This is a genomic window from Corynebacterium macginleyi, from assembly GCF_003688935.1.
Lineage (GTDB): Bacteria > Actinomycetota > Actinomycetes > Mycobacteriales > Mycobacteriaceae > Corynebacterium > Corynebacterium macginleyi.
This window is the reverse complement of record NZ_REGE01000010.1, coordinates 1-57,368: the sequence shown is the minus strand read 5'-3', so window position 1 is coordinate 57,368 and position 57,368 is coordinate 1. Positions and strand designations below refer to the sequence as shown.

The following is a 57,368-nucleotide window of genomic DNA, read 5'->3' as shown; positions in this document are numbered from 1 at the left end:
GAACTCTTCCACTCGCTCAATATTAGAACGCACATTTGAAAGTGATCGCGGATTAAGATCGTTGATATGCCGACGATAGGACACCGCTCGCAATAAGAGCTCCTGCATGCCTGGCACGTGGCCAAACCTCTGGCAAATGCCGTCATCTACCACTTGGGTGATTAAACCATCCACGATGACGAGCGCGGCACTCCAGCCCGCCGGACGCACTGATTGACTCGGCACAAGATCTACGATCCCCGGTGGATGCGCGCCATAAAAGACGGTGGTGGTCAACAGGGCGGTATGGGCGGTGACCAAGGGGACATCGGCAAGCGCAGCTTTATCATAGGCCTCTCCCGTCTCCGCCCAGGCGGTACGCTCCGCCCGGGCGAAAACGTCATCGCGGTGTGTGTCTGGAGGCGCAGGTGCATTGGCCATCGCATCATCCAAGCGCAATGCCGTTTGCGCCGCTTCATCGATGCGCCCGGTGACCTCCCCAGGCAGGAACTGCGTCGCCTTCCACCCTGCGGCGGTGTGGCGCCCGTCGCTCGCTAATACGGGCCGCGATATCCGCGCGCCGGGCACGCTGAGCTTTTCGCGCACCTTAGCAGACCACGCCGCGAAGGGGCCGGCCTGAGAGTAAACCACATCGCCAACCTTAATGCCGTTGTCCCATACCGGGCCCAGCTGATCGCCTTGGACCCGGCGCGACCCTGTCACTCCGGTCTCCGCGTGGAAGGCGCTTAAAACATGCTCTGGAGGAAGCGGCATCCAGTACTCCTTATTGGGGTTGGTGGGGGTCCTTTTGCCGCGGATTAGGGTACGGCCACGGATTAGGGTCGCAGGTCACATCCTCATCGGGGTAAATCTCCTGGGGATTGCGGTCATGCAATTCTTTATTGTTCAAACTTAGCGTCTGCTGCATCATCACCGGGGCCAATTTACCCTCGCCGCCGCACTGCTGGTGGGAGGCGTAGCCAATGGCATGACCCAATTCGTGGTTGATGACGTATTGACGGTAATTGCCTAAATCACCTTCAAAGGGCGTTGCCCCGCGCACCCACCGCGCCTCATTAATGATGGTGGTGGATTCGCCGGTAAGCGTGGTATGGCAGGAGGTTTCCGTTTCGATCTTCTCACCACAAAGCTCCGCAGCCGTACCCACAGAAGTAAGCTGGATGCGAGTATCGGGATTGTCTGTGGAGGCGACGTGCTCGAATTCGAAGTCCCCTTGGGCGGTCCACCCGCGCGGATCCGCAAGAGTTGCCTCCACCATTGCGGCGAAGGCATCATCACCGCCGTAGGCAGCGGTATCGATCCCATCTTCTATCTCGATGGAATAACGCACCCTCTTTTCTCCGCCCTCGCCGGCTACCGCGCCGGGGCGGCCGATGCCATGAAAAGTGCCGTTGCCCTTCTTCGTGAAGTCACCTCCAGGGGGCATCTTGTTAATCTCACGCTCTACCGCCTCGGCGTTCGCAGGGTCGGGACCCATGAGATCCGGATGGGTAGGAGTGGCAGCAACGGTGGTCTCCGCGCTGGATGCATCGCGGTTGTCATCAGCCGAAAAGCCAGCCACGATATCCACGATGACCCAGATAGTAAGCACTACCATCACGGGGATAGCCACCACACGCCACCAGCCGTAGGAATGCGCGAACCGGACCAGCGGGTGCGGGTTATCCGGGATTCGCTCATCGGGCTGCTGAGCCTTGCGATTCTGCCTACTGTCCATAGGAATTGAGGGTACCCGGTTAGCTACTCAAAAACTGAATTAGCGAACCTTCTGACGCCCCAAGCTTAGGCGCCAGCAAAGCCAACGGACTGCTTCTTAGCGGGACCTACCTCTACGTACACCACGCGGTCCGTGCGTACGAGATACTTGCGGCCCTTGTCATCTTCCAGCTCCACCGTGGAGTTTTCCGCCAGAGCGCTATTAATCTTTTGTGTGAGCTCCGCCTGCTCGCTAGTGGAGCTCACAATCAGCTCCCGCGGAGTATCTGCAAAACCAAACTTGATATCCATAAATATCCTCCTTCACTAGATTTCCTACATGCCAATGGCCCCACTATAACCATCCCGGCTAGTATCAAGGTGTGTCTGTCATAAAAACCCAGCCACCGACCTTCGCAGAGCTCGGCGTCGCCGCCGAAATCTGCGATGGACTCGCTGACCGTGGCATCGCGCGAACCTTTGCAATCCAGGAGTTAACCCTGCCCATTGCGCTCAATGGCCAAGACCTCATTGGCCAGGCGCGCACCGGCATGGGCAAGACCTTTGGCTTTGGTGTGCCACTGCTTGATCGCGTGTTTGATGACGCGGATATTGCCCCACTGGATGGGACGCCGCGGGCACTCATCGTTGTGCCCACCCGCGAGCTAGCCCAGCAGGTCACCGCGGATCTACAGGACGCGGCCGCACACCTGCCCGTGCGCCTTGCCGCCATCTACGGTGGGCGCCTTTACGAGGAGCAAATTGAGCTTCTCCAGAGGGGCGTCGATGTGGTCATCGGGACGCCAGGCCGCCTGCTCGATCTGCACGAACGCGGAGACCTGGTGCTGCGCCACGTTGCGATCGTGGTACTCGATGAAGCCGATGAGATGCTGGACCTAGGCTTTTTACCCTCAATAGAGGCCATTTTGGAAGCGCTGGATGGAAATGTACACCAGACAATGCTGTTTTCTGCCACCATGCCCGGCGCAATTTTGAACCTTTCGCGCCAGTTCATGAACAAGCCCGTACACATCCGCGCCGAATCAGATGCAGATGAGATCACGCACGAAACCACCCGCAAGGTCACCTTCCAGGCCCATCGCATGGACAAAGTGCCCGTCATCGCGCATATCCTGCAAGCCGAAGGCCGGGGCCGCAGCATCATCTTTACCCGCACCAAACGCTCGGCCGCACAATTAGCCGATGACCTTGCGCAGCGCGGCTTCCGTGTCGGCGCCGTGCACGGTGACTTGACCCAAAAGTCCCGGGAGAAATCCCTGCAGGCCTTCCGCGCAGGTGAGGTAGATATTCTCGTCGCCACCGATATTGCTGCCCGTGGGATCGACGTTGATGATGTCACTCATGTCATCAACTATCAGGTTCCCGATGATCCCATGACGTTTATCCACCGCATCGGCCGCACCGGCCGGGCCGGACATACCGGCACCGCTGTCACCTTAGTGGGCTACGATGAACTAGCAAAGTGGCAGGTCATCAACGATGAACTGGGCCTAGGCACCGCCACCCCACCGCAATGGTTTTCCACCTCTCCAGAGCTCGCCCAGGCGTTGTCCATACCCGCTGATGCACAGGAAAAGGTGGGACCCGCCACCAACGTGATCGGACAGCTTCCGGCACACAAGCGGTCCGCGGCACAATCCCGGTCACGGTCCCGGCGTGGTAATGGCAAGCCCAGAGGAGGTGACCGATGACTAAGACCCCTATCTTGCGGGCTACCGCTGCGGATTGGAAGGCCACCGGTATTATCGGCGCTCTCTGCGCCATCGCAGTGGGCGGCACCATCGCTACCGCCAATATTCACCAAGCGGACCTGCGCCAAGTGGCGGTCCCGGGGGACACAGATGCCGCGGTGCTTGCCGATGTCCCGTCCTCCCTCACCACCGCCTACAGCCTGCCCAATCAACTCGTACCCGGCCAATACCGCGCCATTTCCGCCCATGGTTTGAGCATTAGCCACGACGGTGACGCGCTCATCGCCACCAACGGCGATGGTTCCACGGCCTGGACCTATACCCGCCGCGATGCTGATCTCTGCTCGCTTTCGACCGCCTGGGGCAAGGTGGTTGCTACCTATCACACGGGCTTAGGCTGCGGAGATACCGTTGCCATCGACGCCGCGACAGGTGAATATGACTCTACGCGTAGCGCTGTCAATTCAGAAAAAGTTGTACCCGTACAATCCAATGACCGGGTAGGCACCGTTTCCACCGGCCGAATCGATCTATGGCGCTCCGATCTCGTACGCACAGTGGAATACGGCGACGTGGAGGCCAAGCAAGAAGCGCAAAAGCAACCGCACGAAGAGTGCACCATTTCTTCGGCTCTGACCCGTACCGAAAACTTGGCGCTCACGGAATCGTGCCCAGATGAATCACATACCACCTGGTTAAGGTTTCAAGCCACCACCCCGGAAGACTCCCGGGAACCAGAAATGGATGCCGATGTGTCCTTGGAAGGCGATGGGGCGCGTCTTATTGCGGTGGGCCAGGACGCCGCCGCAGTCTATGTTCCCGGCCCGAAACCCCACATTGAGTCCTATAACAACCAGGGAGAGAAACTTTCTTCTACTCCAGTAAAGCCGTCCACCGCCCTGGATTCCCGTACCAGCCCTTTCTCCCCGGCAGTAGCGGATCTCCCCCACCATATGACGTGGTTTGATGGACAGCGCCTCTACCTTCTGACCCCCAGTGATTTGCGGGTCGATCACGTCGTTGATGGTGCCATCGGCACCCCAATCTCAGTGGCCGGGAATATGCTAATGCCAACTGCCCAGGGCATAGCAGTGGTGAACTGGTCTACCGGTGAGGTACTGCGCGAAATCGACGTCGACCGTAGCGACTACCGCGGGCCTGTCCATCTCACGTTGGCGGGCGAGACCATTGTTGAAACCCGCGGCGATACCATCGTCGGCCTGAGCAGCGAATAAGCGAGCGCCACTCGCGACCCCGCCCGAGCAGCCCCGCGCGAGTGGCCCTTAGAAGTTCGAGGCAGACCACTCCGAGGACTCGCGCCGGAACATCAAGAGATACAGCACCGCGACCGCGCTTAGCAGGGTGATAGTTCCCAATACCGGGGATCCACCGCTATACATTTGAAACGCGCTCGCGCCTAGGATGAGCTCTACCAGTACTACGGCACCTCTTCCCCATCGCTTTCCTTTCACCATGGCCCAGGCTCCCGCGATGACGAAACCAAAGACGATGAAGATGAAGATGGCGGTGCCAAGCCCCACAAAGCTTCCCGAGCCGGAATCAGAGACCATCGACGCATTTTCCGCACCCATCGCTTTACGCACGATAAGGAAAATGCCAAAACCAATAACCGCGATAGATTGGACCGTGGCAATTCCAGCGCCGACAAGCACCGCCCGCGGGGCACTTGGCGGTGTGATCGCGGGGGTTACTGACTGTTCTCGCTGCTGTTTATTTACCTGGTGTTTGTTCTGCTTGGACACAAAACCACAGTCTACTAATCCGGCGCAGATTTTTTCCGTGCCCCTAGGACCGGGCTCGAAGTTGCCTGCAGGAGCGCGGGGGCAGGGGCTACAAAGGGAGATTTGACGGTGTCTGCGTAACCACACTCACCACATAGCATCTGTAGCTGCAGCTCACAGTGGTTCTCACAGGCTTCTTTAAAAGTTAATCGTGGCATTTATCACCCCCCACACCTCGTCCATTTAGGTGACTTTTAACACATTTTGGCCTCAAACCCTAGCGGCGATCAGGTAAACATGTCATGATTCTTGAGTAGCAAAAAGAAAGAGGACGTAAACCTCTTCATAACCTGAGGGAAACTTCAGGTAACCAGATTGTGAACCATAGGCGGCGGCGACGCTGGCCCGAACTCGAGACCGGACCCCACTGCTAGCAAACCAGTTCACACACCACCTAAAAATCAAGGTGCTCTCCTGTCTCGCACGGATTGCGCTCGTATTTACTGCTGTCGAAAATTTGTTAGGAGATATCAATCATGGATTGGCGCCATCAAGCTGTTTGCCGCGACGAAAACCCAGAGCTGTTCTTCCCTGTAGGCAACTCCGGCCCTGCTCTTACTCAGATCGCTAAAGCAAAACTAGTTTGTAACCGCTGCCCCGTAGCTTCTTCTTGCCTCAACTGGGCTCTCGAGTCCGGCCTCGACGCCGGTGTTTGGGGCGGGCTGTCCGAGGAAGAGCGCCGCGCCCTCAAGCGTCGCCGCAACCGGGGCCGTGGACGTTCACGCGTGTCCGCCTAAAGGCACGGCATTCGAGACTCTTAACCCCGACCCAATTTTCTTTTCGGCATCCTAAGCCGTTACAGTTGAATGAAGTTCAAAAACCCTCAACGAAGGAGTGCGCAATGAGCAAGCGTGGTCGCAAGCGCAAGGATCGCCGGAAGAAGTCTGCTAATCACGGCAAGCGTCCTGGCGCATAACTACAGCACCATTAAAGCCCGGTTCGTACCAGTTCACCTTAAGAACCCGTACGACCGGGTTTTAATGTTTCTATTAGAAATCCGACTCTCGGATTAGTAGCGACCAGGCCGCTCATTTTGGTTTGCTACTACTGGTCCATATCGGGGCATCGGTCACAACTTCCCTCGAAGCAACGTGTCAAGTTGGTTGTGTGCGGGGTTGAAATCTAGGTATTTGTCGCAGCGGTCACGAAAGGCTACAGCTATGTGGTTGACACGCCGGGGGTTAGGCCCAAACGGTCGTCTCCTCCGGTCTGAAACGTAAAAATCTTCACCATTTAGCACAATGGTCCCACTAAGGCGTGCACCGGACGAAAAGATGGAGTAAAGACATGCTACATCTTGCTGACACCAGAAACCGATCTAGGCGCATAATAATCCTCGGGGCAGCGAGTCTTTCCTTCTTCACTTCAACAACGTCTCTGTTCCACCGCACAGAGCCGAATCTTGAAGCCTCAGGACACAACAGCCAATTCTTCCTTTAGAAAGTGAATGCTGGAATACACTCGATCTTCTAAGAGCACGGCAAAATACTGCATACTGGACTTAATCCGCAACCTGCTTTTTCGATAGAACTTTAAAAAAGGATCAGGGGCCTGGATTCTACCCCCTGCATAACCCGAAAGGAACCTCATGTGGTTTGACGGATATCATCGACAATTCGGAAATAGGCTGGAAGACTTCCTTTCAACAACAGTCCCCACGACACTTGCAGAGTTGACGCCTCTTCAGCGCAAGCAGGTCACCGATGGCACAAAAGAGTTTCCCTTCGAGATCGTACTCGAAATCTTAAACTCTAAACACAGCTATGAAGAGAAAGTATCCCGCATCCTCGCTATCAACGGCACATGGATGAATGCGATGTCAGGGAGTCAGTGGGCAATTGGCCCTTTAAGTAGCACGGCCTACTCCGAAAGAGTAGGCATAGGAATCAGATGGGGCGAGATCGCTTTTTCACCGTTGTTAAACATCGCAGAAAACCTTATCGATACGTATCCCATCTGGCCGGGGGTACTCATGGAATTTGCTCACATGCAAGAAGCCGATCGTGATTACTACCGCCAGCGAATTCAGAAAAACTAGCGCTAGTACCACCAGATAGGTACCAACCCGAAAATCAGAACCCGTTCTTCAACTATTCGCAGGATGCGTATTTACCAGTCGGGGCCGGACATGACCCCAGAAAATGGACAGGCCAGGGTGAGGCCCCTACTATTTGCCTATCCACTCGCATTAGGTCCCCAGGGCGTGTGGTGGGGTTTGACTCTTGGGTTAGCCGCCGCAAGTGCGATCCTGTGGAAAAGTTTTTCCCCAGCACCGCTCCGGCAGAGGGGGCCTGACGGTGTGTATGTATGCTTCTGAGCTGGAAGAGGAAATACAGCAGTACGAAGTGCCTCGACTCTTGTTGCAAGGCGTTCTCAGTCCTAAATGACGCTTTTACGAACGGGATTCGATCTCCAAAATTTCTATCGAGATGCGGCGGCGCAAAGAGTGCGGCGCTTTAGCTTGGCCTGCACAGCAATTGCGTACGAGGGATCGGACGAGTTCTTCGCGCTCGAGGCGTTGCTGACAGAAATCGCATTGGGCGATGTGCTCGCGAATGGCAAGAGCACGGGCATAGGTCGTGGAATCATCGAGAAGCTCGCAAAATAGGTTCTGCACCTCGGTGGAGCTGCACGCACCACAGTTCTTTTCGGTTGTGCCTTCCATTACCTCTCCTCCATGTCCGGGTGCTCTAATCCAATTCCTTGCTCACGTGCTACGTGCTTCAACGCCTTGCGCAGTATTTTTCTTCCACGGTGTAGCCGGGACATCACCGTTCCCAGCGGGGTATCCATGATCTCGGCGATTTCCTTATACGCTAAGCCCTCCACATCGGAGTAGTAGACCACCATCCGGTAATCCTCCGGCAAATCATTAATGGCCTGCGAAATGGACCTATCCGGCATCTCTTTGAGCGCTGCCACCTCGGCGGATTCCAAGCCGGTGGAATCGTGCCCCGCGGTGGTATAGAGCTGAAAATCACTCAAATCATCAGCAGAGGACTCGGTGGGGCGCCGCTTCGCCTTGCGGTAGGAGTTAATGTAGTTATTGGTCATGATGCGATACAGCCATGCCTTCAGGTTCGTTCCCTGTTTAAAGGAATGAAAAGACTTATAAGCCTTCAGATAAGTCTCCTGCACCAAGTCTTCCGCGTCCTGCGGGTTTCGCGTCATGCGCAGCGCGCCGCCATAGAGCTGATCAAGTAGCGGGAGCGCTTCCTTCTCAAAGCGGCGCTGCAGCTCCTTCTCGCTCACTGTTTCTTTAACCACATAATCCATCCTAACGTCTCGCGTTAAAATTCTTATATGCCGAAAAAGTCACCGCACGCCGCCACGCCGGCCCTGAAAGTCATTGAAAACACCGGGGTCAAACACTCTATATCCACCTTTGCGGCGGGCAAGGATCACTTTGGTGATCACGCCGCGGCGGCCTTAGGAGTAGAGCCTGAGCGTGTACTGAAAACGCTCATTATCGATCTCACCGCGGGCAAAGGACCCCGCCGTGAGTTGGCAGTGTGCGTGATTCCCACCACGCACCATTTGAGTCTCAAGAAGGCAGCCGCCGCCCTAGGCGTGCCAAAGGCCACCATGGCGCAGGTGCACGATGCCGAAAAATCCTCCGGGTACGTGCATGGCGGCATTTCCCCGCTTGGCCAAAAGAATGTACTGCCCACAGTGATCGAGGAATCCGCAGTGCTATTCGATACTATCTTTATCTCCGGCGGTCGGCGCGGTCTAGATATTGAACTCAATGCAGAAGATCTCGCGCGCTTGTGCGGGGCCGATTTTGCTGATCTACTGGCTGAGTAACTCCGGGTAGTCATTGGAGACTGCGCCCACGGCCTTATCCACCGCGTGATACTCAAACCCTCGCAGGCCCGTGGGCACGAGCAACTCCTTGGCCTCGTCGGCGCTGCCCTCGAGCCAGGTGCGCATCTCCTCCGGCGCCAAAAATCGTGGCAACCTGTGGTGCAACCACTCCATCTCTTCGGTAGCTGCAGTAGTCACGATGGTGGCAGAGAGCCGATCCAACCCGGTATCCCAGAGCCCCGCGGCCCACAGCAAACCGCGGTCTAGGTAAACAAAGTACGGCGTCTTGGTGGCCCCATCCTTGTGCCACTCATAATAGCCGTTCATCGGGATTAGGCAGCGCTGGGATTTAAAGGCGGCGCGAAAGGATGGCTTGCTCGCCACCGATTCCGCCCGGGCATTAAAAAGCGGCGGGCCATCTAAGTCTTTCTTCCACTGTGGCAAGAGCGCCCACCGGGCGGGATCGACTTTCGCTAGCTCCTCGCGCACGCGCACGACGGGAATAGGTTGAGTCGGAGCAATATTATATCGCGGTCCGGGCGTGCCATGTGGGGCGTGAACTTCCCGGACACCCGGGAGGTTTCCCACCTCATTAAGGAGGGACTCGGTAAAAAGAACGAATCTTCCGCACATGCCCTCTATTATGGACACTATGTCTCAACCTTGGACCGCCCCGCTGGCTACCAGCCCCGTTACGGGGGAACACCAGGTACCAGGATCGAAATCGATTACTAATCGCGCCTTCATCCTGGCCGCGCTGGCTGATTCCCCGTCCATCCTGCGCGCACCGCTGGTATCGCGCGATACGCAGCTAATGGAGGATGCGCTCAGTGCCATGGGGGTTCGCTTTACTCATGACGGCGCCGATATCCATGTCCAGCCAGGGAAGCTGCACGGTGCCACGGTGGATTGCGGGCTGGCCGGCACGGTGATGCGTTTTGTGCCGCCGGTCGCAGCCTTAGCGGATGGCCCGGTGCGCGTCGATGGCGATAAACAGGCTTATAAACGCCCCATGTCCACCACGCTGAATGCGCTACGCAGCCTCGGCGTTGATGTGGAAGGCGATAGTTTGCCCTTTACGGTGTCCTCCAACGGCGTGCCTGAAGGCGGCCAAGTCACCATCGATGCCTCTGCTTCTTCCCAGTTCGTCTCCGGCCTGCTACTGAGCGGCGCGCGCTTTTCCCACGGCATCCAGCTCACGCACGAGGGCAGCCACCTGCCGTCCATGCCGCACGTGGAAATGACGGTGGGCATGCTACGCCAGGCTGGAGTGCGGGTGGATTCGGACAAAAACACCTGGACGGTACACCCAGGCCCAATCTCCGGCCGGGAATGGTTCATCGAGCCGGATCTATCCAATGCCACGCCATTCCTCGCCGCAGCGGCGGTCACCGGCGGGCGCTTGACCATCAAGAACTGGCCTGCAGATACCACTCAGCCAGGCGATGCTATCCGTCAGATCCTGGTGGATATGGGGCCAATGGTAACCCAGGAGCACAATGGCGTGACTGTGCAGGGCAACCCGGCGGGGAAGCTACACGGCATCGAGCGCAATATGAGCGATATCGGGGAGCTTACCCCCACCATTGCGGCCCTGTGCGCGCTTGCGCAAACGCCGTCCCGGCTTACAGGCATCGCTCACCTGCGCGGCCACGAGACCGACCGTTTGCACGCGCTCGCGGCGAATATCAATGCACTGGGTGGTAGGGTCACCGAGCTGGACGATGGCCTGGTGATCGACCCCGCCGAGCTCCACGGCGGCGACTGGCCGTGCTACGCAGATCACCGCATGGCCACCGCCGGCGCCATTCTGGGCTTAAAGGTCCCTGGTATCCAGATTGAGGATATTGCCACCACCTCCAAAACCTTGCCGGGTTTCGCCCGCATGTGGGAAACGATGCTCAACCCCAACCAACAGGATATACATGGCTAGACGTTTCGGTGCCTTTGATGAATCTGATGTGCGCGTGCGCCCCGGAAAGGGTTCACGCCCGCGCACCAAGGATCGACCCAAGCACAAAAATGCCAAGTACGGCATGGTAATTACCAAAGACCGGGGGCGGTGGGGCGTTGCGCTTGACGATGGCCCCCAGGTCACCGCCATGCGCGCCCGCGAACTCGGCCGCACCGCCATCGAGGTCGGTGACCGCGTCGGCGTGGTGGGTGATACCTCTGGTGCTAAGGACACGCTGGCGCGCATCGTCAAGCTGGTGGATCGTAGCTCCGTGTTGCGCCGCACCGCCGATGACACGGATCCCTATGAGCGCATCGTGGTGGCCAATGCCGATCAATTGCTCATCGTTTCCGCCGTGGCCGACCCGCCCCCACGGTCCGGCTTTGTAGAACGCGCCTTGATTGCGGCTTTCGTGGGTAACCTGCGCCCAATTTTGTGCCTTACCAAGACAGATCTTGCGGACCCAACACCCTTTGCAGAGGAGTTCGCCGATTTGGATGTCACGGTGGTCGAAGCTGGAGTCGAGGACGGCCTACACGCCGTGCGTGCGCAGGTAGATGGCCACATTACCGCGCTCATCGGGCATTCCGGGGTAGGCAAATCCACGCTGGTCAACCGGCTGGTTCCAGATGCGGATAGGAAAACGGGGGAAGTATCGGGTATCGGGAAGGGCCGGCATACCTCAACACAATCGGTGGCCCTCCCCTTACCCACCGACGCCCCCGGTACCAAGTCTCGGGCCGGCTGGATCATCGACACCCCAGGCATTCGCTCTTTTGGGCTGGCGCACGTGGACGCGGATACCGTCCTCGGCGTCTTCGAGGACCTCGCCGCAGCTATTGAGGAGTGCCCACGCGGCTGTACGCATGCTGGACCACCAGCAGATCCGGAATGTGGGCTCGATGATCCAGAGATTATTCCCGAGGGAACCGCCACCGCCCGCCGCCGCGATGCGGTACGCGGGCTGCTGCAGGCCCTGCGCACCAATGTGGAGTGGGAAAGCTAGAGCAGCCTACAGCAACTCGACGAGGAAAGGGAGCTCCGTGGGGTGGTAGAAAGCCATGAAGTTGTCCAGGGCATCACCCACTGCAAGTTCCGCGTCCTCGTCGCCTAAATCCGCAGAATCGATGGCCTCAATAGCCTTAGCGGTCGCATCTTCGGATTCTTCAATATCGATGTGAATGGCAGCGAGATTATCGGTACCAAACTGCGCTGGCTGAAGCTCAACCACCGGCTCACCCAAATCTGGGCGCGGGGTGACCGCGGTGTCATCAACGTCGATGGATATAACCACGCGCCGGTGCGGGAACGTGTCCTCATCGCCAATGCTCAACAGGCGCAGCGAGGCCATGGAGGCTTCGAGGAATGCGGAATAGGCGATCTCTTCTTCATCCCCCGCAGTATAAAAATCCCGCAGGGCCGGGGTGACCATGAATCCCCACCCGGAACGTGCCGCGAGCGTACCTGTCTCTGCGAGCTCCGCCAGCATGGCATAGGTCGCCGGAATGTAGACGCGGGCTTGAGCCACTAAAATTCCCCTTCAATATCGAACACGGCTTGAATTTCTACGGCCACGCGGTCGAAACTAGTAAACAAGAAACCGACCATTCCGGCATCCACAGCGGCCCGCACGTTGAGAATCGAGTCATCGACCATGACACAATCACTCAGGGGCAGATCGAGGGCATCGGCAGCCGCTTGGAATGCCGCAACTTCCGGCTTCTCCGCCCCGATTTCACCAGATAACACCACGGCATCGACATTGCCGCGGTATTCCCACTCGCGAATATGCTCAGCGCCGGAACCTCCCGGGTCATTAGACAAGATCGCGGTTGCGGCACCATTTGCCTTTGCCGCCGAAAGCAGAGCCTTCCAGCGGCGATTATCTTCGTCAGCGCCATCGAGGACGCCGACATAGTCAACGATGAGACCACGCATGCATTTAATCCTTCAGTAAACGAATTCTTTGTAACTCCCGAAAGTATAGCGAACTGCACTCGTATTCTCGCCCGACTCTTACAGGAAACTGCCAGAAATAGCGCGCGGAGCGCGCCCATGAGATAATTATCACGCGTTCGCCTCCTGCCCTGTGCTGCAGGAGCACTCATTTCACCATGTACGAGCCCATTCCCGGCTACTCCCATCTCAAGCTGTATATCGCCCCAGACCGCATCCATTACGGCCGCTTACCCACTACGGCAGAAGTCGCCGCCCAACACCATATCCAGGCCTGGGTGGTATTCATCCTTGAGGTCGCCGCCGGCTACCGCCCGCTTGCCCACCTCAACTCCCCGCGTTTTTCAGATTCCATTCGCGTACACATTGGCTCGTGGATCCACCAGCGACGCAGACACAGTCCCTATGACACCGATGCTTTGCGCCTTACTAGCTTGCACGCGAGGCCGAATGGTGAATACTTTGGCTCCGCGGTCATCGGCACTGAGCGCCACGCCTTCACCGGCTCCGCCACGGACCAGGGACTGCGTTCATTTCGTCTGTTATAAAAATGACAGCGCCCCTTCCACCTATCCCGCCTCGTGTACACGGAGCAAGAAGGAGAAAGGGGCGCGAAAAAGCGCTAACGCTTTATGCTTCTACGGTTTCTTGGCCTGCCGGCCCAGAACCCTCGTCACTACCGGATTCTTGGTTTTCTTCCTGCTGCTTGAACTGCTTGCGCAGCATGAACAACTGGCGCACGGTTTCTTCCTTCACGGCCTCGTTCATGGCGTTGAACATATCGCCACCCTCTTTCTGGTATTCCACCAGTGGGTCGCGCTGTGCCATTGCTCGGAGGCCGATGCCCTCCTTGAGGTAGTCCATCTCGTAAAGGTGCTCGCGCCATTTCTGGTCGATGATAGGCAGGATGACCATGCGCTCGGTATTGCGCATCTGCTTGTCTCCACCAATGGCAGCCACGGATTCCTCCAGCTTGCCGTACTCCTGGTTCGCATCGCTGACGAGGGCATCGCGCAGCTGCTCCGCAGTGAGCTCGCCAGGCGAGCCGTACTCTGAGCCTTCTACTAGTTCCTCTGCCGTCATCGTGGGGCCATATAGCGCCTCAAGGGCGTTCCAGAGTTCCTCGAGGTTCCAGTCCTCGACATAACCGGTAGCGGTAGCCCCAGCAACGTAGGCAGAGACCGTGTCATCGATCATGGTGCGAATATCGCCCTTAATGTCATCGGCATCAAGAATGGAATAGCGCGTGGAGTAGACCACCTTGCGCTGCTCATTGAGCACCTCATCGTACTTCAGCACGTTCTTGCGCATTTCGAAGTTTTGGTTCTCCACCTGTGCCTGGGCACCCTTAATGGAGTTGGAGACCATCTTCGCCTCGATGGGGACATCATCAGGCACGTTGAGGCGGTTCATCATGTGTTCCATGGACTGGCCCACAAATCGCACCATCAACTCATCGCGCATGGACAAATAAAACCGCGTCTCGCCCGGGTCGCCCTGACGGCCGGTACGACCGCGCAGCTGGTTATCAATACGGCGGGATTCGTGGCGCTCGGTACCCAAGACATAGAGCCCACCGGATTCGCGCACTTCATCGCCCAAGCGCTTCGAGCGCTCTTTTTCGCTATCAATTTCGGCTTCCCAGGCCTCCTGGTATTTTTCCTCATCCTCGAAAGGGTCAAGGCCGCGCTCGCGGAGCTTCTCATCGAGGATGACTTCCGGGTTACCGCCGAGCACGATATCGGTACCACGGCCAGCCATGTTAGTTGCCACGGTCACGGTACCGGGGCGGCCCGCACGGGCAATAATCTGGCCTTCTTCCTCGTGATGCTTGGCGTTGAGCACGTTGTGCTGCACGCCACGCTTGGTGAGCAGCTGCGACAGGTATTCGGAGCGCTCTACCGAGGTAGTGCCAACCAAGACCGGCTGGCCGTTTTCGACATGTTCTGCAATATCGTCCACCACGGCGGCAAATTTCGCCTCTTGCGTCTTATAAATGCGGTCCGAGTGGTCGGTGCGCTGGTTTGGCTTATTGGTAGGAATAGGAACCACATCCAGCCCGTAGATGGAGTGCAGCTCCGCGGCTTCCGTTTCCGCGGTACCGGTCATACCGGAGATTTTCTTATATAAGCGGAAGAAGTTTTGCAGAGTAACGGTCGCCAGCGTCTGGTTTTCGTTTTTGATCTCAACATGTTCCTTAGCCTCAATGGCCTGGTGCATGCCCTCGTTGTAACGCCGTCCGCCCAAGACGCGGCCGGTAAAGCTATCCACGATCATCACTTCACCATTGCGTACGATGTAGTCCTTATCGCGGGCAAAAAGCTCCTTGGCTTTCAACGCATTATTGAGGTAAGAGACCAATTGGGAGTGCTCAGGCGCGTAGAGATTATCAATGCCGAGCTGATCCTCGACGTACTCCACACCCTCTTCCAAGACACCAATGGTGCGCTTTTTATGGTCTACCTCATAGTGGATTCCCTCGCGCATGCGCGGCGCCAGCTGCGCAAAGACGCTATAGAATTGGGAGGATCCATCAACAGGGCCGGAAATGATCAGCGGGGTACGGGCTTCATCGATAAGAATCGAGTCCACCTCATCCACGATGCAGAAGTTGTGTCCACGCTGAACTACATCATTGAGGGTACGCACCATGTTATCGCGCAAGTAATCAAAGCCCAGCTCATTATTGGTGCCGTAGGTGATGTCGCAGTTATAGGCTTCCTCGCGCTCTTGCGGGCGCATTTCGGACAAGATAACGCCCACGGAAAGGCCTAGCCAGCGGTGCACACGGCCCATCATCTCAGCGTCGCGCTTGGCCAGATAGTCATTGACCGTGACGATATGTACACCTTCACCGTCCAAAGCGTTGAGATAAGCGGGCAACAAGGAAGTCAGGGTCTTACCCTCACCGGTGCGCATCTCCGCAACGTTGCCAAAGTGCAGGGCTGCACCGCCCATGATCTGCACGGGATAGTGCTTTTGCCCCAGGACGCGCCAAGCGGCTTCGCGGACGGTAGCGAAGGCATCGAGCAAGATGTCGTTTTTTTCTTCGCCGTTCTTAAGACGAGTTTTGAACTCGTCAGTCTTAGCCTTTAGCTCATCGTCCGAAAGTTCCGCGTACTTGTCCTCGAGTGCAATTACATCGTCTGCAATTTTGCCCAGGCGCTTGACCGTACGGCCCTCGCCCGCGCGCAGCAGCTTGGAAAGTCCAAACACTATTCGTTAGTCCTTCTTGTCGCGACATATTAGTTAACTTCCGGTAATTGTACTCACGCCACTGACCTTATTGTGTTCTACCCGCCCTTAAGCGATAGTAATTTCACACAAAGAGCAATCAGAAAATGGATATCTCACAGCATGACGAATCCCCCTTCCCGGTCTCATCGAGCGGTGGCGCGACCGGCAGGAAGGGGGAGCAAAAGATTTAGCGCTCTAGGTAAACACGGGATTTTAGCCTTCGGAGCCCTCAGACAAGGAGATAATGCCGTAATCGAACGCGTGGCGACGGTAAACCACAGACGGCTTGTTGTTTTCCTCGTTGACGAAGAGGAAGAAATCGTGGCCGACCAATTCCATTTCACTCAAGGCATCATCCACGCTCATTGGGGTAGCCGGGTGTTCTTTGGTGCGCACGATCTGGCCGGGGCGAACATCCTCGACGGTCTCCGCATATGGATCGACCAAGCGCTCTTCCTTAGCACGCTGCGCTTCTGCTTCCGCTACCATCTCGGCGGCGATTTCGCCGGTACCCTTGTGCGCACGGTGGCCGCCCTTGACATATTCGCGGCGCACCTTCACCTTACGCAAGGAGCGTTCCATTTTACCCATCGCGGTTTCCAGCGCTGCATAGAAGGAGTCTTCCTTGGCCTCTGCACGGGCAATGTGGCCCTTGCCGGTCGCGGTAATCTGGATGCGATCAGACTCTGCTTCGCGGCGTGGGTTGGGTTCGTGCTGCAATTCCACGTGGAAGAAAGTCAATGTGGGATCTAGGCGTTCAATCTTCGCCAGCTTCTCATTGACGCGCTCCTGAAAGTGTTCCGGTACATCAACGTTACGGCCCGAAATTGTTACCTGAGCTTTATTTGGCTGGGACATTGAGATGCCTCCCTTTGGTTGTGGGGACTAGAAACAATCACAGTAACTATTCCTCTGTGATAGCTTTAATAATACCAGTGGTTATGACCTCATGGCAGTAGGGGGTAATGCCGTACACCCCACCATCTGATGTACCTCAAGCCTCTGCGAAAGCCAACGCTCCGTAAACTGTGGCGCCTGCGGCACGCAGTGACGCGATGCTGGCCGCTAGGGTGGCGCCGGTGGTTATAACGTCATCGACTAGCAGCGCCGGTGCACCGCTCACCGGGGCGCTAACCCTCACTCGCCCCTGCAGGTTTGCCCATCTATCCTGCGCATTCAGCTCAGATTGGTCCACGGTATCCGCGCCCATGGAAAGCACCGCGCATACCCGCAGGCTCTGCTGGTGTCGCGCCGCACCCTCACACACGGCTGTAACGGGATCGCCGCCGCGCATGCGCGCTGAGCGACGCCGAGTAGGTGCCGGCACCAGACATAGTTCGCGGGGAATCTCCCCGCGAGCAAACAAGTGGGCGACGCCCGCAGCCACCACCGCACCGATATAGTCGCGCACCTGCCTATTGCCCTGTTCCTTCATGCTAATGACGATGTTGCGGCGAATATCGGAGTAGGGCCCAAGGGCAAATACCGGCGCGCCCAACGGTCGCGGGCGATTTACCGGATAGGGAGGCTGGCGCAGGTGCTCCCGACACTGCGAGCACAGTACTTGGCCGGGCACGCGGCACCCGGCGCACGCACGCGGAAAAATTAGCTCTCGCACACCCACTGCGCACCACACCTCATCCCCCGGCTGGCCTTTCGCGGCGCCGCGCTTAGCGCAGCCGCCTTCTAATCGGACACGATAGGTGAAGAACGCCGTCCTTGCAGCCCCGGCACCTCGCGCCAGTTGACTTCATCTCCTACGGTGGCAGGAAGTTCCAGCATGGCATGGGAATCCGTAATATAAAGCTTCGATGGCGAGGTAGCCACCGCCACTACTGGGGCGCTAATATTACCCGTCGGCATGGTAGACGCCGAGGAACCATCCTGCTCGATGCGCCAAACCGGAGACTGCCCAGAAGACGTGCCGACTATAAGCGAGCCATCGTTATTCCAATCCAGTGATAGTGCCGATCCGGATACCTCAGAACCTACCTCGCGGGCATTGACAATGCGCTTATCACCACTGCTGGATTGGGCCACCGCAGCAATATAGACGTGGCCATCGATGATCATCGCCACGCGTGCGCCACTACGGGATAGGCGGATAACGGAAATCTCGCCATCGATATCTTCGATGCTGCGGGCATCAACCTCGGATTCCGAAAGCCGTCCGGTGGTCTTGGAATACACGACGCGCACGATGCGGTCACCATCGACCACAGTCCAAACGGTCTGCCCATTGTATTCAAAGGTGGGCCGCGCCAGCGTCGTACCTTCAACCGAATCCTGGAGGGCGGACCCGATTTCGCCCATTTGCAGCTTGAAGTCACCGCTAGGCTTTCGACTGACCGCTGCAATCATGCCAGACTCGGTAAGCTGCACCGATTGCACGTTACCGCTCGAGCCCAAATCCCCTTTAATCGGCTCGGCCACCCCGCTATCTACCTCCAGCACATTGCCCTCATTCAAGGCATACAGCGTAGACAGGGAATTGCTATTGACCTTGGGATTATAATAAGCAAAATCGTCTACGCTGACAGTGTCGACTCCCTCTACCAAATTACTGCCATCGGCCTTGATCTTGAATGGGCCCATATGTCCAGCATCCGAGAGTGTCCAGACCAATTGCGCAGCAAAACGGGCCCGATCATTTTCATCCAGATGCGATAAGCCCTCGAATTGGTAGCCGTTTTGATTGTCGTAGCCGGCAAAGGTGACCTTCTCATCCCCCGCCCGGTGAGTGGCAGGGGCGATACTGCTGGATGGGCCTTCCATCAGCAGGGTAACCAGCGTGGACTCGGACTCCTCGGTGTCTTTATATAGCCACCGCCGGTCAGGAACAAGCACGTCATCGGTTTGCTTATAAAAGTAGAGGGATTGTGGGGTGTAATGATTGCGCAGCTCATTACGCTCAATAACCAACCCGGCTGGCAGCCCATCAATGAGCCACTTATTATCCACCACTTTCATGTAAACGGTAGCTTCGTAGGCCTCATTTTCCGACACATAAGCCCCACCTGATTTTAGCCGTCCGATGATGGTGCCCCGCACTGTAAATGAGCGCGCCTCCGTCGCTGTATTTTGCTTCTTATGGGGCGCGGTAACTATATCCAGACTATCAACCACCATGATATCCCCCGAGGCATCCCAGGCCCCGCGGATGGTATCCGTGAGGAACCCGCGGGCCGCGTCATGCTCATTGGTTGGAATAGCCGCCGCGCGGTAAAAATCGCGCAGGGTAAGGTCCGGGTCCGCCCCAACTTCGGGGGCAATGACTTCTTCCGGGCCATCGGCCTGTTTATGGTAGGTACCGACAACCTGAGGGCTGGTATCGTGCGGCAAAGTTGAACAGCCGCTAACACAAAGTAGCCCCGCCACCGCGCCCACTGCGGTGCATCGCCGCCACCCGTTCGGTACGATAAATTTCATTTATTTATCTCCCTTAAGATCCGGTGCTTTATAGGAGCGGCTCTCCGGTGACCCTGCCCCGCGATTGCGCTCACGTTGAGAGGGCCATAGGATTCCATCGGCCTCGGCTACACCGGCGGAGTTGGCGTCAATACCCATTCCGCGGCCTATCACCGAGCTATTATTAGGCAATGCCCCACCTGCAGCACCCTTGCCTTCATCTTCTACTGCTCCAGCTCCCACTGGCCGCGTTTTCGCGGTACCAGTATCCGCAAAACCACCGCCAGCCGCAGCGGCAGCGGCGCCGCTTACGCCGCTGGAGTCAGCGGAAGAAGGCGCATCAGCAAGCGCATCACGCGCAGAGTCCGAACCTGTGCTCGGGGCACCTGGTATTTCTCGGGATATAGGCTCTTCACCAATCTCGGTATTCGCCTCGCGTGGGATGATCAGTCGGAAGCGGGACCCGAAGCCAAAGACGCCAAAGGCATCGAGCGTGCCGCCGTGCAGTACCGCGTCCTCGCGAGCAATGGCAAGGCCCAGACCAGTGCCGCCAGAGTGGCGCTTGCGGGAAGAGTCCGCACGCCAAAAACGGTTGAATACCAGCTCTTCTTGGCCGGGTTTGAGGCCCACACCGTGATCCGTAACCGCAACGCCAACGGCCTTATCCGTCGCAGCGACATCAATCTGCACGGATTTGCCCTCCGAGTGATCGATGGCATTGGCCAAAAGATTGCGTAAAATTCGCTCGATGCGGCGCGAATCAGCCTCAATGGTTATCCGCTCATCCGGCATATTACGAACGACCTCCACGCCGAGCTTCTGGGCTAGGTGCTCGACCTGGCGGTATGCAGCATCCACACAGGAAGACAGGTCGATGGTCGTGGTGGACAAGTCCGCCACGCCGGCATCGTAGCGGGAAATCTCCAGCAAATCCGCGAGCAGATCCTCGAAGCGGTCCAACTCCCTGGACATAAGTTTGGAAGCACGCTGCGCGCCCGCGGGCAGACTATCAGACTCGGATTCAATGAGGTCGGCGGCCATGCGCACGGTGGTAATGGGTGTGCGTAGCTCATGTGAGACATCGGAAGTAAATTGCCGCTGCAAATCGCCATATTCCTCCAGCTGCGCAATCTGCGAGGATAACTTATCCGCCATATTATTAAAGGAGGCGGCAAGGCGACCCATCTCATCGTCCCTGTCCACGGCCATGCGCTCCTTGAGGTGGCCGGCAGCCAGGCGCTGGGCAATGCGGGACGTGGATTTGATCGGGGTAATGACCTGCTGGGTAGCCAACCAGGCAATGCCTACCAGAAGAACCACAACCACCACGCCGGCAGCAGAGAGCAGACCGCGCATAAGCGCCATCGTGGACTCTTCCGATTCCATGGAAAGAGCCAGGTAAACCTGCAAGTTCGGGAGCTCTACACCGGTGGGGGTTCCCACCATAAGTGCGTTATAGTATGTCCCATTGCCGCGCGGTACCGGGTAATACTGCTTCGCAATCTGGTCCTGGCCCACCATCTGCCGTAATTGTTCCGGCACTGGGAATTCCTCCGGCGAGGTGGTGATGGATCCATCCTGGTTTTCCACTACGATGACAGGTTCATAAACCGCCTGCGCGTCGCCTTGTTGCGCAGAAAGCTGATCCAAGGAGGCGCGCGCGGAATTAATACGCGCCTGCACCGAGTTAGCCGAGCTAGTGGCATCAATGTGCTGTTCCACCGCGCGACGGGCGCGGTCGAGTTCTTGCAGCGCGACGTCTTCTTTTTGGGATACCAACCGCTGAGTCAGCACGGAGACCAAGGCATACGCCAAGATGATCATGACCACCGAGGAAGCGACCACAATCATGCCAATAACGCGCGCCTGCAATGAGGTGCGCAGTGTATCTACTGTGGCGTCACGAATGCGCCGCACTCGGTCTAGAATTCTGATGTTTCTTTACCCCCCGGAACCGGTCTTGCCGGTCTTATACCCTACGCCACGCACCGTCAGCACGATCTGCGGTTCTTCCGGGTCATGCTCGATCTTGGCGCGCAGGCGCTGCACGTGTACGTTGACCAAACGAGTATCGGAGGCATTACGATAGCCCCAAACGGATTCCAGCAGCGCTTCACGAGTATGTACCTGCCCTGGGTGGCGCGCCATTTCCAACAAAAGATCGAATTCCAGCGGAGTTAGGTTTAATTCGGTGCCATCGGTACGGCGTACGGTGTGTTCCGTGACGTCTATGACCAGGTCAGCAACGGCAAGGGTTTCCGGCGCGGCGGATTCGGTCCGGCGCAGACGCGCCCGAATGCGAGCGATGAGCTCTTTTGGTTTGAAAGGCTTGGTGATGTAATCATCCGCACCAGATTCCAGGCCCAAAACCACATCAACGGTATCGGTCTTGGCGGTAAGCATGACAATGGGCACCGCGGATTCGCGCCGGATGGTGCGACAGATATCCACCCCATTCATCCCCGGCAGCATGAGGTCCAAAAGGATGAGGTCTGGTTGGTGCTCACGGAAGGCAAGAACGGCATCATTACCGTCCATGACTGGCACAGGATTTAATCCCTCCGATTCAAGGACAATCGTCAGCATTTCCGAGATCGCTGGATCATCATCCACGACCAAAATCGTTGGCGCCACGTTTTAATCTCCTACAAGGTCATGTATCGCTGTCGTAATAGTATCCGCATCGGCGGTAGCGATCCAGCACCCACCCCAGCCAGACTCGACTAGGCGCCGGTAGGCGGCGGCGGTACGCTCTTGCAATCCCCCATCGCGTTCATAATGGTCGCGCTCGCGGGTGGAATCGGCTGCAGCACGGGACTGCGCTCTTGCCGATGCCACCTCAACCGACATATCCACATACACCTGCAGGTCCGCCTGCGGCAATCCCAAAGTGCCAAATTCGAGGTCGTGTACCCACTGGAAGAGGCTATCGTCGCGTAACCGGGCCGCGGAATAGGCGGCGTTGGAGGCGACGTAGCGGTCTAGGATCACTACCTCGCGGCTTTCCTTCGCCGCGAGCAATTCCTCCTTTACAGCAAAGCGGTCAAGGGCAAACAGCGTGGCCATAGCGTAAGCCGAATCCGTGAGATCGCCCATCTCTCCGTAAAGCGCCGCACGCGCAAGCTGCGCGTGGATAGATGCCTCATAGCGCGGAAAAGATACGACTTTTACCGGCATATCGACGGCGTTGCGCACTGCGGTCGCAAGCGTATTTTTTCCGGCGCCGTCAATTCCTTCAATGCTTATGAGCATGGTGAGTTTCGCAGAATCCTTTCTGCCCCCAGGCGGTGCCTATGGCACCGGCGAAGGGGATTTTTTAAGAAAGTGCCTCGATGAATGGTTCCACGTCGTAGTCTTCCTCGACGGCGTCCAGGATCTCGAGGGCGTTGTCGGTCAGGGTATCGTCAACGGTTCCCACCAAGTCTCTAATGTAGGGGTAGTCCTCGACTGTCTCTCTAGCACTGAATGGTGCGCCTGCCCAGATAGCGGCGATCGTGGCCGCAGCATGGGCGTTGAGTTGCTCCTCTTCGGTTAAATCATCCTTGCTGCGTGCCATCTCGCAGGCATCCTGCACCGCGCGGATTACCCCTTCTTCATCGAGGTTTGCCAATTCATCTAGAAAATCCACGTTGACATCGGTACTAAAGATCTCTTCGTCCCAACTGCTCATCTCTCACTCCTTTTACGTGTTAGCGCCATTTATACACGCTTTTCCCTTACACAAAAATAGGGTATTAAAAAGATTGCATCAAAAGTGCAGAATCCTATCTCCGCATTGTTAACATTTCACGAAAATTGCAGTATGTCGCAGAGATTTCAATACATGATAGTCTTATTATCAACTTGTTACCCACCCTGTGCAACCTAGGAAAGGAGAGCACGATGGAACCAGATTCACGTCGCGTGTATGTATTCATCGTGCTCGGCCTTATCGCCGCCGTCGTCGTGGGATTGGGCGTATGGCGTATGAGTACCCCGAGCGCTCGTTACTCCAACGCTGCGAATAACCTCCCCACCTCTACCGCGGCACCAGAACATACTTCCACCGAAAAATCGACGACATCAACGTCGCATAAAAAGCCTTCGAGGGAGAAACCCTCCCCCACGAAAGTCTTTTCTGACACCAGGGACGCAGACCACAAGCACCCGGAATCGACGGACCCCTACCTGGCGCCCAATGCCGTCACGCATCGCAGCGCAACCAACCGCCCTACCAAGGTGTACCGCCCCGGAAATGTGGCCGCACCAGACGCTTCCGCTAACAATGCCCCGTCCAACCAGGGTGAGCAGTCCCCACAAAATGGTAACGGCGCTAGCACCTTGCAGCCAGTCCCGGATCAACCAACACCGAGCTCACCGGCGCCCATCCCTGCCCCGGGCGAAGAGCGGCCTGGTCAGACAGATGGCGGCGGCGAGCCCGCTCAACCGCAAGAGCCCTCTGAATCCGGCAACCAGGCCCCGCCATCGACTCAGTCTCCGCAAAAGCCACCTACTGAGCCGAGCGCGCAGCGCACCCCGGAGCCTCCTCATGCCACAACAGAGGTACGCGGTGCAGAAGCGGTCACGCCTTACAGCACACCGCAGGTTAAAAATAAATCCCACGCCGAGCCAGAAGCAACAGAATAGTTAGCCCCTACGCAATAACCTGGCAACCAAAAAGCCAGCGCATCTCCCGGAAGCAGGAGGCTCTGCAGGCGCTTCTTCTACCGTAGGCCTACTCTGCAAAGCAGCTAGTGCAATGGATGGAGAGAATTCGCCCGGCCAGAATTTGGCCGGCACCTGAAATTGTCCCCCCTACTGGGATATTCCAACAAGGCGACGCAGTGAAAAGGTCAAACGCGGGCGATAAACAATTGCGCTGTACGAGCCTCAGGATGTGTGTGATGTGCAGCGTGAGCTTGGGCGGTAGTCTTACCATCGGACGCCGGCAACCACGCGGCCTGGCCCGGGGATAGGATCAATTCCTCTCCCGCGGCATTGCGCAATTTCAGCGATCCAGCGGTACACAGGACGATAGTAGGACCATCATAATCGAGGTCAACGGAAGAATTCGGCCCGAGCTCCGCGCGGTCGAGCAAGAATTCATCGATGGGCACCGGATAGGACCAGGCTTCGGCGTCGTGGACATTATCCTGGTTCTGATTATCCTTTTGCTGTACCCGCGGCTCATTGGCGGCCGCGTACGTCAAGACCTTTACCAGCTCTGGTACATCCACGAATTTCGGGGTCAATCCACCGCGCAAGACATTATCGGAATTGGCCATGATTTCTACTCCAAGCCCGGAGACATAAGCATGGAGCTGGCCGGCATCGAGATAGACGGCTTCGCCGGGAGCAAGCTCGATGTGGTTAAGCAAGAGAGCACCGAGCACGCCGATATCACCGGGATAGCGATCATTAAGGTCTACCACCGTCGCCATGACCCGTGCTTTCCAATCCGTCGGATCGGCGGCAATCAGACGCTCACCGGCGGTAATAATGGCTCTAATAAGCTCCTTGCGCTTGGCCGACGGGATGGTAATCCACGTGGTAAAAAGCACCCGGAGGTTGGCAGCCTCGGAGGATTCCGCGGGGTCATCCTCAAGCATAGCGAGGTAGCGATCGAGCTCCGGGCACTGCAGGGCGGCAAAGAGCTCGCGGGTGTGCGCCAAGGGGCGAAACCCTGCCATGGCATAGAAATCCGATAGCGCCACGATAAGTTCTGGCTTGTGGTTATCGTCCTTGTAGTTGCGGTTCGCGGCCTGCAGCGCGATGCCCGCCTCATTTTCGCGGGCAAAACCCTCTTCGGCCTGCTCCTTGGAGGGATGGGCCTGCAAAGATAGCGGATCCTCGGCAGCGAGTATCTTCAGCAGGAACGGCAGGTTTTCACCGTATTTTTTATAGACTCGCGTACCCAACTGGCTCTCAGGATCCGCCGCAATAACGTCGTTGAGAAGCTGGCCACTCACCATCGAGGGACCGCCCGGGTGGGCACCGAACCAGAGTTCAGCCACCGGCTTTTCTGCGGTTTCCTCACCCCGTAGCTCAGGGATGAGGGTGCGCGATCCCCACGAATAATTGCGGGTTGCACCTTCCAGTAATTGCATTTATTTCTTTCCTTTAGAAACTTCGTAGGCGGTCGCGGCAAAACTCCGCGTAATTAGCTGCAGTGAGCGGGCAAGAAGCCCAAGACCCGGTTCCGAATCATAACTGCGGACTGTAAAAGAGTTAGGCAGGTTCGCCTCTTCCTGCCCCCAGAAAATCACTTTCAAGGGTATCAGAGGTGCATCCGCGCCAGCACCGTCGATGAAGGGGTCGTAGAAGAGGTCATCGACAGGCGCGGGCGCCATGCTTGATTCGGCATCCCGGTCGAGTGCGCCGCGCAGATCAGCGGGCTCAACAAAGGTGCCGGGTAAACCGTGCACAGCCCAGATGGTCGCGGCCATACGGGCAACCAAGGTATCGATGTGAGCGCGATCACGGCGCTCAGCATACGCATAGGGATCAAAAACACAGGAATGAATAATCCGCGCGCCCTCAGAGTATTCGCGCAGCTGCCGGCCCGGATTGATGGAATCATCCCGTTCTGGGGAAAGCTGCTCGATCTCACGATCCACTGCGGCAGCAATGTCCTCTAACTCCTCGCGCACCGCGTGCGGGGAGGTATGCACGATGCTGCACAGCGCATACAAGGCCATGATAAAACGCGCCGGTGAGCAGCCCTCTACGGTGGGCAGCGTCGGGGCAATCACGGTGTCTTCCGGGCAATCCTCTACCAAGGGACCGTTTGTCGGGCCGACCAGAATGGTGGTCGCGCCGCGCTGGCTCGCCGCGATAAGCGCACGGGACGCCCACTCGCACTCTGCGGGCTCGCCCACCACCACGACGATATCAAGCGCCCCCACGTATTGCGGCAGCGATTCCGTCACCACCAGCGGGATGCGCAGCGGTTCTGCCAAACCTACACCGAGGTGCGCTGCCTCGCGGGCGATGGCATCAGTAGGCAGGATAACCAAGGAGCGGGGATTTAATCCGTTGAGGGTTTCACCCCAGCGCTCCAACTGCCCAGCGAGCAAACGAATCTGCGCGCCTTCGTGGGCGATATCAAAAAATCGCACCATTTCAGTGTCATAGGCGGAACCATCCGTGAAACCGTTATCCATATCGTTCAAGCATAGTCTGGCGCCCACTAAGATGGTGCGACATGACGTCCGCACAGATTCACCCCGTATCCCTTATCGGTGGCGGCCCTGGCGCGTGGGACCTAATCACGGTTCGCGGCATGCGCGCCTTACAAGAGGCCGAGGTCATCCTCACCGATCATCTGGGCCCGACCCCACAACTGGATAAGCTCTGCGATATTTCCGCCAAGGAGTTTATCGATGTCTCCAAGCTGCCCTACAAGAAGTCAATTACGCAAGATAAGATCAACGAGTTACTCATCGAGCACGCTCGTTCCGGGCGAAAGGTAGCGCGACTCAAAGGAGGCGATCCTTTCGTTTTCGGCCGCGGCTTTGAAGAGGTTCAAGCGCTCGCACAAGCGTCTATTCCCACCACCGTCATTCCGGGAGTGACCTCCGCCATCTCCGTGCCCGCCGGCGTTGGCATCCCAGTTACCCAGCGCGGAATGGTGCACGGCTTTACCGTGGTATCGGGCCACCTGCCTCCTGGGCACGAGAAGTCACTCCTGGATTGGAACACCTTGGCCCAATCCGGCGCGACCTTGTCCATTATCATGGGCGTAAAAAACGCCCGGTCGATCGCCCAGGCATTGCAAGACGGTGGGCTTGCTGGGTCAACAGCGTGCGCGATCATTCAGGAAGGCACGTTGGATACACAGCGGGAATTTCGCTGTGAGCTAGCACAACTTGCGCAGACGATGGAGGACAATAATGTCTCCTCGCCCGCCGTTTATGTCATTGGCGAGGTTGCCCGTCTCGGCCTAGGTGAGGCTTAGGCATTATCCGCTCGCGGTGTGGATTCTTCCACGACGTTCACGTCCTGGGAGGAACCAGCTGCGCTGTGTGCACAGGCTGCGGTATGAAATTCCGCATGCGCTTTGATCTCGGCGTTTTCGGCTTCCAACTCCCTCGCCCGGGCTGCCCGGGTAGCCCTGGCGCCGTGGATGGTGGCGGAAATCCCTACAATGAGGATCAGGACTATGAACAGCGTGGAGACGAATCCCGGCACCGTCAGCCCGAAGTAGGTTTCTATTCCTCCTAAGACCTTGCCGATATTCAGTGTCACGATGGCCGTACCTACCAGGCCCCCGAGGACGACCGGCTCGATCCGGGAGATCACCCATGCTGCAATTGGCGCAGCAATACAACCGCCAATAAGAAGGGCCACCACAGCGGAGAGGTTGGTGACGATATCCTCCCACAATCCCACGACAAACCCGAGGGTGGCACCGAGTGTGACCAGAAATTCAGCGGTGTTTACCGTGCCGACAATGCGGCGGGGCTGCTCGCGGCCAATCGCCATGAGCGTCGAGGTAGACACCGGCCCCCAGCCGCCGCCACCGGTGGAGTCAACGAAACCGCCAACGGAACCCAGGCCAATCAAAAATGGGGTGGAGTGGCTTCGTTTTCGTCCAAACTTCGCCCGGTAAGGACGAGAAAAACGCCAAATAAGGTTCCCGCCGATGGCGACCAAGATGAGCGCAGTAATGGGTACTGCGGTATCGGTGGAAATATTGGCTAACACCGTGGCACCGATAAACGCAGCAATGGCCCCGGGCACGCCCAACCGGAAGACGGTTTTCCAATCCACATTGCCAAACCGGGCGTGGCTAAGACCAGACATTGCGGTGGTTCCCAGCTCAGCGGTGTGGACTACGGCGGAGGCTTGGGCGGGCCCAAGACCCGCGAGGAGAAGGATAGTGGTTGAAGTGACACCAAAGCCCATGCCGATGCCGCCATCGACAAGCTGGGCGGCAGCACCGGCCACGGCGATTAAAATCAGGGTCAACATAAGACACCGACCTCCTGGGCGATGTGGTAGCGAGCAGCAACGATGCCAGCAAGGTCGGTACCAAGAACGGGATCGACGGTGACATTGCTGGGGGTAGAAGACAGTGGTTTAAGGAGCAATCCTGCGGTAACAAAAAGCGGGATGACCCGCATTCGTGCAGTGCTCCTCGCCAATGCATGAATGTCACTGCTGCCACCACGGGTAGCGAAGGCGGCCGTGGCGGGTGTACCGGTGAGTCGGGATACTCGAGCCGCGAGCCGGCGAACAGAGTCATTCGCCGCAGCCTGAGAGGAACCGACGGCATAGATAACGTGGTGAGTATCTCTGGGGTGGGCGCGTGCCGCCAGCACCGCCGCTAATTCTGCTTCTGCAGCTTCCCTCCTGTCCGCGTCTCGTACGGCACCCCCGCCGCCTAGGCACTCGCCCTGCACCAAACGCAGCCCTGCGGCTTCTTCGGCCGCTGCGATGACACGGGGAACGTCAACGCGCTGGTGGTATCCCTGCGTAAATAGCAGTGGAATAACCACGGCTGTGTCTTCCCCGCAGCGGGCTAGATCGCCCGCAGCGGCGGTGAGATCGGGTGTGTTGAACTCCAGGTGTGCCGCCCGATAGGCTGGGCGGCCTGGTATTGCGGCTGCCGCAGCTTGGGTAAGCCGGTCAATGCCGTCGGCGGCGCCGGGGTGACGCGAACCGTGAGACAAGGTGATAAGTGCGGTCATGGCGCATCCTTAATCAGCTGGGGCTGTGGAGTGCCCGCGACGGGCTAGGGAGCGTTGCAGAGCCTCGGTGGAAGAAACGGCCGGAGCCGGCACCACGGGGGCATCGTCTTGACCATGAAAGCGGACCGAAAATACTCGCAGACATTCCTGGCAGTTCCAGGCAAAATCATCTTCTTGGTCCGGGAAAAGATCGGTACCGGCACAGTAAGGGCAAAAGATGGGAAGATTGCGATTGGGATTGGGCTGACGGCGGAAATTCACTGCAGATCTTTCTCCTCCGCTCGCAGTACCCAGTGGCGGAACTGTTCGCCTTCTTCGCGTTGTTCTTTATATTCATTGACAAGGCGTATGACGTAATCCGGTACGTCATCGGCGACCACTTTGTGCCCGCGGAGCTTACGGCCCCAGTCGGGGGAAAGGCCGAGGGCACCGCCCAAGTGGACTTGGAATCCTTCAACGCGGTTGCCATCGGCATCAGTGACAATCTGGCCCTTGAGCCCAATATCGGCTACTTGCGAGCGCGCGCACGCATTAGGGCAGCCGTTTAGCGCGATGGAAATGGGCACATCCACATCCCCCAAGGTGTCTTCAAGGATGTCCACCAATTCGATAGCGCGGGCTTTCGTGGTCACGTGCGCCAATTTGCAAAATTCCAACCCGGTGCAGGAGATGACGCCACGGCGGAACTCGGTGGGCCGGGAATACAGTCCCGTCTCATCCAGCGCGCGCGAAAGATCCTGAATGTCATTTTCCGCGACGTCAAGGAAGAGCAGTTCCTTCATCGGGGTGGTACGGATGCGCGAAATGCCGAATTTTTCTGCCACATCGGCTATGGCAATGAGCTGTTCACCCGTTGCATGGCCCACGGTGGGCTTGACGCCGACGTAGAATTTGCCGTCCTTTTGCCGGTGCACGCCCAGGTGATCGCGGTTGCCCGGGTGCACCTCGAGCGGAATGCCATCGGCCAGCGGCTTATCCAGGTATTCCTCCTCAAGAACCTGGCGAAACTTTTCGATTCCCCACTTAGCCACCAAAAACTTCAGGCGCGCGCGGTTGCGGTTGCGCCGGAAGCCATAGTCGCGGAAGATACTGGCGACGCCTGCCCATACTTCCGGTACGCGCTCGAGTGGCACCCACGCGCCTAGGGATTGCGAGAGCATCGGGTTGGTAGACAGTCCCCCGCCCACAAAGCAGTCAAAGCCAGGCCCATATTCAGGGTGGTTGACTCCCACAAAGGCAAGGTCTTGAATTTCGTGCGTAACGTCTTGGCGCGCATTGCCGGAGATGGCGGTCTTGAACTTGCGGGGGAGGTTGTGAAACTCCTCGCGCGGCAAGTAATTATTCTTGATTTCCTCGATGGCTGGGGTAGCGTCAATAATTTCGTCCTCGGCTACCCCCGCAACCGGCGAGCCCAAGATGACGCGCGGCACATCACCGCAGCCCATCAAGGTGCTCAAGTTCACGGATTCGAGTTTGTCCCAAATGGTGGGCACGTCTTCAATCTGGATCCAGTGCAGCTGAATATTCTGGCGGTCAGTAAAGTCCGCGGTGGAGCGAGCATAATCGCGCGAGATTTCTCCGACCGCGCGCAGCTTGGCTGGATCGGCGCGACCGCCATCGAAGCGCACCCGCATCATAAAGTATTCGTCTTGTAGTTCCGCATTGGACAGCTTGGCGGTCATTTCCCCGCCAAGGTTCTGGTTGCGCTGCGTGTACAACCCTAACCATTTAAAGCGCGGCGCTAAATCCTCCGGTGGGATGGAGGAAAAACCTTGCTTTGAGTAGACGTCTATCACCCGCTGCTTGGCCGAGAGACCACCATCGTCCTGCTTGATGGCCTCATCATTATTCAACGGTTCTTTGCCGTCAATTTTCCACTGACCCTCCGGCTTATTAACACGGGGCTTGCGTTTGGTCGTCGTTGCTATAGCCATAATGTCGTGTAGACCTCCCTTTCGAAGCGTTGAAGCAAAACCTACCCGTCTAGACATTACAGACAAAGCGGTCTGCTTTATTTCCATTCCCCATAACGGCCTGACCTGCGAATTAAGAAACTTTAATAAAGAATCTAATTCTTCCGCTTGTTAAAAAAGACCATACGGTTCACTCTGTTAAGAGCGATACCGACCCTCAGATTGAACTACTTGGTCTATTTATGTGTATTCGTTGCAGGCCTATTTCTTCTTCGCATCGTTGCGGGAGAATGCACACCCTAGAAAGGCGGAATTACCGTGTCAGATAAACCCTTTAACGTCGCCGTCATCGGTGCCGGCCCCGCCGGCACCTACGCCTCCGATATTTTGGTGAAAAAGACCGGCGGAAATGTCCATATCGACATTATTGAGCAAATGCCCGCCCCCTTCGGCCTCATCCGCTACGGTGTAGCCCCTGACCACCCACGCATAAAAGGCATCATTACATCTTTAAACCGAATCTTGGGAAGGGAGCAGATTCGCTTGCTCACCAACGTGCATGTCGGTCGCGATATCACCGTGGAGGAACTGCAGAAGCATTACGATGCCGTGGTATTTGCCACCGGTGCAACTGGCGATCGCTACCGCACTATCCCCGGCGCACAGTTGCAGGGAGTATACGGCGCCGGTGAGTTCGTAGGCTTTTATGACGGTAATCCACGTTTTGATCGCGAGTGGGATCTGTCAGCCCGTGAGGTCGCCGTCATCGGCGTGGGCAATGTGGGCCTGGATATTTCACGCATCTTAGCGAAGACTGGCGATGAGCTCAGGACAACCGAAATCGCCGATAACGTCTACAAATCGCTGGCCCACAATAAAGCCGACACCGTCCGCATCTTCGGCCGCCGTGGGCCCGCCCAAGCTAAGTTCACCCCGCAAGAGCTGAAAGAACTCGACCACTCGGAAAATATCAATGTAGTCGTCTCACCCGAAGATATTGATTACGATGAGGCCTCGCTGGAAGCGCGTTCTGCCAGCAAGTCCACCGATCTGGTCTGCCAGATTCTGGAACAATATGCAGTTCGCGAACCCAAACAGGCCCCGCATACGCTACAGATTCACCTATTTGAGCAGCCGGTGGAGATCCTCGGCGAGAACGGCCGGGTCAGCGGGATTAAGACGGAGCGCACCGAATTAACCGGCGATGGCAGCGTGCGCGGAACGGGTAAATTCACCACCTGGCCGGTGCAAGCGGTCTACTTTGCCACGGGTTACCGCTCGGATGCCGTAGATGGCGTGCCATTTAATAGCGAGAAAAACGTCATCAACAATGACGGCGGCCACGTCATCGATAAAGAGGGCAACATCGTGCCTGGTCTCTACACCACCGGCTGGGTCAAGCGCGGGCCCGTGGGACTAATTGGCAATACCAAGTCTGATGCCAGCGAAACCATCGGCATGTTGCTTGATGATGCCACCGCAGGCGCACTACCTTCCCCCACCGCCGGGGCCATCACCGAGGCCTTCGCGGATAAGGGCATCGACTACCTCACGTGGCAAGATTGGCAGCGCCTTGATACCGCTGAGCGAGCCTTGGGCGAACGTGAAGGCCGCGAGCGAAAAAAGTACGTGGAGTGGGACGACATGGTAGCCCACTCCCGCGCGCAGTAATTCAGTAATTAACGCCTGATGATAGCGAGGACTTCGTCTACGATCTGCTGGACCTCTTCGGAGGTCTTCGCCTCAACATTGAGTCGCAGCAGCGGCTCGGTATTAGAAGCGCGCACATTGAACCAGGCATCTGTGCCCTTAAGCTCGACGGTAACACCATCGAGCTCATCGACGGATTCGATCTTATCTTCCAGCTCATCGCGCACAGCCTGGGTAGCGGCCTGTTGATCCGACACGGTGGAGTTGATTTCCCCAGAGGCTTCGTAGCGGGAGTATTCCGCCATGAGCTCGCTGAGCGGTTTATCCGTCTGGCCCAGCACAGCCAGAACATGCAGTGCAGCCAACATGCCAGAATCGGCATTCCAGAATTCCTGGAAGTAGTAGTGTGCGGAGTGCTCGCCGCCAAAGACCGCCTTATGCTTAGCCATTTGGGCCTTGATGAAGGAGTGACCCACGCGCGTACGCACGGCGGTGCCGCCCTTTTCCGCGATGAGCTCCGGCACCGTCTTGGAGGTAATCAGGTTGTGGATAATGGTCGCGCCTGGGAATTTATCCAAGTAGCGACTAGCCACCAGCGCGCAGATGGCAGACGGCGATACCGGCTGGCCCTTTTCATCAACCACGAAGCAACGGTCCGCGTCACCGTCGAAGGCAAGGCCGATATCGGCTTTTTGTTCCACGGTGAATTTTTGCAGGTCCTCCAAGTTCTTGGGATCCAGCGGGTTTGCCTCGTGGTTGGGGAAGGTGCCGTCGAGCTCAAAGTAGAGGTCTCGGACATCGAAGGGCAGGCCATCGAACACGGCCGGCACGGTGTGCCCGCCCATGCCATTGGCAGCATCAACGGCGACAACTAGCGGCCTAGACTGTTCCAACGGCACTAAGTGGCGCAGGAAATCCGCGTAGCCGGTCAGTATTTGCTGCTCGGCAATGGCACCATTAGGCCCGTCGTAGTCTGGGGTGCCATCAATAAGCATCTGCTTAATCTGCTCCAGCCCAGTCTCCTGCCCCACGGGAACGGCACCAGCGCGGCAGAGCTTAATGCCGTTGTACTTCGCCGGGTTGTGGGAGGCGGTAAACATCGCACCCGCGCACCCCATAGAGCCCGCGGCATAGTAAAGCTCATCGGTAGAGGTCAGCCCCACAAGCGTCACGTTTACACCCTGGGCCACCACGCCTTCAGCAAAAGCCTGCGCTAACCCAGGTGATGACGGGCGCATATCGTGACCGACAGCGACAGTGTTTTCGCCTTCTTCGCGCAGAATTGCGGCAAAGGCGGCGCCAGTATCGCGCACGAAGTCTTCATCGATATCTTCGCCCACCACGCCACGCACGTCATAGGCCTTAATCACTGCATCAAGATGATCACGAGTTCGCATACCTCGCAATAATACTCCCCGCCTGCGGAGATCTAGCGCAGTGCTCTTTCCGTGTCTGAGGCTACCTCACGCAGACTTCTTCCGGCCCCTTGATCACCACTGGGCTTAGTCGGACTCAGTGTTCGTGTCCTGCTTCTGAGCGAGATTTTCATTGCGGAGTACATCAGGAACAACGGACAGGTGGGCGCGGCGCGCGTTTTTGGCATACGCCACGCGGCGGGTGCGAAATACCGGGTGGTTGGAATTAGCGGGATTAGCGCCATCGAAGGTGGCAGCGTAATCGATGGGGTCTGCCCCGGAGCCGATGCTGCGGTCATCGACAAGGCCGGTGGTGACCCTGCCATCTTCTTTGACCGCTTGAGCCAGAGCCATAAGATCATCATCCTCATCAAGCTCGATACGGTCTACGCGCACCAGCTCCCACCCCACCGGCGCGGAAATGCGGTCACGGTGGGTACTGCAGAGATCCCAGCTATGCGGGTTATCTTCTTCTGCCAGCGGGCCAACGACGGCGGTTTGATCCGCATACGCGTAGGTCAACGTCGCCACGGCGGATCGGCCGCAGCCTGGGCGGGAGCAATGGCGAGATTCAATCACGGGGAATAGTCTAAACCCTTGGTTGAGATTTAGACAGCACTTCCCCGGCGTGGCTGGACTTATTACGCCGCCCAAGAGCTTTAAAATCAACGCCATGACCGCCACACGCCCCCGCCCCCATATTCGCAGCGCTCGCGACCGCCACGGGCGCGGCCTGCGCGGGCCCTTGCTACCACAACAAACCCCACACTATCGCAGCGCCCGCGAGCTTTTTGATGCCGCCGTCCTCGAGGCCTACGCACCCATTCAGCACGCCTTCGCCCCGCAATTGCGCGGGCTCGACCTCGCGGTAGATACCATCCCCCGCATGCGCCTTTCGGCGGATATGACGGTGCTACCGGATGAGATCGTCGCCGATGGCCCAGTGCCGCTCGGGCGCATAGTGCCCGCGGGCATCGATTCTGCCGGCAACCCGACCCGCGCCCGCCTCGTTATCTTCCGCATGCCTATTGAACAGCGTGCCGCCACTTCCGCCGAGCGGGCAGAACTTCTCGGCACGGTCATTACCGCCCTGGTGGCCAATTATTTAAACCTCGCCCCGGAAGAAGTAGACCCACGCTATAGCTGGTAGGGCACACTTTGGCACACATAAAGAGACATCTAGCCCTTGGCCGCACCACTCAAGGCGCGGCCAAGGGCTAGAGCACACTACCTAATTATCCAATCTCACGCTTGAGACGACGGCGTTCGCGGTCCGAAAGCCCGCCCCAAATTCCAAAACGCTCATCATGCTCCAACGCGTATTCCAGGCATTCATCACGCACCGCGCAGGCTTGGCAAATTCGCTTTGCCTCCCGGGTGGAACCTCCCTTTTCGGGAAAGAATGCCTCTGGATCCGTCTGAGCACACAACGCCTGGTCTTGCCACTCCTGCTCGACGGCACCGAAGAGTTCATCTAGCGATACCTCTGCAGCAGCACCGCCACGGAGAATGGCGTTGTTATTAGCCATTTTGTCCACGCCTTTTCCTTTCTCCGAGGTTGGGTAATCATCATCAGTGCAACCGACTGTACACGAGACTGACGTGCGACTGAATTACCGTCAGTCCGCGATCTCATCCGTGACAACGGATGCGTCGGTCGCCGTTTCTTGCACTGGTGTAATTTCACACCGGATCACTAAATATCGTCAACCCGAATTAGCGCCTTTTTCGCGCTCAATCGCAAAAACGCTGCAGACAAAACCCATCCGTCACATTGGTAACACCTGACGCCCTTCGGGGGTAAAGGTAGGGGGCACTATATGTAGTGGCACCCGGTTTTTCTGTCAACAATTTTCAGGAAGCTTCGGCGTGTCTCCCACCAACTCGAGCAGGCAAGGGCCATAAAACGCTGCGCACCATACTCCTAGCCAAGCAACAAGCAGCGCGGACGTTAGGCGTCGGAGCTAAAGCGGATTCCAGCATCGGGGATGGTCACCCCGGGAAAAACCCGCATACCGGCTTGGAGTTCGCAGCGGGCGCCAACGTGAGCACCTTCGCCGATGACGCAATTGTCAATGACCGCATTAGCTCCAATGTGCGCACCCGATGCGATGATGGAGTTATGAATAATAGCGCCCGGTTCGATGCGTACACCGTCGAAGACCACTGTTCCCTCAAGGCGGGAACCGGCACCCACCTCGGAGCCGCGGCCCACCGCCGTTCCTGATAGCAACAGCACACCACCCGCGATGCCCGCTGAGGGTTCCACGAGGGATTCCCCGGTGCGACCTTCCAACAGCGGCGATGGGGCGATGCCACGCACTAGATCGGACGAGCCACGGGTGAAATCATCTGGACGGCCCATATCACGCCAGTAGGAATTATCAACGTGACCAACAACCAAGCGGCCTCCGGCAAGCAAACCCGGGAAGGTCTCACGCTCTACCGAGACAACACGGTCGGCCGGGATGGTTTCAATGACCGAGCGGTCAAAGACGTAGCAGCCTGCATTGATCTGGTTGGTAGGTGGATCTTCGGTCTTTTCCAAAAACGCTGTGACCCGGCCTTCAGAATCCGTGGGCACGCAGCCAAAGGCGCGCGGATCTGCCACATTGAGCAAATGCATGGTGACATCCGCACCCTTGCTGTGGTGTGTGGTCAAGATGCCCTCTAGATCCATGCCTGAGAGCACATCGCCGTTGAATACCATGACGGTGTCATTACGCAGTTTGTCATAGACGTTGCGGATACCACCGCCAGTGCCTAGCGCGGTTTCTTCCACCACGTATTCGATATCGAGGCCGAGCTCGGAGCCATCGCCAAAATATTCCTCAAACACCTCCGCCTTAAACGAGGTGGACATCACCACGTGCTCAATGCCCGCAGCTTTAATGCGAGCGAGCAAGTGCTGCAGGAACGGGTAATTTGCCGTCGGCAGCATAGGCTTAGGCGTACCAATGGTCAGCGGGCGCAGGCGGGTACCGCGCCCGCCCACCAAAATCACTGCATCGGTAGTGGCACCGTGGGTGGTGGCTGCTTCAGTCATAATCAACCTTTGTATACAGACAATCTTATCCTGAGGTTCTTCGAGGGTTAGTGTATGCGGGCGCGTCCAGAAACAGGGTCAACGGCACGCGCTTTATCCTTCCGAATCTTTGGCGGAGCTAGTGCGAGCGGTCGTTACCGCTGCTCGCACGCGCAAGCCCAACCACAGCGCAACGCGCAGCGGAGTCTGCCACCAGGCCGGGTGGCGGTCCGCTTGGAAGCGGTACGCGGAGCTATGGTGCGCGCGCAACATCGTACCCGCGTGTGCTTGGGTGGAATGCCCCTTGGCGTGGCTAATGACGGCGTCCGGGCAAAAAATATTTTGGTAGCCCGCCCGGGTGAAACGATCGCCTAAATCCACGTCTTCCAAGTACATGAAGTAGCGCTCATCAAACCCGCCAATGGCATCAAAGGCGTCCCAGCGCATCAAGAGGCAGGACCCAGACAGCCACCCGGCGGGGCGTTGAACGGACATATTGGCATCATTACGATACGTGCGCGTCCACGGATTAGAGGGCCACACGGAAGAAAATAGAGCGTGACCAATGCCCGTGGATATATTCGGCACCGACCTGGCAGACGGGTAGTTACTGCCATCTGGTTCCACGATGCGCGGGCCTACCGCAGCGGCATCCGGCCACCGGCGAGCGCACTCGATCATCTGGTCAATCGCGCCTTTACTAAAGACTACATCCGGATTAGAGATAAGGAAGAACTCATCGTCTACGCGCCGGTTCCGACGCACCCACCGTGCACCAGCATTCATGCCGGCACCGTAGCCAATATTTCCGCCGGTATCAAGGAAATCCACGTTTCCCACCTCTGCCGCGGTAGCTACGGGGACGCCGTCGGTCGAACCGTTATCCGCCAGTACCACCTGGGTACCTTTGGTACTCGCGCCCGGCAAAGAATCTATAAAGCGCGCCAGGTAGTCACCGGGGTTATAGGTCACGGTGATAACGGCGAGCGGAGCTGTATTATCAGTAGTCACAATGGGCCCCAAGCTTAGTCATCCCAGCGGCGCGGCAGGAGACAGACACTGCTCATTTACGCGAAACTGGTCACGGATCCTTAATTTCGGCGCAATCTACCCTAAACTATCTCCAGATCCCCGGAAAGTAGAAAGCCTTCACTTGTGACTTCTGAGAACACTCACCGGGCGCGCAATATCCAACCCGCGCCCTCAGCCGCTAAAGCGGTTAAGCAACAGGGTTCCACGGCCACCAAAACCATCGTGGCTGTCATTTCTGCCTTTATCCTGGCTGTCTCCGGTGCGGGCTACGCCACGGTGGGGCGCCTGGATACGGGAATGTCCTCCGCCACAGACCTATCCCTGGGCGAGGATGGTTTACCCAATCCCTCATTAGACGGCGCAGCAGATATCCTGCTGGTGGGCAAAGATTCGCGCACCGATGCCCAGGGCAACCCGCTCTCGGAAAAGGAACTGGCAGATCTCCATGCCGGCGTCGCCGAGGGCGAGGAAAATACCGACACCATCATGCTCGTGCGCATTCCGGAGGACGGATCGCGCGCTACCGCAGTCTCCATTCCGCGCGATACCTATGTCAACGATCCGGATTACGGCAATATGAAGATCAATGCCGTCTACGCCTCGCATAAAAACGACAAGGTCAACGAGCTGCAGCAGGAAAATGCCCAGGCAGAGGCACGGGGTGAAAAGAAACCGTTTACGGATAAGGACATCGAAAAGCACGGCGTAGAAGCCGGCCGCGAAGGCTTGCTGAAGAAGGTGCATTCCCTGACCGGCGTGTCCATTGACCACTACGCCGAGGTGGGCTTGCTGGGCTTTACACTGCTTACTGATGCCGTCGGAGGCGTTGAGGTATGCCTCAATGATGATGTTGAGGATGAGATGTCCGGCGCCAATTTCCACAAGGGCATCCAGAACCTCAATGGTGCGCAGGCACTGACCTTCGTGCGCCAGCGCTATAACCTGCCGCGCGGAGATCTTGACCGCATTGTGCGCCAGCAGGCGTATATGGCCTCACTGGTCAATAAGGTGCTCAATAGTGATACGCTGACAAGCCCGTCCAAACTATCCAAGATCGCCAAGGCCGTGGAACGCTCTGTGGTCATCGATGACGGTTGGGACATCATGGGCTTTGTCACCCAGTTAGCTGGCCTGGCCGGCGGCAATGTCACCTTCACCACCATCCCGGTTACCTCCATCGATGGCCGCGGCGATTATGGCGAATCGATCGTCACCATCGATATCAATGAGGTGCACCGCTTCATGGAGGACCTGGTCAAGTCCCACGAAGAAGCCGAAGGAAACGCACCCCATAAAGAGGAAAACACCGAAAACGCCCCGGAGCATGCTGCTGATATCAACCCCGATAACAAGGTCCACGTCCTCAATGCTGGCCATATCGATGGTTTGGCAGCTGGCATCGGCACCTGGCTGGAAAGCGCCGGCTATACCGTTGAGCGCTCCGCCAATGCCCAGCCCGGCATCTATTCCGAATCCCAAGTCGTGGCCGCGGACGCTGATAGTGAAGATGCAAAAAAACTAGCCGAGAAGCTCGGTGGCCTGCCGGTGGTAGAAAACCCACAGCTCGATGACACAACGTTGCTCGTGGTGGTCACCGATGATTACGAGGGTCCCTCCGATGAGCAAGCCAGCGCCGAGGAATCCGCAAACGAAGTGGATACCGAACTGGTAGGAACCCCGGGCGATGACTTCGGAGCCAGCAACGTGTCCCCTGAAATTGACGCTGGCGGCGACGGTCCGCGCTGCGTGAACTAAGCAGGCTAGCCTACGATGGGCGGGTATGGAACTACTCGCCCATCTTTTAAACGCCGATGCCGCCACCCCGCGGCTGACTGTTTATGACGAATCCACCGGCGCGCGCATGGATTTTTCCGCGCAGACCCTAGATAACTGGGTGGCAAAGATTGCCAATATGTTGGAAGAAGAGCTCGACTTGGAACCGGATTCCACCATTGTCATCGACGTGCCCACCTCATGGCAGGCGGCGGTCATAGCCCTAGGCTCCCTCGCTGCCGGGACCACCTTCGAGTTCGGTGAATCGACAGCGCTTGCCGATGTTGTCTTTACCTCCCCCGCCCGCTACCTTGCTGCCCAAGAGCGGCAACCGCAGGCCGATATCGTGCTCATCAGCGACGATCCCTTCGGCAGGGGCATTGTTGAATCCGGCGGGGATCTACCCGCCGGCGCGATTGACTTTGGCCCCACCGTACGCTTTTATGGCGATCAGTACTTTGGTGAAACCCAACCGCTGCCGGAGGTTATAGCCCCGCCCGAAACCGCCGAGCGGTTGCTGTCTACTGGGTGGAACGACAAAACTTCCTTCACCCGCGCTGTACTCGAACCCCTGGCCGCCGGCGGCTCCGCCGTCGTCGTCGCCGGACTTTGCCCTGCATCCCGCTTAGATGCAATTGCAGCGAATGAGAAAGTAACCGCCCGGCTGTAGGCCACGTGCCCTTTACTTGCCTTCCATCAAATTCTTGAAACTCTCTTCACAGGCGTGGGCCTACATCATCATTGGTGTGCTCATCGTGGTCGTCGTATCGGTCAGAGACTGCAGCTCGGGCTCATTCTGGCACCCGCTGGCCTTGCATTTTCATTGGTGGCGCCGTGCTCTTGTCAATGTCTGTCCCTAGCTCGCCTTGAGCCCGATTTAGTGCCCAGCCGGTCCTACCCCCTATTGTTTAGCGCTTAAAAAGGCTTGTACGCTAGAAGCAGATCAGCAGTGCAGAGGAAGGACCAAAGACTCTGTGCTCCTATTTATTCTCTCTGCTCCTTATTCCCTTTCTTTTAGGTGATGAAATGGACGAATTTATCGCTGCGCGCTGGCAGGATATCCTCTTCCGCAGTTACCAGCACGCCAGCCTGGTCATCCAATCGGTCGCCGTGGCCCTGGTCATCGCGTTAATTATTGCCATTTTTGTAGCCCAACGCCCGCGGGGTGCGGCTTTCGCTAATGCTCTCACCTCCATTGGCCTGACGCTGCCCTCGTTGGCCCTACTTGGTCTTGCCATACCGCTCTTCGGTATCGGCACCATACCTTCGGCTGCTCTCGTGGTCTTTTATGCCGTCCTTCCCATCTTGCGCAATGCCATCGTCGGTTTACACGGTGTCAGCGACGATGTCATCGAATCCGCCCTTGGCCAGGGAATGAGCTCGACAGCCATCCTCTTCCGCATCCGGCTGCCGCTGGCCTGGCCCGTCATCATGACCGGCATCCGCGTCTCCACCCAGATGTCGATGGGTGTAGCCGCTATTGCCGCCTACGCGCTCGGCCCTGGACTGGGTGGATATATCTATTCAGGGCTGAGCCAAATCGGCGGCACCAATGCACTCAACTTTGCTTTGGTGGGCACTATCGGTGTCGTCATCATTGCACTCATCGTGGATGCGATTCTCGCCGGAATCCAACAATTAACCACCCCGAAAGGTATTTAAGAATGTCGGATTCAACCCACGCTTCATCCACACACACCGCGGATACGAGCAATAGCGGAGCCAGCATCGTTTTCGATCACGTCACTAAAATCTACTCGGGCCAAGCCTCCCCCGCGGCTTCGGATCTTTCCTTCAAGATTCCTGCGGGCGAACTGGTCGCTTTTGTCGGCCCTTCCGGTTGCGGTAAGACCACCTCGCTAAAAATGATTAACCGTTTGGTGGAGCCAACCAGCGGCACCATTTATATCGATGGCGAGGACGCCACCAAGAAAAACCCCACGCAGCTGCGCCGCGATATTGGCTATGTTATCCAAGGCGGCGGACTCATCCCGCACATGTCCGTCGCTGAGAATATCGCCCTGGTACCTAAGCTGAAGAAGTGGAGGGCCGATAAAATTACCCAGCGCACCGACGAGCTTTTGGAAATGGTCGGGCTCGATCCTGCCACCTATCGCGATCGCTTCCCCGGCGAGTTATCCGGTGGCCAGCAGCAGCGCGTCGGCGTCGCCCGCGGCCTGGCGGCGGATCCCCCAGTGGTTTTAATGGACGAACCCTTCGGTGCAGTAGACCCCATCACCCGGACCCGCCTGCAAGATGAATTGGTCACTATCCAATCCGAACTGAAAAAGACCATCATCTGCGTCACGCACGATATCGATGAGGCCATCAAACTGGGGCACCGCATCCTCATCTTTGAACCGGGCGGAAGGATCAGTCAGTACGATACCCCTGAAAATATTCTCGCCGCACCGAAGAACGATTTCGTGGCTGACTTTATTGGTTCCGGCTCTGCCTTAAAACAACTTAACCTGCGTCGCGCGGATGAGCTGGAGCTAGCGGATCAGGCCACCGCACGCATCGGTGAACCCACCAATCAGGCGCTCGCGCGCCTGCGCGCGGCCGGCGAGGAAATGGTCGTCATCGTCGATGACAAGGGCCATCCCCGTGACTGGATCTTCGCCCGCCAACTCGAGCGCTACGAGACCATCCCGGAACCGCAGTTCGAGCTCAACTCCATCGTGGATGCGCACTCTACGCTTAGCGATGCCATGTCTGCCATGCTTGCTTCCTCCCACAGCGGTGCGCTTGTTACCCGCCGGGGAGAATTCGTGGGCGTTTTGTACTACGAAACGGTCACAGACTTTATCCAGCAGATGAATGCCGCGGCCCAAGAGGCTTTAGATAACAAGGAAGTGGATTTTGGTGGAGAAATTTAGGCGCCTCACCGGTGAAGACCGCCTCCTTATCATCGGCATCCCCATCCTCGTAGTGCTCACGGTGAGCGGCTGGCTCATCTGGCACGCCATGGCCGAGCTGGATGATATTGAAGAACGCACCCTGCAGATTAGCTCCGTGCTGACCATGGCCCGCGAGCATTTGGTCCTCGTGGTCATCTCCGCGTTGCTGGTCATCGCCACGGCTGTTCCGCTGGGCACCGTGCTAACGCGCAAGTCCACCTTGTTCATGGCACCGATCATCACTAGCATCGCGAATATCGGCCAGGCCGCGCCCGTCGTTGGCGTCATTGTCTTATTGGCCATCTGGCTAGGCTTTGGCAAACCGGTGGCCATCCTCGGCCTCTGGTTCTATGCTTTCTTACCCGTGCTCGCTAACGTAATTGCAGGCTTGCGGGGAGTGGATAAGCAGCTAATTGAGACAGCCTATGGACTGAGCATGTCACCCATCCAGGTACTCACCAAGGTCGAGCTACCCATGGCCTTGCCGGTCATCATGGCCGGTATTCGCACCTCCCTGGTCCTTTTGGTAGGGGCTGGTGCCTTTGCCACGTTCATTGACGCCGGCGGCCTCGGCAGCCTGATCACCACCGGAATCACGCTGTATCGCAACCCTATTCTCATCTCTGGCGCGGTCCTCATCGCTGCTTTAGCCTTAACGGTCGAATGGGTGGGCCGCGTTCTTGAGGTTGTTTTCGCCCCGAAGGCAAAGTTCTAATGAAACGAGTCCTCGCAACCCTCGCTGCCGCAAGCACATTTTTCCTCGCCGGGTGCGGCCTCGGCACCGCAGGCGGCCTCATCCCACACGGGGAATTAACGGGTGATCTGGCCGATATAGACCTTGACGGGGCCCATATTTCAATCGGGTCCAAGAACTTCACCGAGCAGATAATCTTGGGCAAAATTGGCGCCATCCTCCTAGAATCAGCCGGTGCTAATGTAGCGGACTTGACCAATATCCCCGGTTCAACCTCGGCGCGCCAAGCGCTGGAGGTCGGCGATATGGACTCCATGTTTGAATACACCGGTACCGCCTGGATCACCTATCTTGGCAACACCGATCCAATCCCCGGCTCACAGGAACAATACGAGGCAGTAGAAAAAGCCGATAAGGACAACGGTCTCACCTGGTTGCCCCCAGCGCCAATGAATAATACGTACGCGCTGGCTATGAGCGAGCAATCCTACGCAGAATATGGTCTTGATTCGCTGGCCGATATCAAAGACATTCCCGCTAACGAGCAGACCTTTTGCACCGATAGTGAGTTCTTGGCCCGGAACGATGGCTTGCTACCCATGCTTGACAGCTACGGCGTGGAACAACCACCGCGCGACCGCGTCCGCATTATGGACTCCGGCGCCGTTTATGCCGCGTTGAATAAGGGCGAGTGCACCTTCGGTTCTGTTTTTGCCACCGATGGCCGCATTAAATCCCTCAACCTCACCGTACTGGACGATACTGAGTTTTTCTTCCCCAAGTACAACCTTGCGCCGGTCGTACGTACCGAGGTCTTGGAAGAACATCCAGAGATCAAGGATCTTTTCTCTCCCATAGCGCGGATCCTGACGGATGACAAAATGCAGGAGCTCAATGCCCGCGTAGACGTCGACGGTGAGGATTACACCGCCGTGGCAAGGGATTTCCTTATCGAGGAAGGACTACTAGAAAAATAATCTCGTGGCCTACTAAATAAGAGGAGATGGATTTACAGGAAACTTTCAATGTCTTTCAGCCAACTATCAGATAGATTCCATTGCTATTCCAGCCGCATGTCCCATACTTAAGTCATGCGTTTGAGAGAGCGCATACGAGAGAGATAGAGAGAACCCCTTGGTTTCCAGAGGGCGGTAAAAACCGATACATGGAAACACCTTGTAGAGAGACGTCAGCGGCACCTGGGACCGAAAGGAACCGGGTGCCGCTGGCGTTTTGCCAGCCGAATTATTGCCTGCAGTTTCGTTATAGCCTGCCGCCTATGACTGCCATCAGGCTGGGCCCCTGGGCTAATTGGGCTCTTTCCGTGGGATCTCCTTATCAAAATCAATGAGTCGTCCCAACGCCCAATCGCGGTCCGTAAGCAGCCGAGCAAATACCAACCCTGCGCCGATGGCACCGACCACCATCAGGCCTGTGGCCACATTCGCTAGTGCCTGATCCATCTGGCCATCGTTGAGATAATAGACCGCGCGGAACATCGTGACCCCAGGGATCATGATGACAGCGGCCGGCACGGTAGTAGTAATGCGCGGCAACCGCGCCTTTTTCGAAGCCACGGCGCCCAAGAGTCCGATAATGAGCCCGCCAACAAAAGCCGCAAAGTAGATGGTCGTACCCAGCTCGAGGAGGCCTAGCCGCACCGCGTTAGCCACGGTCCCCACACTTGCGGCCACCAGGACCATGCGGCGTGAAGAATTAAAGAGGAAGGCAAACCCCGCGATACCGCAGAAGCTGGCAACGAAAGCCAGCAGGTACCACCGTGTATCCGGTGCGGGAACCGGCGGATCAGGGCTAAGGTCCGTCAGCCAACTGACCATGGAAACCGTAAACGTAGCGATAAAGATGACCGTAAATGCATACCCGAGCCTGGCAATACCCGCATTAAAATCAAAGCGCGCGATGTCAATCAGTGCCGAAAACAGCGGAAACCCCGGAATCAAAAAGAGCACCGCAGCGACATAGCCTGCGGAAAGCGAGCTCGGCTCTACCACCCCAACAAAACCAAGGAGCTCGATAAGTATAAAGAACGAGATGCTGGCTGCCGCTCCACCGGCAATGATGCCGCCGATTTGATGCACGTGCTGGTGGAGCACCTCATAACGCACGAATTGCCCTACGAAAGCCGCCAGCGCCACGAGGCCTACTGCCTGCACGGGAAAGAAATTCAAGAATGCAAACGCCGTACACGCAACGGCTGCCGCCGTGGATAAAACCCACACGCCCCAGCGCTTTTTCACGTCATTTTCAATGGAATCAAGCATCCCCGACAATTCGTCGGCGGTGATTCCGGAATAAAGGTGATTATGGGTGAGGTCCTCCAATGCCTCGATGCGGGAAGCGTCAACGGCCGGAGAGTGCGTACGCGCAATCACGGTCCGGAAAGAATCGCCCCGGTGAAAAGTACAAGTAATCTGGGTTAACCCCACGTCGGCATCCAGATGATCAAAACCCAACGCCCGCGCGCTGCGCTTCATACCGCGTAGCACGCGATACCCGGATGTACCCGCCCCCATCATCATCATTCCGACACGCAAGATGACGTCCGCTTCGACGCCCATCTGGCGGTGAAAACTCGGATCAAACTGCGACGACAAATCTTCCACCTCTACCTCGGGGGAAAACTGCAATTCTGGACACTTGGCGGTGGCCATTACCCCAGCTTCCATCCACATTTTGGCTGTTTCTTCTTTCCAGACTAACGCACCCCTCATCTACCCCGTATAGTCCTTAGCCTACACTAACTTTCAGGAAATTTTCAGCTTATTTCAATGCCTGTAACAGAATGCAGTTACATAATTTTCCTTGCGTTTGAGAGAACGCAAGAGAGATAGAGAGAACCAGCTCCAGCGCCCTGCGGCCCTTCACTGAGGCCCGGGCGCTGGAGTCGTTTTCTATCGAGCAAGCAACAGGCCCCTCCCTTATTTTTACTGACTCGACGCTTGCAATTCATCAAAATTTTCCCTCATATAAAGCTTCCCGTAATCTACGCGGTTCAAAGTTGACGGGTGACTCTCAGGGATGACCACGCCGACACTAAAACCGGCATCGCCACCGCCAACAGCCCTAACAACGATATTTCGTCCGAACTCGTACGTAGGGCTACAAAAAGTAGGCATAAGGAATGGTTGCTTGCCGCTGTACTCCTAGCGCCCAACCTCTTCTTGCTTGCTGTTTTTACCTACCGGCCGCTACTGGATAATATTCGGCTGTCCTTTTTTAACTGGAATATCTCCAGTCCAAGCTCAACGTTTGTTGGCTTGGATAACTACATAGAGTGGTTCACGCGCGACGACACTAAGACTATTGTTTTCAATACCGTTATTTTCACCTTCTTCGCGGTCATTGGATCCATGGTCATTGGGCTCACGCTTGCGCTTCTTCTCAATCAAAGAATCAAGGGCCGCAACTTTGCACGATCTGTGGTCTTCGCGCCTTACGCCATTTCTGGTGCTGCAATCGGCATCGCCTTCCAATTTGTATTCGACCCCAACTTCGGCTTAATTCAAGAAATCCTTGGGTGGCTTGGCGCCAGTTCACCAAACTTCTACGCCGTTCCTGGCTGGGCGTTGTTCATGGTGACATTCACATTCGTGTGGAAGAACCTGGGATATACGTTTGTCATCTACTTAGCTGCCCTCCAAGGCCTAGACAAAGAATTAGACGAAGCTGCCGCTATTGATGGAACTGGGCGTTGGCGCAAATTCTGGCGTGTGACGATGCCGCAATTGCGCAATACCACTTTCTTTCTTTCCATTACGGTACTGCTCAACTCTGTGCAGGTATTCGACATCATCAATGTCATGACTCGCGGCGGCCCGCAAGGAAATGGCACCCAGACGTTGGTTTTCCAGATTTATAACGAGACCTTTGTTAACTTCCGTGCCGGTTACGGTGCAACTGCTGCGACAATTCTTTTCCTCATCCTGCTCGTCGTCACGTTGATTCAGGTCCGCATCATGGATAAGCGAGGTTAACCCACCCCTATGGCTGATTCAAATCTTCACATGGTTACAGATTCTTCCCCTGTAGTCCGACGTGCCAAACTCATCGGCGGCTACGTAGGAATCATCCTCGTCCTCCTGCTCGTGGGCCTGCCGTTGTTCTGGATCTTAATGACCTCGTTCAAGGCCCGAGGTGACATTTACACCGACCCAGTTAACTGGCTACCTCCAACGTGGGAAACAAAAAATTACGCGGATGCCACAACGCGCGTTCCCTTTTGGACTTACCTGCGCAATTCGGTTTTCATTACCGCGGTCCTCTCCGCTATAAAGATTGCGCTTGGTGTCATCTCCGCCTACGCGTTGTCTATTCTCCGCTTCCCGGGACGCAACTTAGTCTTTATTGTGGTGATTTCTTCGCTCATGGTCCCTGCTGAAATCACGGTGATTTCCAACTATGCCTTGGTTAACTCCTTGGGATGGCGTAATACCTTTATCGGTATCATCGTCCCGCTAGCCGGTGTTGCATTCGGCACCTTCCTCATGCGCAATCATTTTCTTTCCTTGCCTTATGAACTTGTAGAAGCTGCTCGCATGGACGGTGCCGGTCCCATTCGCTTGCTTACCAAGGTGCTTCTTCCCGTTTCTTGGCCAACACTAACCGCGTTTTCTGTAATCACCCTAGTCAACGAATGGAACACCTACTTGTGGCCATTCCTGATGGCGGATACGGAACGTGTTGCGCCCTTGCAGGTGGGGCTGACCATGCTGCAAAACAATGATGGCGTTACTAACTGGGGCCCGGTAATGGCGGCCACCGTTTTAACCATTCTTCCGATGGTCATCATCTTCCTTGGCCTGCAGAAATACATGATTCAAGGTCTCACCACTGGCGCCGTCAAAGGATAGAAGGCTTCTATCCCCATCACGCTCGCCGTTGCTAACCATTTCTTCCCATTCTGACTTGAAAATAAGGAGACAACAATGCTTCGCCGTAAATTTCTCGCGCTAGCTTCCACTGCTTCCACCGCCACATTCCTTGCCGCTTGTGCGGGCACCTCATCTACTAGTTCCCAGGGCACTAACGACGGTGACAATGGCGGAGAAGTCACGGAGTTGACGTGGTGGTCCAACCACCCGGCTTCTTCAAAGGACATCGAGCAGGAAATCATCTCTCGTTTCGAAAAAGAAAACCCCTCTATCAAGGTCAACCTTGTTGACGCAGGAAAGAACTACGAGGAGGCAGCACAAAAGTTTAATGCTGCTCTCACCGGCTCCGATCTTCCGGACATCGTAGTTCTCTCTGATGTGTGGTGGTACAACTTCGCTATCAATGGTCAGATCGCCAACGTTGATGATCTAGCCAAAGAAGCCGATATTGACCTCTCGAGCTACGTACAGCCGCTTTATGAGGATTATAGCTACGACGGAGGCCACTTCGCGCTTCCCTTTGCCCGGTCAACTCCACTGTTCTACTACAACAAGGATGCGTGGAAAAAAGCTGGTCTACCGGACCGCGGGCCGGAATCTTGGGCCGAAATGGATGAATGGTCTAAGAAGCTCATCAGCGCGGATTCTAAGATGAAACCTTTTGGTTGGGGCGATGCCGTCGGCTACTTGGGGTGGATTTTCCAGGGACCCTTGTGGTCTAAGGGAGGTTCCTACTCCGACGGGTGGGATTTGAAGTTCACTGACGACAAAACCATCAAGGCTGTGGAATGGCTTAAGGAAATTACCGATGATAAGAATGGCTATTCTTACATGGGCAATGACATGGCGATGGAGTTTGGCACCGGTCGCGCTGCAGCGACTGTTTTGTCCACAGGCGATCTAGCAGGTATCACTGATACTGCTGACTTTGAGCTAGGAACCGCATTCCTTCCCAATCCAAAGGGAGATGGCGCTTGCCCCACCGGAGGTGCCGGCCTTGCCATCCCTTCAGGTATCAGCAAAGACCGCCAATTGGCAGCCATCAAGCTGATTGATTTCATCACGAACGAGGAAAACACCGCATACTGGTCCCAAAATGTGGGTTATATGCCAGTACGCTCTTCTGCTGCCGACAACGAAGACCAGAAGAAATTCATGAAAGAGAACCCAAATTTCGAGACTGCCATTAAGCAGCTTCCAGAAACTCGTCCGCAGGACAACGCCCGTGTATTCCTTCCCGGAGCAGATCAGGAGATCGGTGGCGCCTTTGAAAAGATCGTCACCAACCGCGACGATGTCACCAAAGTGCTCACGGATCTGGAAAAGACTCTGCAGTCCATTTATGACAACCAGGTAAAGCCCATCATTAACGGCTAATCTTGCGCTATTCTCCTTAGTATCTGAAAGGTAACACCATGGCCACTGTCACATTTGATGGAGCAAGCCGCATCTACTCCAAAGATGCCGAGCGCCCCGCAGTTGACTGTCTCAATCTAGATATTTCCGATGGCGAGTTTTTGGTCCTCGTCGGGCCTTCTGGCTGTGGAAAATCCACCAGCCTACGCATGCTCGCGGGCCTTGAGCCGACCGACCGAGGTTCCATTCGCATCGGCGGAAGAGACGTCACGGGAGTCAGCCCATCAGATCGAGACGTGGCCATGGTTTTTCAGAACTACGCCCTGTACCCGAATATGTCGGTCGCACAAAATATGTCCTTCGCCTTGGAGAACCGGAAAGTACCCAAGGATCAGATTAAAACGCGGGTGCAAGAAGCCGCCAAAATCTTACAAATGGAGGATTTGCTCGACCGGAAACCTGCGAATCTATCAGGCGGCCAGCGCCAACGCGTAGCAATGGGCCGCGCTATCGTGCGCGAACCAGCCGTGTTCTGCATGGACGAACCATTATCCAACTTGGATGCAAAACTGCGCGTATCTACCCGCGTGCAGATTTCCAATTTGCAGCGCCGCCTAGGCACCACCACGGTGTACGTGACCCACGACCAGACCGAAGCAATGACCATGGGTGACCGCGTTGCCGTTCTCAATGCCGGTGTCCTGCAACAAGTAGATACCACTCGTGAAATCTACGACCACCCCCGCAACGTCTTCGTGGCCGGCTTCATCGGCTCTCCTGCCATGAATATTTACAACCTCGTACACTCCTCTAGCCAGGTCTCACTGGGCTCTATTCGCATCAACTTGGCCAATTACAACTTCGACGGTTCGCAATCAGTTACCGTTGGCGTTCGTCCTGAAGATTGGGTGCACACAGAGGAAGGGGCGGAATTCACCGTGAGGCACGTTGAAGAGCTAGGCAATCAAACCTACCTCTACGGTGACTTAGCAAACTCCGGCGAAAATCTTCAGTCGACCACCCGAATGGGCGGACAAACTGGCGTGTTGGTTAAAGCTCGCCGTGATTACGCGATAGGTGACACTTTCCACATTTCCCCGGATCCCGACCGTGTCCACCTTTTTAGCTCTACTACCGGTGAGCGTCTAAACTAGCAACGGCAGAGCGAAATTAACGACGTTAATTTCCATTTTTCTCCAGCATGACATAAGCTGATTGGCCATCGACTGCCTAAGGCGTCCATGCAATTGCGTTTCCTGCGGATATCGCTAGGAACAACTGCATTCCGCGAATGTTAAAGCCAAGCGAAAGGTAACTAACTGCTGATGCGCTATCTGAAGAAGCTATCCGTCACCGCCCTTGCCACCACCGCCATTCTCGGCGCTATCGCCGCTCCGGCGGCGAACGCGAAGAGCCACCCGGTACGTTCCCTCATCGATTCCAAGACCTGCAAGACCATCACCAAACTGGCTAATGAAGGAAAACCGGTTCCAGATCCTTCCATCCTCCACGATGAGGACTCTGTGAAACCTTATTTCCGCGACGGCGTACTGAAGTAAAAAGTGGCGGATAACTTCCCCTACCGCGAGCAGCTAGACGCCGCCGTTGCCGATTGGAACCAGGCCCTTGGGGGGAAGGCTTCCCTTAAGGAAGTAAAGCCTTCCGAAGCTGATGATGACACCATTTCCATCATCTACAACCCCGATCGTCGCGGCTACGTCCAAGGTTCGGCTTACCCAGATCACAAGTTGGTCTCGATCAAAACGCCCAACGCCACCTACCCTGAGGCGCTCCAAGGCACGATCGCTCACGAGCTAGGCCACATGATGGGCGCAGGACATTCCTGTGCCGGTGCGCTTATGGCAGGTGCCAACCAGAACCCTATCTCTTATTACGTCACCCCGCTTGATGTAGCGGCCATCATCCAAGGCCAGTTCGACTAGACTCGCCTCGGCTTCTCCCCTGGTCCTTAGCAGGAACCAGGGGTTTTTCTATACCCAGTTGCTGGAGTTTAGAGTGTCGGTGGAAAAGCCATGTCGGGTGAATGTGGGCATCGGCTAGCAGAGCTGCTGCTAACGTAAACCTTATTCAAAGGTTTGCACAAGAAAAGGAGCCTGCCCTATGGAGACGTGGGAACCCACATTGTCCACCGGTCCGCTGCTAGGAATTGCAGTGGCTGCGATCGCTGTGATTTTGGTATCGGTCATATATTTCAAACTCCATGCTTTTCTCACGCTGCTGGTGGTTTCTGCGCTGACAGCGCTTGCGGCAGGAATACCACTCGAAGGCATAGTCCCTACGATGACTCAAAGTTTCAGCTCGACACTTGGTTCGGCGCCATGATTGGCCGGCTCGTGGAAGCTTCCGGCGGTGCGCAGTCGCTTGCCGATGCCATGGTGCACCGCTTCGGCGAAAATAAAGCGCCCCTTGCCCTCGGCATCGCCTCGTTGATTATGGGCTTTCCGATCTTCTTCGATGCCGGTCTTATCGTAATGCTGCCGGTTATCTTTGCCGTCGCCCGCCATTTGAATGGCCCAGTCCTTGCCTTTGGCCTGCCGGCCGCCGGCGCATTTTCTGTCATGCACGTCTACCTGCCACCACACCCTGGTCCTGTCGCCGCCAGTGAATTCTACGGCGCTGATCTCGGCCTGGTGCTACTCGTCGGCCTACTGTTAGCTCTTCCTACCTGGTATATCTCCGGCTACCGCTTTGGACTATTTGCCGGCAAGACGTTCTCGTTCAAGGTCACTGACGCCATCGCCGGACCCGTACTTGAGAAGGAAGAGCAACCCTTAAAACCCGCCTCCGCGGCCACAGTGGTTTTCATCTTGCTCACCCCAATGGTGCTCATCTTCTGCAATACCGGGCTCAACGCTCTTACTTCCTATGGCACCATCGATGCCGGTGCCACGTGGGTCAGATTCTTCGTTATGCTCGGCCAAACTCCGATAGCGTTGCTGATTACGGCACTTATCGCACTGGTGGTTCTTGGTCTGCGCCGTGGCGTGGAAAAGTCGGCGCTGGAAAAACTCGTTGACTCCTCGCTTGCCCCTATCTGTTCTGTCGTACTCATCACGGGGGCGGGCGGAATGTTCGGCGGCGTACTCCGCACCTCCGGCATTGGTGATGCGCTGGCCGATTCCCTCTCCGGTCTCGGTATCCCCGTCATCCTGGCCTGCTACCTGATCGCCGTAGCCTTCCGCCTGGCACAGGGTTCAGCCACCGTCGCACTCACGACGGCTGCTGCCCTGATGGTCCCTGCCGTCGAGGCTGGCGGTTTCACTGAGCTCCAACTCGCACTCATCGTTGTGGCCACCGCCGCCGGTTCGGTCTTCGGCTCGCACGTTAACGATTCCGGCTTCTGGCTCGTCGGCCGCCTGATGGGCATGGACACGATGACAACGCTGAAGACATGGACCGTTAATCAGATGCTCATCTCCGTCATTGGCTTCGCACTCGTCCTAGTCCTCTACGGCGCGGCTGCAGTCTTTTAAGCGCCGGTCTTTATCCAAGCAGCAGCCTCTTCTGCAATATCTTCCGCTGGCCGCGTCACATCGAAGACGCGGCCAGTTTCGTCCTCTTCCAGCGGCTCCAAGGTGTCGAACTGCGACTGCAACAGCGACGCTGGCATGAAGTGTCCCGGCCGGTGTTGCATCCGCTCATACAACACATCAAAGTCCCCGTGTACGTGCACAAACGCCACGCCTGGGCAGTACTGCCTAATCAGATCCCTGTACTTGCGTTTTAGCGCGCTGCACCCCACTATCGCACCTTCTGGCCTATCCGCCAGCCATTGACCAATCTGTTTTAGCCACGGCTCCCGGTCCTCATCATTCAGCGGCGTTCCCGCGGCCATCTTGTCGATATTTGCCTGCGGATGCATATCATCGCCGTCGCGGTAGTCTAGCCCTACCAGCGGCGACAGCGCCTCCCCCACCGTTGTCTTTCCAGATCCAGAGACTCCCATGACGACGACGTGACGGAATTTATTCTGGTTCATGGTGGCTCCTCGGGTTGGGTTCTTCCTCTCGAGTTTATGCGTAGCCCTGGCGAAGACCTATTTACTTCCATTCTCTCCCTAACCGCCCGTCGCTATTTCTGTCCTTTAAAATGGCCTTATCTTTCTATTTCCCTTCTCGCGAAAGGTCTCCCATGCGCGGCAGCATCCGTGAAATCTATACGCTTTATGATGGCAATAATCGCCGTCTCCTCATCCCCGTATACCAGCGCAACTACGACTGGCAGCACAAGCAATGTGCCCGGCTTTTTGACGATCTTGAGGAAATAATCCTCAGCGACCGAAAGAAACACTTCTTCGGCGCGGTAGTGGGGAAGAACCAAGATTCCTGGAATTGGATTGTCATCGATGGCCAACAGAGGCTTACCACCGTCAGCATCCTCATGCTTGCTTTCGCACATGCCCTCCGAGATGACGAAATCCAGAGTGAAGATCCTTCGCTTGCCGAGAAAATTATCTCTGACTACCTGCGAATCGGCTACAACAAGGAAAACCCGCGTTTCAAGCTTAAGCCCGTAAAAGACGATGATAATGCTTATCAGAGACTATTTGGTCCTGAAACTGAATTCATTAACTCATCGAATGTAACGTCTAACTACCGGTTCTTCCGAGAGAAGCTGCGCTCTACCTCTTTGGACGCTGACCAGGTCTGGAAAGCGATCTGCCGCCTTGAGGTGATGCATTTGGATTTGGAGGAATACGACGAGCCCCAGCGAATCTTCGAAAGCTTAAACTCCACCGGCTTGGAACTTAAAGAAGCTGACAAAATCCGCAACTATGTCCTCATGGGCTTGGACTCTACGCAACAGGAAAGGTTATATAACGAACGTTGGAATCCGATTGAAGACAACTGTAGCTTTCAGACTGACTCTTTCATTCGCTGGTACCTCACTACGTACACCACCAAGACTCCACGCGAACAAGACGTTTATGAGGCATTCAAATCTTTCGCTTCCAAGCGGAAGACGAATATGCCTGAGCTCTTGGATGATTTATACGCCTATTCCAAGTATTTCCGCGAAATACGCGAATCCGATACCGGTTACCCTGAAGTGGACACACAACTAAAGCGCATGAACGAATTTATGGGTGCTGTGGTTCTACCGTTCCTCATGCCGCTTCTTCGAGACGTCCATGAATCCAAGACGACGCCTGATGACTTCCTCGAAGTATTGCTAACCATCGAGTCCTATATCGTTCGCCGATTTGTCACTGGCATCGCAACCAACTCACTCAATAAAATTTTCGCGACTATGTATGCGGAAATCAGTAAGCTTCACGCTGACGGCACCCCATTCGCTCCAATCGTCATTTACCAACTCAATAGGCGCTCAGGAAGCGGTCGTTTCCCCACCGATGCTGAGTTCAAGGAAGCCTTTGCCACCAAGGACTTCTACAATATTCGGGCATACTGGCGGCAATACCTTTTCAATTGCCTGGAAAATGGTGATTCAAAAGATATTCGTGATGTCTCCACTGCACTGGCTGAAAATAGGATTTCCATCGAGCACATCATGCCCCAGACCCTTACGGACGCTTGGCGCCAGGAGCTCGGTGACAAGGCCGAAGAAATTCACGAGTCATGGTTAAACCGCATTGGCAATCTCACGGTCACCGGCTACAACTCTTCCTACTCGAATTCTCCATTTACCACCAAGAAAACCATGGAGAACGGTTTCGACAGCTCGCCGTATCGCCTCAATGAGCTCCTGAAGCAATTTAATCGCTGGTCTCTAACCCAGCTTGAAGAGAGAAACGAGCTCCTTACCAATAAAGCGTTAGCTTTCTGGGAAGCTAAGCCAACCAACTTCGCCCCGCCAGAAGCAGTGCTCCCAAAGGAACCGATGGGGGAAAGCGAAGAATTCAGTGGCCGAAAGATTAGCGGATTTGAATTCGGCGACTTCAGAAAGACTACTAAATCGTGGGCTGACATGGTCGAAGCAGTACTGAAGTATTTACTTCATGAGCACCGGACTGAAATTCTTTCTTTCGCAGAATCTTCGAAATTCCTTCGCTCTGAAAACCCTGCGGTCGAACAAGATCGGTCCTTTCGGAAGATTGAAGAAGGCCTCTATGTTCAGGTTGGAAACAACACTTCTGCCAAAATCTGGTTCCTTCGCAGTCTTTTCGAATATCTCGACTTAGATCCTGAAGATCTTGTATTCACCTTCCCTGTATCTAAAACAGGCCGGACAGACGACACGGAAGGCCAAGAAAGCAGCGACACTTCAGGCAAATATGCAGAGCTCACTAAGTTCTATGATCAACTGGTTGAAGCACAAGAATTAAAGGATGCACCCAAAAACACCGAGTTACTTCGCAGCGAGTTCATTAAGGACTTTGAAAACTTTAGTGTCACGGATCCCCAAGCATTATTCGGCGGTAAAGAGCTCACGGAATTCATTTCGTCCACCGAGATCTCTGAGATGAGCGACGACCAAGTCCTAGCTGTACTAACTCAGCACATCAAAGTGTCTCAAATGCTTGGTGGAAGTTATCTCCACAAGGAAATAATCAATGGCTCAATCGCTAAGCTAGTTCACCGGTTGAGCGAGTTTTCATAAAGCCCCACGAGGACAGAGCAGACTGCGGCCGCGTTATGCCCTGAAACAAGCAGTAAAAGGGCTATAACGCGGCTGATGGCTCACTTCTGGGGTATTTTCTTCTATACGTCAGTAATCGACCGCCAGAATCCGGCATGGTCCAGGTGGGTAGCAACGTGGGTATGACCGCTGTCATCGGCGGGAACACGGTTGCGTCCAGTAGTGTGGTGTAACGCTTGCTGATGGTGGGCCCCGGAAATAGTGGGACGGTCACCGTCAGTTAACCTTTCGACTCAACTACCACATCTCACCGAAAGGCATATGACGATGACCGCTGCACCACATTCTATCGACCCGACAACCTACTTGGATGATCTGCTCGCTCAAGCCTCCCCTGACTTGATGCGCCAGATGCTGCAAGGGTTTATCAACCAAATCCTCTCCGCCCAGGCCGACACCGTCTGCGGCGCCGAATACGGCGTTGCCTCCACCGAACGCGTCAACCACCGCAATGGGTACCGCCACCGCGACCTTGACACCCGTGTCGGCACGATCGATGTCGCAGTACCGAAGTTGCGTCACGGCGCATTCTTCCCGGACTGGTTGTTAGAACGCCGTACGCGGGCAGAACGGGCCTTATCGACTGTGATTGCAACCTGCTACCTCAAAGGGGTTTCCACCCGCAGAATGAACGACCTGGTAGCCACGTTGGGTATTGCCAACATGTCGAAATCCCAAGTTTCACGCATGGCAGAAGAACTCGACGAGATGGTCGCCGATTTCAAAAACCGTCCGCTCGATCCCGGCGGCTACGCCTACCTGTCCTGCGACGCGCTGACAATCAAAGTGCGCGAAGGCGGCCGTGTGGTCAAATGCTCAGTGCTGCTTGCCACTGGGGTCAACGCTGACGGGTAT

General features: G+C 56.4%; 57 protein-coding genes and 1 pseudogene (1 of these 58 running past the window's edge). 28 read left to right on the top strand and 30 right to left on the bottom strand.

The features are described 5' to 3' along the window. The 3 genes from D9V82_RS07910 to D9V82_RS07900 form a co-directional block, all read right to left on the bottom strand. Positions 1-753: the 5' portion of a hypothetical protein gene (locus D9V82_RS07910; RefSeq protein WP_121911864.1), read on the bottom strand. 30 nt of this gene lie to the left of the window's left edge; 753 of the gene's 783 nt are visible here — the first part of the coding sequence; the start codon lies at positions 751-753; its stop codon lies off the left edge, out of view. A 10-nt stretch (positions 754-763) separates the two neighbouring features. Beyond that, on the bottom strand, positions 764-1,717 hold the full coding sequence (locus D9V82_RS07905) for a DUF3152 domain-containing protein (protein ID WP_121911863.1): 954 nt from the start codon (positions 1,715-1,717) through the stop codon (positions 764-766). Positions 1,718-1,782: 65 nt separating this feature from the next. Next, complete coding sequence (locus D9V82_RS07900; protein WP_121911862.1) at positions 1,783-2,007, bottom strand: DUF3107 domain-containing protein; 225 nt, start codon at positions 2,005-2,007, stop codon at positions 1,783-1,785. 71 nt (positions 2,008-2,078) lie between these two features. On the opposite strand from D9V82_RS07900, the gene D9V82_RS07895 reads away from it, so the two are divergent. Beyond that, positions 2,079-3,407 carry a DEAD/DEAH box helicase gene (locus tag D9V82_RS07895; RefSeq protein WP_121911861.1) on the top strand — a complete coding sequence of 443 codons (1,329 nt, stop codon included), beginning with the start codon at positions 2,079-2,081 and terminating at the stop codon, positions 3,405-3,407. Beyond that, complete coding sequence (locus tag D9V82_RS07890) at positions 3,404-4,642, top strand: Rv3212 family protein (RefSeq protein WP_121911860.1); 1,239 nt, start codon at positions 3,404-3,406, stop codon at positions 4,640-4,642. The genes D9V82_RS07895 and D9V82_RS07890 overlap by 4 nt, the downstream gene beginning before the upstream one ends. Before the next feature lie 48 nt (positions 4,643-4,690). On the opposite strand, the gene D9V82_RS07885 is transcribed toward D9V82_RS07890, so the two are convergent. Next, positions 4,691-5,170, bottom strand: coding sequence for a hypothetical protein (locus tag D9V82_RS07885; RefSeq protein WP_167449757.1), 480 nt, complete (start codon positions 5,168-5,170; stop codon positions 4,691-4,693). Positions 5,171-5,685: 515 nt separating this feature from the next. Here D9V82_RS07885 and D9V82_RS07880 point away from each other — a divergent pair. From D9V82_RS07880 to D9V82_RS07875, 3 genes are all read left to right on the top strand, one after another. Beyond that, positions 5,686-5,946 carry a WhiB family transcriptional regulator gene (locus tag D9V82_RS07880; RefSeq protein ID WP_121911859.1) on the top strand — a complete coding sequence of 87 codons (261 nt, stop codon included), beginning with the start codon at positions 5,686-5,688 and terminating at the stop codon, positions 5,944-5,946. A gap of 104 nt (positions 5,947-6,050) precedes the next feature. Further along, on the top strand, positions 6,051-6,125 hold the full coding sequence (locus D9V82_RS13105; RefSeq protein WP_100067784.1) for a 50S ribosomal protein bL37: 75 nt from the start codon (positions 6,051-6,053) through the stop codon (positions 6,123-6,125). 672 nt (positions 6,126-6,797) lie between these two features. Further along, positions 6,798-7,247, top strand: a complete 450-nt coding sequence (locus D9V82_RS07875) for a hypothetical protein (RefSeq protein ID WP_121911858.1) — start codon at positions 6,798-6,800, stop codon at positions 7,245-7,247. Between the two features lie 354 nt (positions 7,248-7,601). Here D9V82_RS07875 and D9V82_RS07870 read toward each other — a convergent pair whose 3' ends face one another. Both D9V82_RS07870 and D9V82_RS07865 read right to left on the bottom strand, forming a co-directional pair. Then, positions 7,602-7,874 carry an anti-sigma factor gene (locus D9V82_RS07870; RefSeq protein WP_121911857.1) on the bottom strand — a complete coding sequence of 91 codons (273 nt, stop codon included), beginning with the start codon at positions 7,872-7,874 and terminating at the stop codon, positions 7,602-7,604. Then, positions 7,874-8,485, bottom strand: coding sequence for a sigma-70 family RNA polymerase sigma factor (locus tag D9V82_RS07865; protein ID WP_121911856.1), 612 nt, complete (start codon positions 8,483-8,485; stop codon positions 7,874-7,876). Before D9V82_RS07865 ends, D9V82_RS07870 begins: the two co-directional genes overlap by 1 nt. A 27-nt stretch (positions 8,486-8,512) precedes the next feature. Between D9V82_RS07865 and ybaK the strand changes: the two genes are divergently transcribed. Beyond that, complete coding sequence (gene ybaK, locus D9V82_RS07860) at positions 8,513-9,016, top strand: Cys-tRNA(Pro) deacylase (RefSeq protein WP_121911855.1); 504 nt, start codon at positions 8,513-8,515, stop codon at positions 9,014-9,016. On the opposite strand, the gene D9V82_RS07855 is transcribed toward ybaK, so the two are convergent. Continuing rightward, positions 9,002-9,649: an SOS response-associated peptidase gene (locus D9V82_RS07855; protein WP_121911854.1), complete on the bottom strand. Its 648-nt coding sequence runs from the start codon at positions 9,647-9,649 to the stop codon at positions 9,002-9,004. The two genes, ybaK and D9V82_RS07855, sit on opposite strands and share 15 nt — an antisense overlap. Here D9V82_RS07855 and aroA point away from each other — a divergent pair. Beyond that, a complete protein-coding gene (gene aroA, locus D9V82_RS07850; protein ID WP_121911853.1) occupies positions 9,648-10,949 on the top strand; it encodes a 3-phosphoshikimate 1-carboxyvinyltransferase in 1,302 nt (433 codons plus the stop codon). The genes D9V82_RS07855 and aroA overlap by 2 nt on opposite strands. Next, a complete protein-coding gene (gene rsgA / locus D9V82_RS07845; protein WP_121911852.1) occupies positions 10,942-11,976 on the top strand; it encodes a ribosome small subunit-dependent GTPase A in 1,035 nt (344 codons plus the stop codon). The genes aroA and rsgA overlap by 8 nt, the downstream gene beginning before the upstream one ends. 6 nt (positions 11,977-11,982) lie before the next feature. Here the strand turns inward: rsgA and D9V82_RS07840 are convergent, their stop codons facing one another. Both D9V82_RS07840 and D9V82_RS07835 read right to left on the bottom strand, forming a co-directional pair. Beyond that, positions 11,983-12,498, bottom strand: coding sequence for a DUF6912 family protein (locus D9V82_RS07840; protein WP_375231830.1), 516 nt, complete (start codon positions 12,496-12,498; stop codon positions 11,983-11,985). After that, positions 12,498-12,908, bottom strand: a complete 411-nt coding sequence (locus D9V82_RS07835; protein ID WP_121911851.1) for an HAD-IA family hydrolase — start codon at positions 12,906-12,908, stop codon at positions 12,498-12,500. Before D9V82_RS07835 ends, D9V82_RS07840 begins: the two co-directional genes overlap by 1 nt. A 176-nt stretch (positions 12,909-13,084) precedes the next feature. On the opposite strand from D9V82_RS07835, the gene D9V82_RS07830 reads away from it, so the two are divergent. After that, complete coding sequence (locus tag D9V82_RS07830; RefSeq protein WP_121911850.1) at positions 13,085-13,474, top strand: hypothetical protein; 390 nt, start codon at positions 13,085-13,087, stop codon at positions 13,472-13,474. Between the two features lie 82 nt (positions 13,475-13,556). Here D9V82_RS07830 and secA read toward each other — a convergent pair whose 3' ends face one another. The 8 genes from secA to D9V82_RS07790 form a co-directional block, all read right to left on the bottom strand. Continuing rightward, a complete protein-coding gene (gene secA, locus D9V82_RS07825) occupies positions 13,557-16,142 on the bottom strand; it encodes a preprotein translocase subunit SecA (RefSeq protein ID WP_121911849.1) in 2,586 nt (861 codons plus the stop codon). 234 nt (positions 16,143-16,376) lie between these two features. Next, the gene (gene hpf, locus D9V82_RS07820; RefSeq protein WP_121911848.1) at positions 16,377-17,021 is read right to left on the bottom strand and encodes a ribosome hibernation-promoting factor, HPF/YfiA family; all 645 of its coding nucleotides are present in this window, start codon (positions 17,019-17,021) and stop codon (positions 16,377-16,379) included. Positions 17,022-17,157: 136 nt separating this feature from the next. Then, positions 17,158-17,781 (bottom strand): ComF family protein, encoded by a 624-nt coding sequence (locus D9V82_RS07815; protein ID WP_325168425.1) that lies wholly within the window; start codon positions 17,779-17,781, stop codon positions 17,158-17,160. A gap of 68 nt (positions 17,782-17,849) precedes the next feature. Further along, positions 17,850-19,592: an MtrAB system accessory lipoprotein LpqB gene (lpqB, locus tag D9V82_RS07810; RefSeq protein WP_121911846.1), complete on the bottom strand. Its 1,743-nt coding sequence runs from the start codon at positions 19,590-19,592 to the stop codon at positions 17,850-17,852. Continuing rightward, entirely contained in the window at positions 19,593-21,422 is a 1,830-nt protein-coding gene (gene mtrB / locus D9V82_RS07805; protein ID WP_121911876.1) for an MtrAB system histidine kinase MtrB, read from the bottom strand. It abuts the gene before it with no gap. A gap of 90 nt (positions 21,423-21,512) precedes the next feature. Further along, a complete protein-coding gene (gene mtrA, locus D9V82_RS07800) occupies positions 21,513-22,205 on the bottom strand; it encodes an MtrAB system response regulator MtrA (protein WP_121911845.1) in 693 nt (230 codons plus the stop codon). Between the two features lie 3 nt (positions 22,206-22,208). After that, positions 22,209-22,823, bottom strand: coding sequence for a dTMP kinase (locus tag D9V82_RS07795; RefSeq protein ID WP_121911844.1), 615 nt, complete (start codon positions 22,821-22,823; stop codon positions 22,209-22,211). Between the two features lie 64 nt (positions 22,824-22,887). Beyond that, positions 22,888-23,241, bottom strand: coding sequence for a DUF4259 domain-containing protein (locus tag D9V82_RS07790; RefSeq protein WP_121911843.1), 354 nt, complete (start codon positions 23,239-23,241; stop codon positions 22,888-22,890). 212 nt (positions 23,242-23,453) lie between these two features. Between D9V82_RS07790 and D9V82_RS07785 the strand changes: the two genes are divergently transcribed. After that, positions 23,454-24,197 (top strand): hypothetical protein, encoded by a 744-nt coding sequence (locus tag D9V82_RS07785; protein ID WP_234457438.1) that lies wholly within the window; start codon positions 23,454-23,456, stop codon positions 24,195-24,197. 206 nt (positions 24,198-24,403) lie between these two features. Here the strand turns inward: D9V82_RS07785 and manA are convergent, their stop codons facing one another. Beyond that, entirely contained in the window at positions 24,404-25,657 is a 1,254-nt protein-coding gene (gene manA, locus D9V82_RS07780) for a mannose-6-phosphate isomerase, class I (protein WP_121911842.1), read from the bottom strand. Continuing rightward, positions 25,658-26,713 (bottom strand): exopolyphosphatase, encoded by a 1,056-nt coding sequence (locus D9V82_RS07775; RefSeq protein ID WP_121911841.1) that lies wholly within the window; start codon positions 26,711-26,713, stop codon positions 25,658-25,660. It lies immediately after the preceding gene. A gap of 41 nt (positions 26,714-26,754) precedes the next feature. Between D9V82_RS07775 and cobA the strand changes: the two genes are divergently transcribed. Then, complete coding sequence (gene cobA / locus D9V82_RS07770) at positions 26,755-27,507, top strand: uroporphyrinogen-III C-methyltransferase (protein WP_121911840.1); 753 nt, start codon at positions 26,755-26,757, stop codon at positions 27,505-27,507. On the opposite strand, the gene D9V82_RS07765 is transcribed toward cobA, so the two are convergent. Genes D9V82_RS07765 through D9V82_RS07750 form a run of 4 tightly spaced genes read right to left on the bottom strand, consistent with a single transcriptional unit; the run spans position 27,504 to position 31,176 of the window. After that, complete coding sequence (locus D9V82_RS07765; RefSeq protein WP_121911839.1) at positions 27,504-28,523, bottom strand: sulfite exporter TauE/SafE family protein; 1,020 nt, start codon at positions 28,521-28,523, stop codon at positions 27,504-27,506. The two genes, cobA and D9V82_RS07765, sit on opposite strands and share 4 nt — an antisense overlap. Further along, the gene (locus D9V82_RS07760) at positions 28,517-29,242 is read right to left on the bottom strand and encodes a sirohydrochlorin chelatase (RefSeq protein ID WP_121911838.1); all 726 of its coding nucleotides are present in this window, start codon (positions 29,240-29,242) and stop codon (positions 28,517-28,519) included. Before D9V82_RS07760 ends, D9V82_RS07765 begins: the two co-directional genes overlap by 7 nt. Positions 29,243-29,251: 9 nt before the next feature. Further along, positions 29,252-29,503 carry a hypothetical protein gene (locus tag D9V82_RS07755; protein ID WP_121911837.1) on the bottom strand — a complete coding sequence of 84 codons (252 nt, stop codon included), beginning with the start codon at positions 29,501-29,503 and terminating at the stop codon, positions 29,252-29,254. Next, positions 29,500-31,176: a nitrite/sulfite reductase gene (locus D9V82_RS07750; RefSeq protein WP_167449756.1), complete on the bottom strand. Its 1,677-nt coding sequence runs from the start codon at positions 31,174-31,176 to the stop codon at positions 29,500-29,502. Before D9V82_RS07750 ends, D9V82_RS07755 begins: the two co-directional genes overlap by 4 nt. Positions 31,177-31,473: 297 nt before the next feature. Between D9V82_RS07750 and D9V82_RS07745 the strand changes: the two genes are divergently transcribed. Further along, on the top strand, positions 31,474-32,826 hold the full coding sequence (locus D9V82_RS07745) for an FAD-dependent oxidoreductase (protein ID WP_121911836.1): 1,353 nt from the start codon (positions 31,474-31,476) through the stop codon (positions 32,824-32,826). A gap of 8 nt (positions 32,827-32,834) precedes the next feature. On the opposite strand, the gene D9V82_RS07740 is transcribed toward D9V82_RS07745, so the two are convergent. Together D9V82_RS07740 and D9V82_RS07735 are read right to left on the bottom strand one after the other, a co-directional pair. Further along, a complete protein-coding gene (locus tag D9V82_RS07740) occupies positions 32,835-34,202 on the bottom strand; it encodes a phosphomannomutase/phosphoglucomutase (RefSeq protein WP_121911835.1) in 1,368 nt (455 codons plus the stop codon). A 105-nt stretch (positions 34,203-34,307) separates the two neighbouring features. Then, entirely contained in the window at positions 34,308-34,799 is a 492-nt protein-coding gene (locus tag D9V82_RS07735; protein WP_121911834.1) for a DUF3499 domain-containing protein, read from the bottom strand. A 94-nt stretch (positions 34,800-34,893) separates the two neighbouring features. On the opposite strand from D9V82_RS07735, the gene D9V82_RS07730 reads away from it, so the two are divergent. After that, positions 34,894-35,370 carry a metallopeptidase family protein gene (locus D9V82_RS07730; RefSeq protein ID WP_121911874.1) on the top strand — a complete coding sequence of 159 codons (477 nt, stop codon included), beginning with the start codon at positions 34,894-34,896 and terminating at the stop codon, positions 35,368-35,370. A gap of 85 nt (positions 35,371-35,455) precedes the next feature. Here D9V82_RS07730 and D9V82_RS07725 read toward each other — a convergent pair whose 3' ends face one another. The 3 genes from D9V82_RS07725 to D9V82_RS07715 all read right to left on the bottom strand — a co-directional run bounded on the left by D9V82_RS07725 (position 35,456) and on the right by D9V82_RS07715 (position 38,268). After that, positions 35,456-35,749: a WhiB family transcriptional regulator gene (locus tag D9V82_RS07725; protein WP_005277485.1), complete on the bottom strand. Its 294-nt coding sequence runs from the start codon at positions 35,747-35,749 to the stop codon at positions 35,456-35,458. A gap of 422 nt (positions 35,750-36,171) precedes the next feature. Beyond that, the gene (manB, locus tag D9V82_RS07720) at positions 36,172-37,266 is read right to left on the bottom strand and encodes a mannose-1-phosphate guanylyltransferase (RefSeq protein ID WP_121911833.1); all 1,095 of its coding nucleotides are present in this window, start codon (positions 37,264-37,266) and stop codon (positions 36,172-36,174) included. A gap of 93 nt (positions 37,267-37,359) precedes the next feature. Next, entirely contained in the window at positions 37,360-38,268 is a 909-nt protein-coding gene (locus tag D9V82_RS07715; protein WP_121911832.1) for a glycosyltransferase family 2 protein, read from the bottom strand. A gap of 132 nt (positions 38,269-38,400) precedes the next feature. Here D9V82_RS07715 and D9V82_RS07710 point away from each other — a divergent pair, with 132 nt between their 5' ends. The 6 genes from D9V82_RS07710 (at position 38,401) to D9V82_RS07685 (ending at position 44,621) form a co-directional block, all read left to right on the top strand. Further along, positions 38,401-40,032, top strand: a complete 1,632-nt coding sequence (locus D9V82_RS07710) for an LCP family protein (RefSeq protein ID WP_121911831.1) — start codon at positions 38,401-38,403, stop codon at positions 40,030-40,032. Between the two features lie 25 nt (positions 40,033-40,057). Beyond that, positions 40,058-40,720 (top strand): TIGR03089 family protein, encoded by a 663-nt coding sequence (locus tag D9V82_RS07705; RefSeq protein WP_121911830.1) that lies wholly within the window; start codon positions 40,058-40,060, stop codon positions 40,718-40,720. 356 nt (positions 40,721-41,076) lie between these two features. Then, positions 41,077-41,712: an ABC transporter permease gene (locus D9V82_RS07700; protein WP_121911829.1), complete on the top strand. Its 636-nt coding sequence runs from the start codon at positions 41,077-41,079 to the stop codon at positions 41,710-41,712. Positions 41,713-41,714: 2 nt separating this feature from the next. Continuing rightward, positions 41,715-42,929, top strand: a complete 1,215-nt coding sequence (locus D9V82_RS07695) for an ABC transporter ATP-binding protein (protein WP_121911828.1) — start codon at positions 41,715-41,717, stop codon at positions 42,927-42,929. Beyond that, positions 42,916-43,665: an ABC transporter permease gene (locus tag D9V82_RS07690; RefSeq protein ID WP_204084048.1), complete on the top strand. Its 750-nt coding sequence runs from the start codon at positions 42,916-42,918 to the stop codon at positions 43,663-43,665. Before D9V82_RS07695 ends, D9V82_RS07690 begins: the two co-directional genes overlap by 14 nt. Beyond that, a complete protein-coding gene (locus tag D9V82_RS07685) occupies positions 43,665-44,621 on the top strand; it encodes a glycine betaine ABC transporter substrate-binding protein (RefSeq protein WP_121911826.1) in 957 nt (318 codons plus the stop codon). The genes D9V82_RS07690 and D9V82_RS07685 overlap by 1 nt, the downstream gene beginning before the upstream one ends. A gap of 330 nt (positions 44,622-44,951) precedes the next feature. Here the strand turns inward: D9V82_RS07685 and D9V82_RS07680 are convergent, their stop codons facing one another. Next, on the bottom strand, positions 44,952-46,223 hold the full coding sequence (locus tag D9V82_RS07680; protein ID WP_121911873.1) for a threonine/serine exporter family protein: 1,272 nt from the start codon (positions 46,221-46,223) through the stop codon (positions 44,952-44,954). A 516-nt stretch (positions 46,224-46,739) separates the two neighbouring features. Here D9V82_RS07680 and D9V82_RS07675 point away from each other — a divergent pair. The 7 genes and pseudogenes from D9V82_RS07675 to D9V82_RS07645 all read left to right on the top strand — a co-directional run bounded on the left by D9V82_RS07675 (position 46,740) and on the right by D9V82_RS07645 (position 53,386). Next, entirely contained in the window at positions 46,740-47,639 is a 900-nt protein-coding gene (locus D9V82_RS07675; RefSeq protein WP_238995913.1) for a carbohydrate ABC transporter permease, read from the top strand. A gap of 9 nt (positions 47,640-47,648) precedes the next feature. Then, complete coding sequence (locus D9V82_RS07670) at positions 47,649-48,515, top strand: carbohydrate ABC transporter permease (RefSeq protein WP_121911824.1); 867 nt, start codon at positions 47,649-47,651, stop codon at positions 48,513-48,515. Positions 48,516-48,590: 75 nt separating this feature from the next. Next, positions 48,591-49,913, top strand: a complete 1,323-nt coding sequence (locus D9V82_RS07665; RefSeq protein ID WP_121911823.1) for an ABC transporter substrate-binding protein — start codon at positions 48,591-48,593, stop codon at positions 49,911-49,913. 38 nt (positions 49,914-49,951) lie between these two features. Further along, the gene (locus D9V82_RS07660) at positions 49,952-51,046 is read left to right on the top strand and encodes an ABC transporter ATP-binding protein (RefSeq protein WP_121911822.1); all 1,095 of its coding nucleotides are present in this window, start codon (positions 49,952-49,954) and stop codon (positions 51,044-51,046) included. 171 nt (positions 51,047-51,217) lie between these two features. Continuing rightward, complete coding sequence (locus D9V82_RS07655) at positions 51,218-51,451, top strand: hypothetical protein (protein WP_121911821.1); 234 nt, start codon at positions 51,218-51,220, stop codon at positions 51,449-51,451. 3 nt (positions 51,452-51,454) lie between these two features. After that, on the top strand, positions 51,455-51,835 hold the full coding sequence (locus D9V82_RS07650; RefSeq protein ID WP_121911820.1) for a zinc metalloprotease: 381 nt from the start codon (positions 51,455-51,457) through the stop codon (positions 51,833-51,835). A gap of 178 nt (positions 51,836-52,013) precedes the next feature. Then, positions 52,014-53,386, top strand: a pseudogene (locus D9V82_RS07645) (GntP family permease). Here D9V82_RS07645 and D9V82_RS07640 read toward each other — a convergent pair. Further along, complete coding sequence (locus tag D9V82_RS07640) at positions 53,383-53,892, bottom strand: gluconokinase (RefSeq protein WP_121911819.1); 510 nt, start codon at positions 53,890-53,892, stop codon at positions 53,383-53,385. The pseudogene D9V82_RS07645 and the gene D9V82_RS07640 sit on opposite strands and share 4 nt — an antisense overlap. A gap of 152 nt (positions 53,893-54,044) precedes the next feature. On the opposite strand from D9V82_RS07640, the gene D9V82_RS07635 reads away from it, so the two are divergent. Both D9V82_RS07635 and D9V82_RS07630 read left to right on the top strand, forming a co-directional pair. Beyond that, complete coding sequence (locus D9V82_RS07635) at positions 54,045-56,474, top strand: DUF262 domain-containing protein (protein WP_121911818.1); 2,430 nt, start codon at positions 54,045-54,047, stop codon at positions 56,472-56,474. A gap of 306 nt (positions 56,475-56,780) precedes the next feature. Continuing rightward, positions 56,781-57,368 (top strand): transposase (locus D9V82_RS07630; protein ID WP_208635841.1); only part of this gene is annotated, 588 nt, incomplete at its 3' end.

What these genes read in the sequence shown, in the direction of transcription:
- hpf (WP_121911848.1), bottom strand. Translation starts at nt 17,021, where the DNA reads ATGTCCCAGCCAAATAAAGCTCAGGTAACAATTTCGGGCCGTAACGTT.
- aroA (WP_121911853.1), top strand. Translation starts at nt 9,648, where the DNA reads ATGCCCTCTATTATGGACACTATGTCTCAACCTTGGACCGCCCCGCTG.
- D9V82_RS07785 (WP_234457438.1), top strand. Translation starts at nt 23,454, where the DNA reads ATGGAACCAGATTCACGTCGCGTGTATGTATTCATCGTGCTCGGCCTT.
- cobA (WP_121911840.1), top strand. Translation starts at nt 26,755, where the DNA reads ATGACGTCCGCACAGATTCACCCCGTATCCCTTATCGGTGGCGGCCCT.
- D9V82_RS07795 (WP_121911844.1), bottom strand. Translation starts at nt 22,823, where the DNA reads ATGCTCATAAGCATTGAAGGAATTGACGGCGCCGGAAAAAATACGCTT.
- D9V82_RS07665 (WP_121911823.1), top strand. Translation starts at nt 48,591, where the DNA reads ATGCTTCGCCGTAAATTTCTCGCGCTAGCTTCCACTGCTTCCACCGCC.
- D9V82_RS07680 (WP_121911873.1), bottom strand. Translation starts at nt 46,223, where the DNA reads ATGGGCGTCGAAGCGGACGTCATCTTGCGTGTCGGAATGATGATGATG.
- D9V82_RS07905 (WP_121911863.1), bottom strand. Translation starts at nt 1,717, where the DNA reads ATGGACAGTAGGCAGAATCGCAAGGCTCAGCAGCCCGATGAGCGAATC.
- D9V82_RS07660 (WP_121911822.1), top strand. Translation starts at nt 49,952, where the DNA reads ATGGCCACTGTCACATTTGATGGAGCAAGCCGCATCTACTCCAAAGAT.
- lpqB (WP_121911846.1), bottom strand. Translation starts at nt 19,592, where the DNA reads ATGAAATTTATCGTACCGAACGGGTGGCGGCGATGCACCGCAGTGGGC.
- D9V82_RS07775 (WP_121911841.1), bottom strand. Translation starts at nt 26,713, where the DNA reads ATGGATAACGGTTTCACGGATGGTTCCGCCTATGACACTGAAATGGTG.
- ybaK (WP_121911855.1), top strand. Translation starts at nt 8,513, where the DNA reads ATGCCGAAAAAGTCACCGCACGCCGCCACGCCGGCCCTGAAAGTCATT.
- D9V82_RS07765 (WP_121911839.1), bottom strand. Translation starts at nt 28,523, where the DNA reads ATGTTGACCCTGATTTTAATCGCCGTGGCCGGTGCTGCCGCCCAGCTT.
- D9V82_RS07700 (WP_121911829.1), top strand. Translation starts at nt 41,077, where the DNA reads ATGGACGAATTTATCGCTGCGCGCTGGCAGGATATCCTCTTCCGCAGT.
- D9V82_RS07900 (WP_121911862.1), bottom strand. Translation starts at nt 2,007, where the DNA reads ATGGATATCAAGTTTGGTTTTGCAGATACTCCGCGGGAGCTGATTGTG.
- mtrB (WP_121911876.1), bottom strand. Translation starts at nt 21,422, where the DNA reads ATGATTGTGGTCGCTTCCTCGGTGGTCATGATCATCTTGGCGTATGCC.
- D9V82_RS07640 (WP_121911819.1), bottom strand. Translation starts at nt 53,892, where the DNA reads ATGAACCAGAATAAATTCCGTCACGTCGTCGTCATGGGAGTCTCTGGA.
- D9V82_RS07880 (WP_121911859.1), top strand. Translation starts at nt 5,686, where the DNA reads ATGGATTGGCGCCATCAAGCTGTTTGCCGCGACGAAAACCCAGAGCTG.
- D9V82_RS07725 (WP_005277485.1), bottom strand. Translation starts at nt 35,749, where the DNA reads ATGGCTAATAACAACGCCATTCTCCGTGGCGGTGCTGCTGCAGAGGTA.
- D9V82_RS07685 (WP_121911826.1), top strand. Translation starts at nt 43,665, where the DNA reads ATGAAACGAGTCCTCGCAACCCTCGCTGCCGCAAGCACATTTTTCCTC.
- D9V82_RS07695 (WP_121911828.1), top strand. Translation starts at nt 41,715, where the DNA reads ATGTCGGATTCAACCCACGCTTCATCCACACACACCGCGGATACGAGC.
- D9V82_RS07835 (WP_121911851.1), bottom strand. Translation starts at nt 12,908, where the DNA reads ATGCGTGGTCTCATCGTTGACTATGTCGGCGTCCTCGATGGCGCTGAC.
- manB (WP_121911833.1), bottom strand. Translation starts at nt 37,266, where the DNA reads ATGACTGAAGCAGCCACCACCCACGGTGCCACTACCGATGCAGTGATT.
- rsgA (WP_121911852.1), top strand. Translation starts at nt 10,942, where the DNA reads ATGGCTAGACGTTTCGGTGCCTTTGATGAATCTGATGTGCGCGTGCGC.
- D9V82_RS07870 (WP_121911857.1), bottom strand. Translation starts at nt 7,874, where the DNA reads ATGGAAGGCACAACCGAAAAGAACTGTGGTGCGTGCAGCTCCACCGAG.
- D9V82_RS07890 (WP_121911860.1), top strand. Translation starts at nt 3,404, where the DNA reads ATGACTAAGACCCCTATCTTGCGGGCTACCGCTGCGGATTGGAAGGCC.
- D9V82_RS07635 (WP_121911818.1), top strand. Translation starts at nt 54,045, where the DNA reads ATGCGCGGCAGCATCCGTGAAATCTATACGCTTTATGATGGCAATAAT.
- D9V82_RS07875 (WP_121911858.1), top strand. Translation starts at nt 6,798, where the DNA reads ATGTGGTTTGACGGATATCATCGACAATTCGGAAATAGGCTGGAAGAC.
- D9V82_RS07655 (WP_121911821.1), top strand. Translation starts at nt 51,218, where the DNA reads ATGCGCTATCTGAAGAAGCTATCCGTCACCGCCCTTGCCACCACCGCC.
- D9V82_RS07705 (WP_121911830.1), top strand. Translation starts at nt 40,058, where the DNA reads ATGGAACTACTCGCCCATCTTTTAAACGCCGATGCCGCCACCCCGCGG.
- D9V82_RS07830 (WP_121911850.1), top strand. Translation starts at nt 13,085, where the DNA reads ATGTACGAGCCCATTCCCGGCTACTCCCATCTCAAGCTGTATATCGCC.
- D9V82_RS07750 (WP_167449756.1), bottom strand. Translation starts at nt 31,176, where the DNA reads ATGGCTATAGCAACGACGACCAAACGCAAGCCCCGTGTTAATAAGCCG.
- D9V82_RS07730 (WP_121911874.1), top strand. Translation starts at nt 34,894, where the DNA reads ATGACCGCCACACGCCCCCGCCCCCATATTCGCAGCGCTCGCGACCGC.
- manA (WP_121911842.1), bottom strand. Translation starts at nt 25,657, where the DNA reads ATGCAATTACTGGAAGGTGCAACCCGCAATTATTCGTGGGGATCGCGC.
- D9V82_RS07855 (WP_121911854.1), bottom strand. Translation starts at nt 9,649, where the DNA reads ATGTGCGGAAGATTCGTTCTTTTTACCGAGTCCCTCCTTAATGAGGTG.
- D9V82_RS07760 (WP_121911838.1), bottom strand. Translation starts at nt 29,242, where the DNA reads ATGACCGCACTTATCACCTTGTCTCACGGTTCGCGTCACCCCGGCGCC.
- D9V82_RS07670 (WP_121911824.1), top strand. Translation starts at nt 47,649, where the DNA reads ATGGCTGATTCAAATCTTCACATGGTTACAGATTCTTCCCCTGTAGTC.
- D9V82_RS07865 (WP_121911856.1), bottom strand. Translation starts at nt 8,485, where the DNA reads ATGGATTATGTGGTTAAAGAAACAGTGAGCGAGAAGGAGCTGCAGCGC.
- D9V82_RS07740 (WP_121911835.1), bottom strand. Translation starts at nt 34,202, where the DNA reads ATGCGAACTCGTGATCATCTTGATGCAGTGATTAAGGCCTATGACGTG.
- D9V82_RS07790 (WP_121911843.1), bottom strand. Translation starts at nt 23,241, where the DNA reads ATGAGCAGTTGGGACGAAGAGATCTTTAGTACCGATGTCAACGTGGAT.